The sequence below is a fragment of the Streptomyces sp. NPDC020299 genome, from assembly GCF_044387825.1.
Lineage (GTDB): Bacteria > Actinomycetota > Actinomycetes > Streptomycetales > Streptomycetaceae > Streptomyces.
Genome location: NZ_JBIRWL010000026.1, coordinates 55,730 through 105,279 on the forward strand (window position 1 = coordinate 55,730; position 49,550 = coordinate 105,279).

55 protein-coding genes and 1 pseudogene (1 of these 56 cut by a window edge) are annotated in these 49,550 nt (G+C 69.6%); 37 read left to right on the forward strand and 19 right to left on the reverse strand.

Features of this window, described 5'->3' with window-relative positions; all coding sequences use genetic code 11:
• From ACH45E_RS40955 to ACH45E_RS40975, 5 genes are all read left to right on the forward strand, one after another.
• Nucleotides 1–725: the 3' portion of a DUF2993 domain-containing protein gene (locus ACH45E_RS40955; RefSeq protein WP_361454186.1), read on the forward strand. The gene continues 13 nt to the left of window position 1, outside the view; only the last 725 of its 738 coding nucleotides appear in the window; the start codon falls outside the window, past its left edge; it ends in the stop codon at nucleotides 723–725.
• 197 nt (nucleotides 726–922) lie between these two features.
• Nucleotides 923–1,003, forward strand: coding sequence for an Ms5788A family Cys-rich leader peptide (locus ACH45E_RS40960; RefSeq protein ID WP_350751515.1), 81 nt, complete (start codon nucleotides 923–925; stop codon nucleotides 1,001–1,003).
• 126 nt (nucleotides 1,004–1,129) lie between these two features.
• Nucleotides 1,130–1,975, forward strand: coding sequence for a sulfurtransferase (locus ACH45E_RS40965; protein WP_361454183.1), 846 nt, complete (start codon nucleotides 1,130–1,132; stop codon nucleotides 1,973–1,975).
• Nucleotides 1,976–2,023: 48 nt separating this feature from the next.
• Complete coding sequence (locus ACH45E_RS40970) at nucleotides 2,024–2,311, forward strand: DUF1416 domain-containing protein (protein WP_010351646.1); 288 nt, start codon at nucleotides 2,024–2,026, stop codon at nucleotides 2,309–2,311.
• A 191-nt stretch (nucleotides 2,312–2,502) separates the two neighbouring features.
• Nucleotides 2,503–2,766 (forward strand): DUF3099 domain-containing protein, encoded by a 264-nt coding sequence (locus tag ACH45E_RS40975; protein WP_361454180.1) that lies wholly within the window; start codon nucleotides 2,503–2,505, stop codon nucleotides 2,764–2,766.
• Between the two features lie 30 nt (nucleotides 2,767–2,796).
• Here ACH45E_RS40975 and ACH45E_RS40980 read toward each other — a convergent pair whose 3' ends face one another.
• Together ACH45E_RS40980 and ACH45E_RS40985 are read right to left on the reverse strand one after the other, a co-directional pair.
• Nucleotides 2,797–4,050, reverse strand: a complete 1,254-nt coding sequence (locus tag ACH45E_RS40980) for a hypothetical protein (RefSeq protein WP_361454177.1) — start codon at nucleotides 4,048–4,050, stop codon at nucleotides 2,797–2,799.
• A gap of 61 nt (nucleotides 4,051–4,111) precedes the next feature.
• Nucleotides 4,112–4,474, reverse strand: coding sequence for a DsrE family protein (locus ACH45E_RS40985; RefSeq protein WP_361454174.1), 363 nt, complete (start codon nucleotides 4,472–4,474; stop codon nucleotides 4,112–4,114).
• Nucleotides 4,475–4,809: 335 nt separating this feature from the next.
• On the opposite strand from ACH45E_RS40985, the gene ACH45E_RS40990 reads away from it, so the two are divergent.
• The 3 genes from ACH45E_RS40990 to ACH45E_RS41000 all read left to right on the forward strand — a co-directional run bounded on the left by ACH45E_RS40990 (nucleotide 4,810) and on the right by ACH45E_RS41000 (nucleotide 7,111).
• Nucleotides 4,810–5,385, forward strand: coding sequence for an FABP family protein (locus tag ACH45E_RS40990; protein WP_361454171.1), 576 nt, complete (start codon nucleotides 4,810–4,812; stop codon nucleotides 5,383–5,385).
• 313 nt (nucleotides 5,386–5,698) lie between these two features.
• Nucleotides 5,699–6,136, forward strand: coding sequence for a Fur family transcriptional regulator (locus ACH45E_RS40995; RefSeq protein WP_361454168.1), 438 nt, complete (start codon nucleotides 5,699–5,701; stop codon nucleotides 6,134–6,136).
• A gap of 9 nt (nucleotides 6,137–6,145) precedes the next feature.
• A complete protein-coding gene (locus tag ACH45E_RS41000; RefSeq protein WP_361454165.1) occupies nucleotides 6,146–7,111 on the forward strand; it encodes a folate-binding protein in 966 nt (321 codons plus the stop codon).
• 23 nt (nucleotides 7,112–7,134) lie between these two features.
• Here ACH45E_RS41000 and dtd read toward each other — a convergent pair whose 3' ends face one another.
• Nucleotides 7,135–7,560 carry a D-aminoacyl-tRNA deacylase gene (dtd, locus tag ACH45E_RS41005; RefSeq protein ID WP_361454162.1) on the reverse strand — a complete coding sequence of 142 codons (426 nt, stop codon included), beginning with the start codon at nucleotides 7,558–7,560 and terminating at the stop codon, nucleotides 7,135–7,137.
• 156 nt (nucleotides 7,561–7,716) lie between these two features.
• Between dtd and ACH45E_RS41010 the strand changes: the two genes are divergently transcribed.
• Both ACH45E_RS41010 and ACH45E_RS41015 read left to right on the forward strand, forming a co-directional pair.
• Nucleotides 7,717–8,328, forward strand: a complete 612-nt coding sequence (locus ACH45E_RS41010) for an aerial mycelium formation protein (protein ID WP_361454159.1) — start codon at nucleotides 7,717–7,719, stop codon at nucleotides 8,326–8,328.
• 369 nt (nucleotides 8,329–8,697) lie between these two features.
• Complete coding sequence (locus ACH45E_RS41015) at nucleotides 8,698–9,606, forward strand: GntR family transcriptional regulator (RefSeq protein ID WP_361454156.1); 909 nt, start codon at nucleotides 8,698–8,700, stop codon at nucleotides 9,604–9,606.
• A 28-nt stretch (nucleotides 9,607–9,634) separates the two neighbouring features.
• Here ACH45E_RS41015 and ACH45E_RS41020 read toward each other — a convergent pair whose 3' ends face one another.
• Entirely contained in the window at nucleotides 9,635–9,823 is a 189-nt protein-coding gene (locus ACH45E_RS41020; RefSeq protein WP_361454153.1) for a hypothetical protein, read from the reverse strand.
• A 153-nt stretch (nucleotides 9,824–9,976) separates the two neighbouring features.
• On the opposite strand from ACH45E_RS41020, the gene ACH45E_RS41025 reads away from it, so the two are divergent.
• The gene (locus ACH45E_RS41025) at nucleotides 9,977–10,672 is read left to right on the forward strand and encodes an HAD-IA family hydrolase (RefSeq protein ID WP_361454150.1); all 696 of its coding nucleotides are present in this window, start codon (nucleotides 9,977–9,979) and stop codon (nucleotides 10,670–10,672) included.
• Between the two features lie 35 nt (nucleotides 10,673–10,707).
• Here the strand turns inward: ACH45E_RS41025 and ACH45E_RS41030 are convergent, their stop codons facing one another.
• Nucleotides 10,708–10,890: a hypothetical protein gene (locus tag ACH45E_RS41030; RefSeq protein ID WP_361454147.1), complete on the reverse strand. Its 183-nt coding sequence runs from the start codon at nucleotides 10,888–10,890 to the stop codon at nucleotides 10,708–10,710.
• Nucleotides 10,891–11,103: 213 nt separating this feature from the next.
• On the opposite strand from ACH45E_RS41030, the gene ACH45E_RS41035 reads away from it, so the two are divergent.
• From ACH45E_RS41035 to ACH45E_RS41070, 8 genes are all read left to right on the forward strand, one after another.
• Nucleotides 11,104–11,982 (forward strand): GntR family transcriptional regulator, encoded by an 879-nt coding sequence (locus ACH45E_RS41035; RefSeq protein WP_361454343.1) that lies wholly within the window; start codon nucleotides 11,104–11,106, stop codon nucleotides 11,980–11,982.
• A complete protein-coding gene (locus ACH45E_RS41040; protein WP_361454144.1) occupies nucleotides 11,982–12,716 on the forward strand; it encodes an HAD family hydrolase in 735 nt (244 codons plus the stop codon). Before ACH45E_RS41035 ends, ACH45E_RS41040 begins: the two co-directional genes overlap by 1 nt.
• A gap of 226 nt (nucleotides 12,717–12,942) precedes the next feature.
• Entirely contained in the window at nucleotides 12,943–13,776 is an 834-nt protein-coding gene (locus ACH45E_RS41045; RefSeq protein WP_361454141.1) for a winged helix-turn-helix domain-containing protein, read from the forward strand.
• A 98-nt stretch (nucleotides 13,777–13,874) separates the two neighbouring features.
• The gene (locus ACH45E_RS41050; protein ID WP_361454138.1) at nucleotides 13,875–15,017 is read left to right on the forward strand and encodes an aminoglycoside phosphotransferase family protein; all 1,143 of its coding nucleotides are present in this window, start codon (nucleotides 13,875–13,877) and stop codon (nucleotides 15,015–15,017) included.
• Between the two features lie 40 nt (nucleotides 15,018–15,057).
• Nucleotides 15,058–15,768, forward strand: a complete 711-nt coding sequence (locus ACH45E_RS41055; protein WP_361454135.1) for an HAD-IA family hydrolase — start codon at nucleotides 15,058–15,060, stop codon at nucleotides 15,766–15,768.
• Between the two features lie 85 nt (nucleotides 15,769–15,853).
• Nucleotides 15,854–16,873, forward strand: coding sequence for a phosphotransferase family protein (locus ACH45E_RS41060; RefSeq protein ID WP_399042602.1), 1,020 nt, complete (start codon nucleotides 15,854–15,856; stop codon nucleotides 16,871–16,873).
• Nucleotides 16,874–16,882: 9 nt separating this feature from the next.
• Nucleotides 16,883–17,509: a TetR family transcriptional regulator gene (locus ACH45E_RS41065; RefSeq protein ID WP_361454129.1), complete on the forward strand. Its 627-nt coding sequence runs from the start codon at nucleotides 16,883–16,885 to the stop codon at nucleotides 17,507–17,509.
• A 50-nt stretch (nucleotides 17,510–17,559) separates the two neighbouring features.
• Nucleotides 17,560–19,590: an AAA family ATPase gene (locus ACH45E_RS41070; protein ID WP_361454126.1), complete on the forward strand. Its 2,031-nt coding sequence runs from the start codon at nucleotides 17,560–17,562 to the stop codon at nucleotides 19,588–19,590.
• 30 nt (nucleotides 19,591–19,620) lie between these two features.
• On the opposite strand, the gene ACH45E_RS41075 is transcribed toward ACH45E_RS41070, so the two are convergent.
• Complete coding sequence (locus ACH45E_RS41075; protein ID WP_361454123.1) at nucleotides 19,621–20,508, reverse strand: nitroreductase/quinone reductase family protein; 888 nt, start codon at nucleotides 20,506–20,508, stop codon at nucleotides 19,621–19,623.
• Between the two features lie 155 nt (nucleotides 20,509–20,663).
• Between ACH45E_RS41075 and ACH45E_RS41080 the strand changes: the two genes are divergently transcribed.
• Nucleotides 20,664–21,287, forward strand: coding sequence for an RraA family protein (locus ACH45E_RS41080; protein ID WP_361454120.1), 624 nt, complete (start codon nucleotides 20,664–20,666; stop codon nucleotides 21,285–21,287).
• A gap of 12 nt (nucleotides 21,288–21,299) precedes the next feature.
• Nucleotides 21,300–21,794: an HAD domain-containing protein gene (locus ACH45E_RS41085; protein WP_361454117.1), complete on the forward strand. Its 495-nt coding sequence runs from the start codon at nucleotides 21,300–21,302 to the stop codon at nucleotides 21,792–21,794.
• A 135-nt stretch (nucleotides 21,795–21,929) separates the two neighbouring features.
• Here ACH45E_RS41085 and ACH45E_RS41090 read toward each other — a convergent pair whose 3' ends face one another.
• Nucleotides 21,930–22,622, reverse strand: a complete 693-nt coding sequence (locus ACH45E_RS41090) for a TetR/AcrR family transcriptional regulator C-terminal domain-containing protein (protein ID WP_361454114.1) — start codon at nucleotides 22,620–22,622, stop codon at nucleotides 21,930–21,932.
• 53 nt (nucleotides 22,623–22,675) lie between these two features.
• Between ACH45E_RS41090 and ACH45E_RS41095 the strand changes: the two genes are divergently transcribed.
• Complete coding sequence (locus ACH45E_RS41095) at nucleotides 22,676–23,788, forward strand: FAD-dependent monooxygenase (RefSeq protein ID WP_361454111.1); 1,113 nt, start codon at nucleotides 22,676–22,678, stop codon at nucleotides 23,786–23,788.
• A 470-nt stretch (nucleotides 23,789–24,258) separates the two neighbouring features.
• On the opposite strand, the gene ACH45E_RS41100 is transcribed toward ACH45E_RS41095, so the two are convergent.
• Nucleotides 24,259–24,627: a winged helix-turn-helix transcriptional regulator gene (locus ACH45E_RS41100; RefSeq protein ID WP_399042590.1), complete on the reverse strand. Its 369-nt coding sequence runs from the start codon at nucleotides 24,625–24,627 to the stop codon at nucleotides 24,259–24,261.
• Nucleotides 24,628–25,175: 548 nt separating this feature from the next.
• On the opposite strand from ACH45E_RS41100, the gene ACH45E_RS41105 reads away from it, so the two are divergent.
• Nucleotides 25,176–25,469, forward strand: a complete 294-nt coding sequence (locus tag ACH45E_RS41105; protein WP_361454340.1) for a DUF1330 domain-containing protein — start codon at nucleotides 25,176–25,178, stop codon at nucleotides 25,467–25,469.
• A gap of 151 nt (nucleotides 25,470–25,620) precedes the next feature.
• Here ACH45E_RS41105 and ACH45E_RS41110 read toward each other — a convergent pair whose 3' ends face one another.
• Complete coding sequence (locus ACH45E_RS41110) at nucleotides 25,621–26,121, reverse strand: NUDIX hydrolase (RefSeq protein WP_399042592.1); 501 nt, start codon at nucleotides 26,119–26,121, stop codon at nucleotides 25,621–25,623.
• A 209-nt stretch (nucleotides 26,122–26,330) separates the two neighbouring features.
• Here ACH45E_RS41110 and ACH45E_RS41115 point away from each other — a divergent pair, with 209 nt between their 5' ends.
• From ACH45E_RS41115 to ACH45E_RS41125, 3 genes are all read left to right on the forward strand, one after another.
• On the forward strand, nucleotides 26,331–26,810 hold the full coding sequence (locus tag ACH45E_RS41115; RefSeq protein ID WP_361454102.1) for a helix-turn-helix domain-containing protein: 480 nt from the start codon (nucleotides 26,331–26,333) through the stop codon (nucleotides 26,808–26,810).
• A 77-nt stretch (nucleotides 26,811–26,887) separates the two neighbouring features.
• A complete protein-coding gene (locus ACH45E_RS41120) occupies nucleotides 26,888–27,484 on the forward strand; it encodes a hypothetical protein (protein WP_361454099.1) in 597 nt (198 codons plus the stop codon).
• A gap of 99 nt (nucleotides 27,485–27,583) precedes the next feature.
• Nucleotides 27,584–27,934 (forward strand): DUF2516 family protein, encoded by a 351-nt coding sequence (locus ACH45E_RS41125; RefSeq protein WP_361454096.1) that lies wholly within the window; start codon nucleotides 27,584–27,586, stop codon nucleotides 27,932–27,934.
• A 625-nt stretch (nucleotides 27,935–28,559) separates the two neighbouring features.
• Here ACH45E_RS41125 and ACH45E_RS41130 read toward each other — a convergent pair.
• The 4 genes from ACH45E_RS41130 to ACH45E_RS41145 form a co-directional block, all read right to left on the reverse strand.
• Entirely contained in the window at nucleotides 28,560–29,870 is a 1,311-nt protein-coding gene (locus ACH45E_RS41130) for a fused response regulator/phosphatase (protein ID WP_361454093.1), read from the reverse strand.
• A gap of 295 nt (nucleotides 29,871–30,165) precedes the next feature.
• Complete coding sequence (locus tag ACH45E_RS41135; RefSeq protein ID WP_361454090.1) at nucleotides 30,166–31,263, reverse strand: NlpC/P60 family protein; 1,098 nt, start codon at nucleotides 31,261–31,263, stop codon at nucleotides 30,166–30,168.
• A 229-nt stretch (nucleotides 31,264–31,492) separates the two neighbouring features.
• Complete coding sequence (locus ACH45E_RS41140) at nucleotides 31,493–32,230, reverse strand: class I SAM-dependent methyltransferase (RefSeq protein ID WP_361454337.1); 738 nt, start codon at nucleotides 32,228–32,230, stop codon at nucleotides 31,493–31,495.
• A 155-nt stretch (nucleotides 32,231–32,385) separates the two neighbouring features.
• Nucleotides 32,386–33,126 carry an LAETG motif-containing sortase-dependent surface protein gene (locus ACH45E_RS41145; RefSeq protein WP_361454087.1) on the reverse strand — a complete coding sequence of 247 codons (741 nt, stop codon included), beginning with the start codon at nucleotides 33,124–33,126 and terminating at the stop codon, nucleotides 32,386–32,388.
• Nucleotides 33,127–33,510: 384 nt separating this feature from the next.
• Between ACH45E_RS41145 and mshA the strand changes: the two genes are divergently transcribed.
• Both mshA and ACH45E_RS41155 read left to right on the forward strand, forming a co-directional pair.
• The gene (mshA, locus tag ACH45E_RS41150) at nucleotides 33,511–34,848 is read left to right on the forward strand and encodes a D-inositol-3-phosphate glycosyltransferase (RefSeq protein WP_361454084.1); all 1,338 of its coding nucleotides are present in this window, start codon (nucleotides 33,511–33,513) and stop codon (nucleotides 34,846–34,848) included.
• Nucleotides 34,841–35,350, forward strand: a complete 510-nt coding sequence (locus ACH45E_RS41155; RefSeq protein ID WP_361454081.1) for a YbjN domain-containing protein — start codon at nucleotides 34,841–34,843, stop codon at nucleotides 35,348–35,350. Before mshA ends, ACH45E_RS41155 begins: the two co-directional genes overlap by 8 nt.
• 18 nt (nucleotides 35,351–35,368) lie before the next feature.
• Here the strand turns inward: ACH45E_RS41155 and ACH45E_RS41160 are convergent, their stop codons facing one another.
• Nucleotides 35,369–35,881 (reverse strand): hypothetical protein, encoded by a 513-nt coding sequence (locus ACH45E_RS41160; RefSeq protein WP_361454078.1) that lies wholly within the window; start codon nucleotides 35,879–35,881, stop codon nucleotides 35,369–35,371.
• 252 nt (nucleotides 35,882–36,133) lie between these two features.
• On the opposite strand from ACH45E_RS41160, the gene ACH45E_RS41165 reads away from it, so the two are divergent.
• Nucleotides 36,134–37,819, forward strand: coding sequence for a glycosyl hydrolase family 28-related protein (locus tag ACH45E_RS41165; protein WP_361454075.1), 1,686 nt, complete (start codon nucleotides 36,134–36,136; stop codon nucleotides 37,817–37,819).
• Here the strand turns inward: ACH45E_RS41165 and ACH45E_RS41170 are convergent.
• A complete protein-coding gene (locus tag ACH45E_RS41170; protein WP_361454072.1) occupies nucleotides 37,798–38,595 on the reverse strand; it encodes an AraC family transcriptional regulator in 798 nt (265 codons plus the stop codon). The genes ACH45E_RS41165 and ACH45E_RS41170 overlap by 22 nt on opposite strands.
• A gap of 49 nt (nucleotides 38,596–38,644) precedes the next feature.
• On the opposite strand from ACH45E_RS41170, the gene ACH45E_RS41175 reads away from it, so the two are divergent.
• Nucleotides 38,645–39,115 carry a DUF2000 domain-containing protein gene (locus ACH45E_RS41175; protein WP_361454069.1) on the forward strand — a complete coding sequence of 157 codons (471 nt, stop codon included), beginning with the start codon at nucleotides 38,645–38,647 and terminating at the stop codon, nucleotides 39,113–39,115.
• Nucleotides 39,116–39,146: 31 nt separating this feature from the next.
• On the opposite strand, the gene ACH45E_RS41180 is transcribed toward ACH45E_RS41175, so the two are convergent.
• Nucleotides 39,147–40,400 carry an MFS transporter gene (locus ACH45E_RS41180; protein ID WP_361454066.1) on the reverse strand — a complete coding sequence of 418 codons (1,254 nt, stop codon included), beginning with the start codon at nucleotides 40,398–40,400 and terminating at the stop codon, nucleotides 39,147–39,149.
• Between the two features lie 154 nt (nucleotides 40,401–40,554).
• Here ACH45E_RS41180 and ACH45E_RS41185 point away from each other — a divergent pair, with 154 nt between their 5' ends.
• The 3 genes and pseudogenes from ACH45E_RS41185 (at nucleotide 40,555) to ACH45E_RS41195 (ending at nucleotide 41,927) form a co-directional block, all read left to right on the forward strand.
• Nucleotides 40,555–41,316: a phosphoglyceromutase gene (locus tag ACH45E_RS41185; RefSeq protein ID WP_361454064.1), complete on the forward strand. Its 762-nt coding sequence runs from the start codon at nucleotides 40,555–40,557 to the stop codon at nucleotides 41,314–41,316.
• 52 nt (nucleotides 41,317–41,368) lie between these two features.
• Nucleotides 41,369–41,497: pseudogene (locus ACH45E_RS41190) on the forward strand (IS5/IS1182 family transposase); the annotation flags it as partial.
• A 22-nt stretch (nucleotides 41,498–41,519) separates the two neighbouring features.
• Nucleotides 41,520–41,927 (forward strand): hypothetical protein, encoded by a 408-nt coding sequence (locus ACH45E_RS41195; RefSeq protein ID WP_361454061.1) that lies wholly within the window; start codon nucleotides 41,520–41,522, stop codon nucleotides 41,925–41,927.
• A 365-nt stretch (nucleotides 41,928–42,292) separates the two neighbouring features.
• Here ACH45E_RS41195 and ACH45E_RS41200 read toward each other — a convergent pair whose 3' ends face one another.
• Entirely contained in the window at nucleotides 42,293–42,931 is a 639-nt protein-coding gene (locus ACH45E_RS41200) for a hypothetical protein (protein WP_361454059.1), read from the reverse strand.
• Between the two features lie 125 nt (nucleotides 42,932–43,056).
• Between ACH45E_RS41200 and ACH45E_RS41205 the strand changes: the two genes are divergently transcribed.
• Together ACH45E_RS41205 and ACH45E_RS41210 are read left to right on the forward strand one after the other, a co-directional pair.
• The gene (locus tag ACH45E_RS41205) at nucleotides 43,057–44,172 is read left to right on the forward strand and encodes a helix-turn-helix transcriptional regulator (protein ID WP_361454056.1); all 1,116 of its coding nucleotides are present in this window, start codon (nucleotides 43,057–43,059) and stop codon (nucleotides 44,170–44,172) included.
• A gap of 13 nt (nucleotides 44,173–44,185) precedes the next feature.
• The gene (locus ACH45E_RS41210) at nucleotides 44,186–44,770 is read left to right on the forward strand and encodes an HD domain-containing protein (RefSeq protein WP_361454053.1); all 585 of its coding nucleotides are present in this window, start codon (nucleotides 44,186–44,188) and stop codon (nucleotides 44,768–44,770) included.
• Nucleotides 44,771–45,191: 421 nt separating this feature from the next.
• Here the strand turns inward: ACH45E_RS41210 and ACH45E_RS41215 are convergent, their stop codons facing one another.
• On the reverse strand, nucleotides 45,192–46,607 hold the full coding sequence (locus ACH45E_RS41215) for a hypothetical protein (protein ID WP_361454050.1): 1,416 nt from the start codon (nucleotides 46,605–46,607) through the stop codon (nucleotides 45,192–45,194).
• Nucleotides 46,608–47,275: 668 nt separating this feature from the next.
• On the opposite strand from ACH45E_RS41215, the gene ACH45E_RS41220 reads away from it, so the two are divergent.
• Nucleotides 47,276–48,352 (forward strand): hypothetical protein, encoded by a 1,077-nt coding sequence (locus ACH45E_RS41220; RefSeq protein ID WP_361454047.1) that lies wholly within the window; start codon nucleotides 47,276–47,278, stop codon nucleotides 48,350–48,352.
• A gap of 156 nt (nucleotides 48,353–48,508) precedes the next feature.
• Here the strand turns inward: ACH45E_RS41220 and ACH45E_RS41225 are convergent, their stop codons facing one another.
• Nucleotides 48,509–49,207, reverse strand: coding sequence for a hypothetical protein (locus ACH45E_RS41225; RefSeq protein WP_361454044.1), 699 nt, complete (start codon nucleotides 49,205–49,207; stop codon nucleotides 48,509–48,511).
• 151 nt (nucleotides 49,208–49,358) lie between these two features.
• On the opposite strand from ACH45E_RS41225, the gene ACH45E_RS41230 reads away from it, so the two are divergent.
• A partial coding sequence (locus ACH45E_RS41230) for a hypothetical protein (RefSeq protein ID WP_361454041.1) occupies nucleotides 49,359–49,550 on the forward strand: 192 nt, incomplete at its 3' end.

The window sequence follows — 49,550 nt, forward strand, 5'->3', positions numbered from 1 at the left end:
GAATACTGCTGATCGTCGTCGTGATCCTGGGCGGCCTGTTCGTGATCGTCGACCGGGTCGCCGTGCACTTCGCGGAGGGCGAGGCCGCCGACAAGCTGAAGGCGACGCAGAACCTCGCCGACACCCCCGATGTGTCGATCAAGGGTTTCCCGTTCCTCACCCAGGTCGCGGGCGGCTCCCTGGACGACGTCGAGGTCGGCATCAAGGACTACGAGGCGGCCACCGGCAAGGGCACCGAGAAGATCCGTATCGACGACCTGAAGGCCGACATGAAGGGCGTCGACTTCTCCGGCGACTACAGCTCGGCCACCGCGTCCACCGCCACCGGCACCGCGACGATCTCCTACGCCGAGCTGCTGAAGACGGCGAAGTCCGAGCCGACCCAGGTCGCCCCCGGCGTCACCGCCCGCGTGGTCGGCCTCTCCGACGGCGGCAACGGCAAGATCAAGGTCGCGGTGGAGGCGACGGTCCTCGGCAGCAAGCTGCCCAAGCCGGTCTACGTCCTCAGCTCGGTCGCCGTCCAGGGCGACCAGGTGAAGGTGCGCGCCGACGCCATGCCCGTCATCGGCAAGGTCGACATCGCCGAGAACCGGGTCCGCGAGATCACCGACTTCAAGCAGGCGATAGACCAGCTGCCCGGCGGCATCAAGCTGGACTCGGTGCGGGCGGCGAAGGACGGCGTCGAGATCACGGTGAAGGGTTCGAACGTCAGGCTGGCCGGGTAGGAACTCCTGCGGTGGACAAGGGCGTCCGAAAGGCGAGACGCCCGAGTCCGTACCGCAGGAGCACCGGCCGCCACCGACGCCCGGAGGCCCTGCGGCGGGGCGCCTTTCCCTCACCGCATCCCACATCGCGGACGATCGCGTCTCAACATACGACACCCCGGTGACACGCCCCACTGTCCGTACCTACGATCGTCGACATGAAGCGACAGGCGGATCTCACGAAGCGGCGGGCAGTGGACCTGTGCCGCGTTGCCGCCATGCTCTGTCGCCCCTTCTGAGCGGAAGCCCGACTTCCGCGCTCACCCCCCTCGCCCTGCCCTGTTCAGGGCATCTGTGCGCCGCCCGCAACGGGCCGCGCCGCCACGCACTCGCACGCCCCGCCGCAACTGCCCCGGAGGAGAAGCATGAGCCGCAGCGACGTCCTGGTCGACGCCGACTGGCTCCAGGAGCACCTGGACGACCCGACCATCGCCATCGTCGAGGTGGACGAGGACACGTCCGCCTACGAGAAGAACCACATCAAGAACGCGATCCGCATCGACTGGACCAAGGACCTCCAGGACCCGGTCCGCCGCGACTTCGTCGACCAGGCGGGCTTCGAGGCGCTCCTGTCGGGCAAGGGCATCGCCAACGACCACACGGTGGTCCTCTACGGCGGCAACAACAACTGGTTCGCGTCCTACGCCTACTGGTACTTCAAGCTCTACGGCCACGACAACGTCAAGCTCCTCGACGGCGGCCGCAAGAAGTGGGAGCTGGACGCCCGCGAGCTGGTCGACGGCACCGACATCCCCGAGCGCGCGGCCACCGAGTACAAGGCCAAGCCGCAGGACACCTCGATCCGCGCCTTCCGCGACGACGTCGTGAAGGCGATCGGCTCGCAGAACCTGGTCGACGTGCGCTCGCCCGACGAGTTCTCCGGCAAGCTGCTCGCGCCCGCCCACCTGCCGCAGGAGCAGTCGCAGCGCCCGGGTCACGTCCCGTCCGCCCGCAACATCCCGTGGTCCAAGAACGCCAACGACGACGGCACCTTCAAGTCGGACGACGAGCTCAAGGAGCTCTACACCGAGGAGAGCGTCGACCTGGCCAAGGACACGATCGCCTACTGCCGCATCGGTGAGCGCTCGGCCCTGACCTGGTTCGTCCTCCACGAGCTGCTGGGCGTGCAGAACGTCAAGAACTACGACGGCTCCTGGACCGAGTACGGCTCCCTCGTCGGCGTGCCGATCGAGCTCGGCGCCAACAAGTAACCCATCCGACCGACCTTCCGGTCAGACCCCAACCCTCTGGAGAACGACATGTGTGGAGCGAAGGCCGGCGGCCCGGACGCCTCGACGATCAAGCCCGGTGAGACCACGATCCAGGGTCAGGTGACCCGCGACGGCGAGCCGGTGACCGGCTACGTCCGCCTGCTGGACTCGACCGGCGAGTTCACCGCGGAGGTCCCCACCTCCGCCACCGGACAGTTCCGCTTCTACGCGGCCGAGGGCACCTGGACCGTCCGCGCCCTCGTCCCCGGCGCCACCGCCGACCGCACGGTCGTCGCCCAGCAGGGCGGCCTCGCCGAGGTCGCGATCGCGGTCTGAGCACCCTCAGCACCGGCTGAAGGGCCGCACCCCCGGGTTGGACACCTGGGTGCGGCCCTTCGCCGTGCCCCCTCCTTGACGCGGACCTCGCACTGCCGCGCAGGCTCCGGCCCGCTGCGGCCGGACTCCGTCCGTCGGTTTGTGGGCCGCCCGCACGCGCTGAGCGACGCGCAGCCGCCTACTCTGGAGTCATGTACGCACGGCGACGTCACGTGTACTTCGCCATGATGGGGACGTGCATCGCACTCTTCGTCCTGGCATGGGGAGTCGTGCGCCTGTGGTCGGTGCCCGCCGCGGTCGGGATGTGTGTGGTGGCCATGGTCATCCCGCCCGTCGCGGCGATGATCGCCAACCGGCGCGGGCCCGAGGACCGCTGGTGGGACGATCCCTCGGGCGATCCGGAGTCCGACGAGTGGTGGGACGAACTGGACGGCAAGAAGCGCCCCCGCCGCTAGCTGCCGCGTCCCCGTGGCCCCGGCCCGGCGCTACCGCTCCGCCCGGAGCGCGTTGAACCGGTCCAGGGCGGCCCCCGCGTCGTCCCGCGTTTCCTCGGTGCCGTACTGCCCCGCCACTCGCACCATGGTGCGCAGGGCGGTCGCCCACGCGTCCCCGTGCGCGTCGAGCCACGCGGTGGAAGCCTCGGTGCGCTTCCGGAAGAGGGCGTGGTGCAGCAGGTGGCTCTCCAGCGCCATCCGCCAGGCCGCGTCGGCGTCGGTGCCGGGATCGACGGCGGCGGCGAGATCCGCGAGGCGCCGGGCGTGCAGGGCTGCCGAGGCGCGGTCGCGTATCCGGCCGGAGACGGAGTAGGACTCCTCGGCGGCCAGCGTCCGGCGCAGCACGGCGACCCCGACAAGACCGGTGGCCGCGCCGGCCGTGCGCAGGACCTCGTCGAGGGAGCGGGGGTGCGGAGCGGCGAGGATCCGTTCCTCGTGCTCCACGGCCGTGGGCGACATCCCGGCGGCGCGGACGAGGAACGGCTCGGCCTCGGCGGTACGCCCGGCCGCGCGCAGGTGCACGCCCTTGCGGGCCAGCGCGCCGGCGAGGCCGCCCCACCCCTGCTCGGCGGCGTTCAGCGCGAAGTCGTCGACCGCCAGAGCCGCGGGCCAGTTCCCGCGGGCCGCCTCCAGCGCCGAGGCGGTGTCCGCGGCCATGGCGACCGCATAGCCGAGGTGGCCCGCCGGATCGGCGTTCACGACGGCTTCGGCATCCCGGTAGCGGGCCAGGGCCTGGGCGGCGCAGGCCAGCGCCTGGTCCGCGTCGCCGTGGGTCCGGTGGACCACGGCGGCCTGGCTGAGGACGCGGGCCAGGTCGAGGGAGCGGGGTGGCCCCTCCAGGTGGACACCCTGCCGGGCGTATCCCTCCAGGGCCAGATCGATGTCGGTCAGCGCGGACACCGGGTGACCCGCGTCGGCCTGGGCACCGGCCCGGCGTGCCTGGACGTCGGCGACGAGCAGGTCCCTCCCGGCCGCCGCTGACCTGCAGTAATGGGCCTCGCTGCCGTCCAGCACCGCGACGGCGACCTCTGGCCGCCCGGCGGAGACGAGCGAGGCACCCACCACGTACAGCAGGGCGGCGAGCTTCTCGTGCGCCGCCGTGTCCGCCGGGTCCCGGGCGAGCCGGTCCCGCAGCACATCCTCGGCACGCCGGTGCGCGGCCAGTGCGTCCTCGGACCGCCCCTCCCGCCGCGCCGCCTCACCTGCCCAGAACAGCCGGTCGACCTCCGCGTCCCACGCCGTCATCGCGCGCCCTCCCCCTGCCGCGTCAACTGCCCGTCAGGAGAGGAGTGTCGCGCACGGACGGTCAGTAGACGAGCGCCTGCGTCCCATCGGCCAGCGCCTCCTGTACGAAGACCTGCGCGCCCGCGATCCGTACGCCCTCGATGACGTCCTTCTCGGTGATCTCCCGGCGGGCGGCGCACTGCGTGCACAGGGTGATCCGCCCGGCCGCCAGGATCGACTCGATCAGATCCGGCAGCGGCGCCGCGTGCGGCAGCTCGAACTCGGCGGCCCGCCCGGGCAGCGCGAACCACGACGACTCCCCGGTCAGCCACAGCGAGACCTCGACCCCACTGGCCACGGCCACCGCCGCCACCGTGAACGCCTGCGAGCAGCGCTCGGGGGCATCCGCCCCGGCCGTCACCTTGATCACGAGCTTCTTGGTCATGCCGGAAGCGTAGCCGCGACGACGATCGTCACCAGCAGCCCGGCCACGCAGAGCACGGTGAGTACGCCGCTCACGACGGCCCCGGCCTGGGCGGCCTTCGTCGACGAAGTCAAGCGGCGCTGAAGGGGCGACCTCGCCAAGAGGCCCGGGCCCCGGCCGCGTAAGCTGGGGGCCGGCTCTGTGTACGCCCACCCCTGCTCAAGGAGCACCCCCGTGGAGATCTTCTTCGAAACCCTGCTGGTCCTGGTCTGCGTCGGCGTTCTCGCCTTCGCCGCGGTGACCGTGAAGAAGCTGTACCAGGGCCAGCGCTGATCCCCACCTAGGAACTGCCGATCATGATCGAGATCCCGTCCGACCTGCACAAGGACCTCGTCCCGCTCGCCTTCCTGCTCGGTAACTGGGCCGGCGCGGGCGTGCACGACTTCCCCGGCTCGGAGAAGTGCAACTTCGGGCAGGAGGTCACCTTCACCCATGACGGGCGTGACTTCCTGGAGTACCGCTCCCACACGTGGGTGCTGGACAACGACGGGAACAAGGTCCGCCCGTTGGAGTCGGAGTACGGCTTCTGGCGGATCGACGCCGGCCGCAAGGTCGAGGTCACGATGACCCGCGACGACGGCGTCATCGAGATCTGGTACGGCGAGCTCGCCGACAAGAAGCCCCAGATCGACCTGGTCACGGACGCCGTGGCCCGTACGGCCGCCTCCAGCCCCTACAACGGCGGCAAGCGCCTGTACGGCTACGTCAAGAGCGACCTCATGTGGGTCGGCGAGAAGCAGACCCCCGAGGTCGAGCTGCGCCCCTACATGTCGGCCCACCTGAAGAAGGTCGTCACCCCGGAAGAGGTAGAACGCTGGGCCAAGGCCCTCCCGGACGACATGCCGGACGACGGCATCGCCTTCTTCAAGTAGCGGTCCCCCGGCGCCTCCGCCGCCTTCTTCACGTCCCCCGTGCCGAAATGGCCCGGGGGACGTTGTACGTGTCGGCCGCCCCGGAGCGAGTGCCGACGTAGAGCGAGCGCGAAGCTTCGCGAACGCGCGGAGCCCCGGTCGCGTTCTGCCTGCGACCGGGGCTCCGGATGCTGTGCCCTGGGTGGCTTGCGATGCAGAGGCGGGCCCAGAGCGTACGCCAAGCAGAGTACCCCGGCCCAGAGCCGGCCACGGAAGCACAGATGCCGTAGATACGGACGGCGCGCCCGGTGCGCACAGCCCTAGACTGGACGCCGTGGTGAGCACCGACTGGAAGAGCGACCTCAGGCAGCGCGGCTACCGGCTGACGCCGCAGCGGCAACTCGTGCTCGAAGCCGTGGACACCCTTGAGCACGCGACCCCCGACGACATCCTCAGCGAGGTGAGGAAGACGGCGTCGGGGGTCAACATCTCCACCGTGTACCGGACGCTGGAGCTGCTGGAGGAGCTGGGGCTGGTCAGCCATGCCCATCTGGGGCACGGCGCTCCCACCTATCACCTGGCCGACCGGCACCACCACATCCACCTCGTCTGCCGGGACTGCCAGAACGTGATCGAGGCGGATGTCTCGGTGGCGTCCGAGTTCACGGCCAAGCTGCGCGAGACGTTCGGGTTCGACACGGACATGAAGCACTTCGCGATCTTCGGCCGCTGCAAGGACTGCGCTCTGAAGAGTTCAAATACCGGGTCGTAGGCTTGGCGTATGAAGAGTCCTCTGCTGTCCCTGCCCGGCGCCGTCCCCGCCGAGGGCGTGGACGAAGGCGTCGCCGCGCACTACGGCGACCTGTTCCGTGAGCAGCGTGCCCTCGCCGACGGCACCGGATTCGTCGACCTCTCCCACCGCGGTGTCATCACCGTCACCGGCGAGGACCGCCTGAGCTGGCTGCACCTGCTGCTCACCCAGCACGTCAGCGAGCTCCCGGCGGGCCGGGCCACCGAGGCGCTGATCCTGTCCGCGCACGGCCACATCGAGCACGCGCTGTACCTGGTGGACGACGGCGAGACGGTCTGGGCGCATGTGGAGCCCGGCACCCAGGAGGCGCTGCTGGCGTACCTGGAGTCGATGAAGTTCTTCTACCGCGTCGAGACCGCCGACCGCACCGACGACATCGCGGTGGCGCACCTTCCGGCCGGTTCCATCGCCGAGGTGCCCGAGGGCGTCGTCGTACGGGAGACGCCGTACGGCCGTGATCTGTTCCTGCCGCGCGCCGACCTGGAGGCGTACGCCGAGTCCGCCGGCCCGCCGGCCGGGATCCTCGCCCACGAGGCGCTGCGCGTCGAGCAGCACCGGCCCCGCCTCGGCTTCGAGACCGACCACCGCACCATCCCGCACGAACTGGGCTGGATCGACACGGCGGTCCACCTGCAGAAGGGCTGCTACCGGGGACAGGAAACCGTCGCCCGGGTGCAGAACCTGGGCAAGCCCCCGCGCCGTCTGGTCTTCCTCCACCTCGACGGCAGCGAGGTCCACCTGCCGACGCATGGCACGGAGATCCACCTCGCGGACGACGGGCCGGACGGCCGCAAGGTCGGCTTCATCACCACCTCCGTACGGCACCACGAGCTCGGCCCGGTCGCCCTGGCCCTGCTGAAGCGGAACGTGCCGGTGGACGCGCGGCTGGTGGCCGGGGACACGGCGGCGGCGCAGGAGGTCGTGGTCGAGCCCTGAGTCCTTGGCTCCCCGGGCCCCCGCTACATCTCCAGCAGGACCGTGAACGGGCCGTCGTTCGTCAGCGAGACCCGCATCTGCGCGCCGAACCGGCCCGTCGCCACCGTCGCACCCAGGGCGCGCAGTCGGGCGACCACCTCGTCGACGAGCGGCTCGGCCACATCGCCGGGCGCGGCGGCGTTCCAGGTGGGGCGGCGGCCCTTGCGGGCGTCCCCGTAGAGGGTGAACTGGCTGATGACGAGCAGCGGGGCGTCGATGTCGCTGCACGACTTCTCGTCCTGCAGCATCCGGAGGGACCACAGCTTGCGGGCCAGCTGGGCCGCCTTCTCCTTGGTGTCCTCGTGTGTGACCCCGACGAGGACGCACAGCCCCTCACCGGCGATCTCGCCCACGGTCTGCCCGTCCACGACGACGCTCGCGCCGTCCACCCTCTGTACCACTGCTCGCATGCGGACCATGATGCCGGGTGGCGGGGGCCGGTTCACAGGGGGTCCATTATGGTTCCTTAGCCCCCATCTGGGGCTGTTCGGGGGTACTCGGTCACATAGCGGCCACTTGGGGTGGCACGATGCTTCCCTACGCGGTTGAGGGGACGGTAGAGGCACATGAGCACACCGAGCACGGAGCGGCTGGATCTGCAGGGGATCCAACGGCCGCCCACGCAGCGCAGCGACAGCCCGGTGCCGTCCGTGGAGCCGCCCGGGCACGACCTGGCCCGGCTGAGCCTGCCCGAACTGCGCGCCCTCCGCCGGGACGCCCAGCGCGACGAGGCGGACCTCAGCTACGTACGGCGGCTGTTGCAGGGCCGTATCGACATCCTGCGCGCGGAACTCGCCCGCCGGGGCGGCGAGAAGCCGGTCGCCGTGGACGGCCCCAGGGACGCGACGGTGGTCGCCTCCGTGGTGTCCCGCCTCCCGGAGATCCTCACCGACGCCCCGGCCCGCCAGCGTTCCTCGGCCCGCCACGTCACCCTCGGCACCCCGCACAACGAGGAGTACCGGCGGCTGGCCGCCGACATGCTCGCCGAGGTCGAACTCTCCGACCTCGAGGCCCGCACCGACCTCGAACTGGGCACCGCGATGGGCCGTCTCGTCCGCTACGAACAGCAGGTCTCCGGCCGCCGCCAGCACCTCCAGCGCACGACGGACGACTGCAGCGCGGAGATCACCCGCCGCTACCGGGACGGCGAGGCCCAGGTGGACGACCTCCTGACGTGAGGTGCCCCGGCCCGTGCCGTTCGACCGGGCCCGGAAAACCGAGCGGGCGCCGTCCGCATGGCCGGCGCCCTGCTGCGTACGTTCAGGTGGCTCCTTCCTGCCGAAACCGTGGTGACTGATCCGTAGCGGTGCTTGTTCAGTTGTGGCTGTGCGCATCCGTGTTGAGTTGTCGCTGTTCGGTTGTGGCTGTGCTCGGGCCGGGCTCCCGGCTCCCCTCCGGAAGGGAACCCGGTGGGCCAACCAACCGGGGATCAACCATGTTCTCCAAGTTGGCTGCCAACTCCACAGTACTTATCTCCGCTTGGAAGCGGCTCATAACCACCTTTCACTGAACTCCCGCAAGATGGCGGGAAGTTGTACTGTTCGACCGTGGACCCGGAACACGCCTCCGCCAATGGACGGAAGAGGGCACCACGGCCACAGAAGTCACACACCGAGGTGGCCGACGAACTGCGCGCCCGGATCAGGTCCGGAGTGCTCAGGCCGGGACAGCGCATGCCCACGCAGGCCAGGCTCGCGGACGAGTTCGGCGTGGAGCGCGGGGCGGTGCGCCAGGCGCTGCGCATCCTGCAGTCGGAGCAGCTGCTCACCAACGTGACCAAGGGCAGCCCCGCCACCGTGGCCCGGGGCCCGGGCCACGGCCATGCCCTGGCCGGGTCGCCCGCCCCGCCCGAGCCCACCATGGTGGCCCTGGCCTCGCGGGTGTCCGCCGCCTTCGCGGCCCCGCACGTCGAGATCGACGCCCTGTGCCTGACCGCGGTCTCGCTCACGATCGCGATCGGCGAGCCGCTGCGCCAGATCCACGCGGGGCGCTTGAAACCGGCCAAGGTCGACGTCCGCGTCCTGCTGCCCAGCCGGGACATCGACCTCGCCTTCCCGGCCCCGGTGGACGGCTCGGCGACAGGTCTGCTGCACCGGCGCTGGCTGGCCCAGCGCAACGCCCAGGGCCAGGTGCTCCAGCACAACCTGCTGGCACTGCGCGCCACGCACGGCATCGACGTGCGCGTCTCCTTCCGGGCCCTGCCGTTCACCCCGCCGGTCAAGCTGTATCTGCTCAACGGCAGCGAGGCGCTGTTCGCGTACTACACCCTCGCGCGGCGCGAGCGGGAGATCGAGCACGAGCACCTGGAGCTGTACGACGCCGAGGGCACGCGCTCGATGCTGTTCGCCTTCGAGCAGGGCGCCGGACTACGGGACGCGACCTTCGTGGAGCAGTCACGCCTGTGGTTCAACGCCCTTTGGGGGACCATCAGTTCGGATCTCGTACTCACGGGGTGAGCGGATCGGAGAGTGGATCGGAGCGCGATCAGAGCGCGGGGCCTGCGAGCAGCACGGCCAGCAGCACGGCGCCGGCCGAGCTGACGGCCGGGCTCTTGGCCTTGAGGCCGATGCTGAGCATCAGCAGACCGACGATGCCGGTGGGACCGTACTTCCACTGCACGATCTGTTCGAAGCCGACGACGAAGACCGCGGAGACAAGGGCGAGGGCTGGCACAGTGGTTCCCCCTTCAGGTTGCCGGGAAGCAAAACTTCCGCCAACTGGACTAAGTTGGCAACCAACTCTGCCTAAGTTGTCCCCACTTGGCGAACATCCATAAACAACCTGCGCCCTCTGGGAAACCATCGCCTCGGACCTGACACTCTCCTGGTGACCTCGGATACGACGCGGGACGTGATCGCCCGGGCCCGGGTGGCGCTGTGGGACTTCGACGGCCCGATCTGCCGCCTGTTCGCCCGGCACAGCGCGGAACGGGTGGCCGGCGAGCTGGTGGAGTGGCTGGAGCACCGGGGGCTGCACGGGCTGCTGACGGAGGGCGAGCGCCAGTCGCCGGACCCGCAGGTCCTGCTGCGCGCCGTGGAGCACCGGCACCCCGGCACCGACCTGGTGGCGGAACTGGAGCAACTTCTCACCCAGGAGGAGCTCCAGGCCGTCGCCTCCGCGATGCCCACCGCGTACGCCGACCCCCTGATCCGCACCTGGTCCGCGGTCGGCGCCCGGCTGGCCATCACGACGAACAACTCCGCGCGGGCGGCCCGCGCCTACCTGGCCGGGCGCGGTCTGACCGGCTGCTTCGCCCCCCACATCTACGGCCGGACCCAGGACCTGCGCCTCCTCAAGCCCGACCCGTCCTGCCTCAATCGCGCCCTGACGGCGACCGGGACGTCCCCCGCGGACGCCGTGATGATCGGGGACGCCCCCTCGGACTGGGAGGCCGCGTCCCGGGCCGGCATCCCGTTCGTCGGCTATGCGCGCGACGACCCCGGCGAGAATCGGCTGCGCGCGGCCGGCGCCGAGCACGTCGTACGGACGCTGGAGACGCTGCTGCGACTTGTCCGGCAGTAGACCGGGAGCAGACCGGGACCAGTCAAATCTGAGTCTCAGGCCTGGGTCATCAGCAGCACGAGCAGCACGGCGCCGAGGGAGGAGCAGGTCGAGTTGTTGGCCTTGATCCCCGCTCCGATGAGCAGCAGCGCGAGCATGCCGACTCCCCCGTAGCGGTTCTGGATCATGTGGTCGAAGCCCATGGTGAGGACTGCCGCCATCAGTTGAGTGATGATCATGACTCCCCCTGTCAACCAGTCGTCCAATTGGACTGACTTGGACATCGGGATAGTGCCCTGACCCTATGATCGGTTAACCAACACGGGAAGTTTGACTGGTGATTTGACTGAAAACAGGTTGGCGTCCAACTATGACCAGGTTGCGGGAGCTTGGTCGATACTTATAAACAACCATGAAACAACTCCCCATAGATGGATCAAGGTTGTAGCGTTCTGGTCGTGACCAAGGAGAGCGTGGCAGTGGACCGCGGCAAGAGGTTCTCGCCGCAGGAGATCGCCGACGTCCTGCGGGAGCGGATCCGAGTCGGCGAGCTGAAGGCGGGCGACCGGCTGCCCACACAGGCGGAGCTCGCCGAGGAGTTCGGCGTGGAGCGCGGTGCCGTGCGCCAGGCGCTGCGGGTCCTGCACGAGGCCGGGCTGCTGACCAACATGAGCAAGGGCAGTCCGCCGCGCATCGCGGAGCCGAGCGCGCCCCGGGGCGAGCCCCAGCCGACGATGGTCGGACTGTCGCCGAGGCTGACGGAGACACTCGCCGCCCCGCACGCCCGTATCGACGTCGTCTGCCACACGGCCGAGACCTTCATGGTGGCCCTCGGTGAGCCGCTGCGGCTGATCCACGAAGGCCGGTTCCGCCCCGACACGATCGACGTCCGGATCCTCGTACCGTCCCGGAACATCACGCTCGCCTTCCCGGTGCCCGTCGAGGGGCGCGGCGAGGACGACCCCGTCCACCGGCGCTGGCTCGGAATGCGCAACGCCCAGGGCCAGGTCCTCCAGCACAACCTGCGGTCCCTGCGGTCGACCCACGGTATCGACGTGCGGGTGACCTTCCGCGCGCTTCCCTTCACTCCGCCGATCAAGATGTACCTGCTCAACGGCGAGGAAGCGCTGATCGGGTACTACACGCTGACCCGGCGCGAGGAGGAGTGGGGGAGCGAGACGCTCGACATGTACGACGCCCTCGGCTCCAAGTCCCTGCTCTTCCACTTCAAGAAGAGCGCCGGGGAACGGGACGCGGCGTTCGTGCAGGAATCGCAGAAGTGGTTCGACGCCCTCTGGGAAACCATCACCACGGACCTGACACTCTCCTAGTGACTTCTGATACGGCACGGACCCACTGGGACACGGAACGAAGCGCGACCCTGCGGAAGTTGGTCGCGGGCGCGAGGGTCGTGCTCTGGGACTTCGACGGGCCGATCTGCGGTCTCTTCGCCCGCCATTCGGCACGGCAGGTGGCCGGTGACCTGAGCCGGTGGCTGGGGGAGCGGGGCCTGCGGGCGCTGCTGACGGGGGCCGCGCAGGAGTCGGACGACCCGCACGAACTCCTGCGGGCCGTCGGCCGCAGGCACCCCGGCAGCGACCTGATCGGCGAACTGGAGGAGCGGCTCACCAGAGAGGAGCTGTTCGCCACGGCCACGGCGATGCCCACCGCGTACGCGGACGTGCTGATCCGCACCTGGACCGCGGTCGGCTCACGACTGGCCATCACCAGCAACAACTCCCCCCGGGTCGTGCGCAGATACCTGGAGGGCCGCGATCTGCTGTCCTGCTTCGCCCCGCACATCTACGGCCGGACCCAGGACCTCAGCCGGCTCAAGCCCGACCCGTACTGCCTGAACCGCGCGCTGACCGCGATGGGGGCGGAGCCCGCCGCCGCCGTGATGATCGGCGACGCCCCCACCGACTTCGCCGCCGCGGCGCTCATAGGGGTGCCCTTCATCGGCTATGCGACCAGCGAGGCGAGCGCGAAGCGGTTGCGGGACGCGGGGTCCGAGGTGGTGGTGGCGTCGCTCGAACCGTTGCTGCGGGTTCTGCGGGACAGTTGACCGGGCGGCAGCCGGCGGTTCCACGCCTTCGGCGTGCCACTTTCCCGCCAATCGGGCTAATGCGGCTGAGCCGGGACCGGCATGATTCCAGCGGTCGGCGTCAACCATCGGTCCAATAGGAGTGATTGACCGGCCAGATGTAGTGCGTTCCTTGTGCGCTGGGGGATAGGTTCGACCTGTGGCTACCTCAGGACGTGCAGACGGCGGAGAAAGGGCATCCACTCTGGTGGAGTCCTCGCTCCGTGAGCAGTTGGCGAACGGGACCTACCGGGCCCGCCAGAAACTGCCGACACAGGCGGAACTGGCCAAGGAGTTCGGCGTCAGCCGGGACACCATCCAGCGGGTGCTGCGCAAGCTGACGGACGAGGGCTGGGTCGAGTCCCGGCAGGGCAGTGGTATGCGCGTCCTGAAGGTGCCCGAGGTGGAACCACCTGACCGGCACCCCGCCCGGCAGGGGACCGCATCGCTGGGCTCGATGATCCACCATGCTTTCGAACAGCCCGAGGTCAGGCTGGCCACCTTCGCGCTGACCTCCGAAACGCTGTGGAACCATCTGATGGTCCAGGTCGAGCGGGTGACCACCCGGAAGATCAGGCCCCCCGAGCTGGTGCGGATGCGCATACTGCTGCCCTCGGAGACGGTGAAGCTTGCCTACCCCGCGGCCACGAACCCGGACGACGACCGGGTCTGGCAGCGCTGGCGAACCATGGCCCGCAGGTACGCCATCGAGATCACGGACCTGATGACGAAGCTGAAAGGCATGGGTGTGGACGCCGACGTGGAGATCCGCCGGGTGCCCATGACCCCCCAGCACAAGCTGTATCTGATCAACGACGACGACTTGCTGTTCGGTCTGTACGAGCTGCTCGAACGCAAGATCCCCCTGGACGACGGAACAGCCGTCGAGGCACTGGACGTGCTCGGCCTCGGCTCGCTGCTCTCTCACCACCGCAGGGATCCGGAGGGTACGGAGTCGCACGACGGCCGGGTCTTCGCGACCATGCGAGCCAGTTTCGAGTCGTACTGGGAACGTCTGAGCGAGGCTGAAACCGTCGCCTGAAGCACGCACGAGGCATCGGCGGCCCCGCGGTGCCGTCGCGGCGTCCGCATAGTGGCATGACGTGAGAAGGGCCCTCCCACACGCTATTGTCTGCGCGCATGTCGCACCCTCTGCCCCGCAGAGCGCACCTGTCCCTCGTGCGCTTCTTCGCGGAGGCGCGGCGCCGCAGCCCCGACGGGGAGGTGGTTTCCGGCCATCACAACATCAACCGCATCGCAGCACTGCGGCAGCCGCTGGCCTTCCTCCTCCGGAAGCCGTCCGGTCGGCATCTCGCCAAGTTCCGCACGCCCTTCCCCACGATCGAGGTGGTGCCCCGGATCTGGTCCAGCGAGGCCCAGGTGCTGCGTGCGCTGGAGCCCCACGTCAGTGGCGTCCCCCGCTGCCTGGCCGACTTCGGAGAATGGTCACTGCACGAGTACATCGACGGACAGGCCCTGGCCGACGCCGTGCCTCAGGGCCCGATCGGCAGCGAACGGCTCATGGCGCTCGCCCAGTTCTTCGCGGACCTGGCCGATGTCACGGAGAACGAGCTGCCGCCGCTCCCGCCGGACTGGCCGCGGCAGGACGACAGCCGGGGTTTCCTGGAGTGGATCGCGCGGTTCGCGAGGGACAGGGTGCACCACGCCAATCAGCCCCGCTTCGGAGCCCTCTTCGAGGCGATCGGCATCCCCGAGGACGCGATCGACCGCTTCATGAGTTCGGTGCCGGTCCTGACCCCGCGTCCCTTCGTCCTGCTGCACACGGACGTCCACCGCGCCAATGTGGTGGTGGTGCCCGCACCGGAGGGCGAGCGTCGCGAGGGTCTGTCGGTGATCGACTGGGAACTCTGCCTGTTCGGCGATCCGTTGCACGACGTGGCGACCCATCTGGTTCGGATGGGCTACGACAAGGCGGAGCAGGAGCTGATGGTCCGTATGTGGACGGACGCCATGCGCCGTTCGGGTCATGAGGCGGCGACCGCGGGCATGGAGACCGACCTGCCCGTCTACCTCGGCTTCGAATACGCGCAGTCGGTGTTCCCGGACGTGATGAGGGCCGCGCTGCTGCTGCCGGACCACCCCGGTGAACGGGACCTCGGTCTCGCGGCCGAACGCGTCCGACGGGCTCTCCAGCGGGCGCGTGAGCCACTGGGACTCCTCGACGAGGTCGGGGACGAGCAGGCGGTCGTCGACGCGCTGCGCGAGTGGGACACGGCCGACGCGGAACGGCGACTGCTGCGGGCCGGCGGCAGGAGCGGCTGAGACGGGAGCGGCAGGAGCGGCTGGGACGAGAGGAGACGGCATGACTGACGACCGTGAGGCGGGCAAGGCGGCGCGGCGGCTGATCGAGGAGTCGCGTGGGGTGCTGTTCGACTTCGACGGGCCGGTCTGCCGGCTGTTTCCCAAGGGCGCGTCGGCGCCGCTGGCGGACGAACTGCGCGGCCTGGTCGCCAAGTACGGCGCGGGAGACGTCCTCACCGACGAGGAACGGGAAAGCCCCGATCCGCACGTGGTGCTGCGGGCCGTGCACCGGGCCCGGCGGGAGCGAGCCGTACGGGAGTTGCCGGCCCTGCTGGAGGAGTACCTCACCGAGGGAGAAGTGGCCGCCGCGGAGACGGCGTGGCCCACCGAGCACGCCGACACCCTCGTACGGCGCCTGACGGACCGGGGCCATCGCCTGGCGATCGTCACCAACAACTCCCCTGCGGCGGCGCGTCGTTACCTCTCCCGTGCCGGATTGCTCGACCGGTTCGAGACGATCGAGGGGCGCACGCCCGATCCCGGTCTGATGAAGCCCGACCCTGATGTACTCTTCCGCGCACTCGACGGGCTCGGTCTCGGGCCCGAGGACGCGGTGATGATCGGGGACAGTGGCTCGGACTTCCAGGCGGCACGGCGCGCGGGAGTGATGTTCGTCGGCTACGGCCGGAACGAGCGCAAGATACGGGGCCTTCGGGCGGCAGGTGCCTCGATCGTCGTGGACTCCTACCGCGCGGTGCTGCAGAGGGAATGAACGCCGGGGTGACCGAGAGGGGCCCGCTGTGGGGAATTCACAGGCTCGTCTGAAGGCGGCTGAGCTGACCGACGACGCGAACTCCGTGATCGGACCGCTTCGGGGATATCACCACGAAACCTATGTCTTCCCTCTCCCGGGCGGAGCCAGGTACAAGTGCCGGGATCCGCGGCCAGGACTTCTGTGGTTCGACCGAAGATGCTTCGCGTCCGAGGAGCAACTGCTCTGTGCGCTCTCGGGGCGTATATCGGGGATCCCGGACGTCATCGAAATCGGCGGCACCATCTTGCAGCGGTTCATCGAGGGACGGACCCTTGGAGAGCTGTTCGGGGCGGGCTGCCCGGTGCCTGACCAGATCCTCAGGCAGATCATCGGCCTGTTCCGCCAGATGGTGGAAGTGCCCCACGAAAGCCTTTCGGTGCAACGCCGTTGTATATCCGAGGACCGGCCGGAGGACGGTGACAGCGACGGGTTCCTGGAACGGCTCGTCCGCTTCACCGAGGAACAGGTCTACCGGGCGAACCTTCCGGAATTCGAAGGGCTCTTCCAGGACCTCGGCGTGACCGCCGAATCCTTCAGGCATCTCCGCAAGTGTGTCTCGGGACTGCGGGAACGTCGCTTCTGCCTGCTCCACGCCGATCTGCACCGCGAGAACCTCATCGTCGACGCCGGCCGGCGCCTGTGGACGATCGACTGGGAGCTGGCCGTGATCGGCGACCCGCTCTACGACCTGGCCACCCATCTGCACCTGATGCGGTACCCGCCCGCGCAGGCACGGGCCGCGGCCCAGCAGTGGGCCGACACCGTGGACCGCGTCCGCCCCGGCAGCGCGGCCGGCTGGCGGCACGACCTGCCGCTGCTCCTCGGCTACAAGCGGGCCCAGTCCCTCATCACCGACGTGATCCGGGTGGCCCTGTCCCTGGGCTCCTGGCCACAACCGCACTGGCGGCAGCTCGCCCAGGCGGCACTGAAACTGCGCCGCGTGCTGGCCGACGCGGCCCTGTGGCTGGGGCTCGAGTCGGTCCCGGGCACCCGGCAGATCGCCACGGCACTCGTGCGCCGGCAGCGCGAGTACGGAAGGAGCCCCGGGTACGTCCCTGCGTAGGCTCACCCCATGGATGAGCAGATCGGCCTCCGCGAGCGCAAGAAGCGGCGGATGTACAAGGACGTGTCGGACATCGCCGTGCGGCTGTTCCTCGAGAAGGGCTTCGACGCCGTCTCCGTCGCGGAGGTCGCCGCCGCGGCCGGGATCTCCAAGCCGACGCTGTTCCGGTACTTCCCGGCGAAGGAGGACCTCGTCCTGCACCGGATCGCCGACCACGAGGACGAGGCCGCCCGTGTGGTGACCGGCGCGGCCTCGCCGCTGGGGGCGCTGCGGCGGCACTTCCTGGACGGGCTCGGACAGTGCGATCCGATCACCGGGCTGAACGACCACCCGGAGGTACTCGCCTTCCACCGGCTGCTGTACGGCACCCCGGCCCTGGTGGCGCGGATGCACGAGTACCTGCGGCGGTCCGAGGCCGCGCTCGCCGGGGCGCTCGGCGGCGACCTGGACGCTCGGCTGGCCGCCGGGCAGATCGTCGCCGTGCGGCGGATCCTCGCGGAGGACAACTGGCGGCGGATCGCGGCGGGGGAGCGGGTCGACGAGGTGCGGGCGGACGCGATGGCGGCGGCGGAGCGGGCGTTCGGGCTGCTGGAGGCCGGACTGCCGTGGCTCGGGGAGGCCACGGGCAACAACTGATACTCGGTAAAAGATGTAACTCGGTTGCGTTATTGCGCTACGCTTGGCGCATGACGTCGACCGAGTTCGCCCTCCAGGACTCCCTGCGCCGTGAGCGCTCCTTCCACGACACCTGCCGCGCCGCCCTCGCCGGCATGGCCACCGGTGCCGACCAGCAGGTCGTCACCGGCCAGGACGTCTCCGCCTCCGGAGCCGACGCCGAAGTGCTCGGGTACCGGCTGCGCAGCCATGCCAAGGCCCTGCGCGAACTCCCCGAAGGCCCGCTGTTCTTCGGGCGGCTGGACTTCGACCACACCGACCCCGAGCACGCCGGGCAGAACTACCACGTCGGCCGGCTGCGGATCACCGAGGACCCGGCCGCCCCGCCCCTGGTCGTCGACTGGCGCGCCCCCGTCTCCCGCGCCTTCTACCAGGCGAGCGCCCGCGACCCCCGGGGAGTGGCGGTCCGGCGCCGCTTCGGCTGGACCCCCGGCAGCCGCGGCGACTCCGCCGACCTCACCGGGCTGGAGGACGAGCACCTCGGCAGGGGCGAGACGGGCAGCGGCGAGATCGTCGCCCGCGAGATCGAGCGGCCCCGCGTCGGCCCCATGCGGGACATCGCCGCGACCATCCAGCCCGAGCAGGACGACCTCGTACGCGGCGGCCTCACCGAGTCGGTCTGCGTGCAGGGCGCTCCCGGCACCGGAAAGACCGCCGTCGGCCTGCACCGCGCCGCCTACCTGCTCTACACCCACCCGCAGCGCGTCCAGCGCTCCGGACTGCTGATCCTCGGCCCCAACCGCACCTTCCTCTCCTACATCTCCGAGGTGCTGCCCTCCCTCGGCGAGACCGGCGTACGGCAGTCCACCCTCCTCGAGGAGATCGCCCTCCACCCGGTCACCGGCACCGACACCGAGCGGGCGGCCGTCGTCAAGCACGACGCCCGCATGGCCGAGGTGCTGCGCCGGGCGCTGTACGCGCGCGTGTCCGCCGAGGGCGTCGAGTCGCTCGCCGTGGCGGACGGTTCGTACCGGTGGCGGATGACGGCCGACGAACTGGTGGATATCGTCCAAGGGGTGCGGGCCGAGGAGCCGCCGTACGCCGTCGGGCGCGAGCGGGTACGGACCCGGGTGGTGCGCTGCCTCCAGGCGCAGGCCGAGCGGCGTACCGGGCCCCGCCCGCCCGCCTGGGTGCGGAAGATCGAGCGGGCGCGGGGCTTGAGCGCGTACGTCGACGCGGTCTGGCCGAGGGTCCGGCCGGAGGAGGTCGTCGCCGGGCTCCTCACCGACCCGGCCGAACTGGCCCGGGCCGCCGACGGCCTCCTCGACGCCGACGAGCAGGAGGCGCTGCTGTGGGCCCGCCCGCCGCGCTCCTGCAAGTCCGCCCGCTGGTCGGCCGCGGACCTGGTCCTCCTCGACGAGGCCGCCGGGCTGATCGAGCACCCCGAGGGATACGGGCACATCGTCGTCGACGAGGCGCAGGATCTCTCCCCGATGGAGTGCCGGGCCGTCGCCCGCCGGGCCGGTTTCGGCTCGCTGACCGTACTCGGCGACCTGGCGCAGGGCACCACGCCGTGGGCCGCGCGGGCCTGGGACGTGCAACTGCGGCACATGGGCAAGCCGCACGCGGCCGTGGTGCCGCTGACCACCGGGTTCCGGGTGCCTGCCGCCGTCCTCGAACTCGCCAACCGGCTGCTGGCCCGCCTCGACGTCGCCGTCCCCCCGGCCCGCTCCCTCCGGTCGGAGGGCGAGCTGCGGATCCGGCGGGCCGACGACGTCCTCCGCGCGACCGTGACGGCCGTACGGGACGCGCTCACCCGGGACGGTTCCGTCGGCGTCATCACGGCCGACGCGGACCTGACCCGGGTGCGCGACGCCCTCGCGGCGGCCGGCATCGACACGGCGGGCCCGGACGAACTCGGCGCCCGCGTCACGCTGGTGCCCGCGACCGTCGTCAAGGGCCTGGAATACGACCACGTCGTCGCCGTGGAACCGGCCGCCGTCGCCGAGGCCGAGGAACGCGGGCTGCACCGGCTGTACGTGGTGCTCACCCGCGCGGTCTCACGACTGGACGTGGTGCACGCCCGGCCGCTGCCCTTCTGACGCGGCGGCCACCGGGCGGCTACCGGGCGGCTACCGGTCGGTGCCGGCGGCGTCGAGGAGCGGGACCAACTGCTCCTCCTCGTAGTCGAGATGGTCCTCCAGCTCCTTGGTCAGCCGTACGACCTCGGCGCGCGCCTCGGCCGGGTCCTCGGCGGCGACCGCCCGGCGCAGCTCGCCGACGAGCACGGCGATCCGTTCGTGCTCCAGGCGCAGCCGCTCCCGGACCGGGGCGAACTCGGGGTGCCGCTCGGCGAGGAACGGGAACATCATGGTGTCCTCGCCGGTGTGGTGGTTGTGCAGGCCCTGGCAGAACGTGAGGCAGTTGACCCGCAGCTGCGCGCCGAGGGAGCTGCCGCCGCTCGCCATCTCCTTCCGGATCAGGGCGAGTTCGCGCCGGAAGGCGTCATGGACCAGCCTGATCGCCTCGCCCGGCGAGCGGGCCTCGATGTGTCCGGGGCCGGACGTGGCGATCCGCTCCAGCGCGACGACCGGGATCACCCGCCCCGCCTTGCGCTGGTACTCCGCCCAGCCCGGGTCGGCCTCCACCGCCCGCGCGAAGGCCCGCTCGCGTTCGTCGCCCGCCAGGACGACGGCGCGTGCCTCGTACGTGAACACGCCGCTCTCCACGGTCACTTGCGGATGTGCGAGGAGGTTGCGGTACCAGTCGGGGTGCCGGGTCGAGCCGCCCGCCGAGGCGATCACCAGGACACGGTCGCCGCCGTCGGGGAGATAGCCGACGGGTGTGGTGTGCGGGGTGCCGGTGCGGGCACCGGTGGTGGTGAGCAGCAGCAGCCGGCCGCCCTCGAAGGGGCCGCCGACGCGGCCGTGGTGGGCGCGGAACTCGTCGATGACGCGTCGGTTGAAGTCGTGTGGATCGAAGTCGTGTGGATCGAAGTCCGGACTGAAGTCGTCGGGCACTCTCTCTGCTTTCTTCCTCTGCGGTCGGTGTTCACGGACGCAGAGGAAGAGGCGGGCTCCTGGCCCGCCGCGGCCTCACTCAGAGGCCGGGCACCCAACTCGCTCACGGCACAAGGCCGACCCGGCAGTCATGATCGGGAGGCTATCGTCCCCTCATGACCGACGCCACCGACTTCCAGGCCATCCCGACCACCACCCTCGCCGACCTCCTGGGCCGTGCTCAGGTCATGGGTCTCGGCATCCGGTCCCTGTGGGACCCGGTCCCGCACCTGGCCGGGCCGGCGTACACCGTCAGCTGCCCGCCCGGCGACAACCTCATGCTGCACGCCGCGATCCACCGTGCGCGGCCCGGCTCGGTCATCGTCGTGGAGTCGGGCGACCTGGAGTACGCGCTGGCCGGCGGCAACGTGTGCGCGGTGGCCAGGCGGCGCGGCATCGCGGGGTTCGTCGCCGACGGGGTGGTCCGCGACCTCGCCGAGATCCGGGAGATGGGCTTCCCGGTGTTCGCGCGCGGTGTCGTTCCGATACCGGGCGCGAAGTCCGTCGTACGGCCGCTGAACCGGCCGGTGCGGTGCGGCGGGGCCGAGGTCGCAGCCGAGGACGTGGTCGTCGCCGACGAGGACGGGATCGTGGTCGTGCCGTCCGCCCGCCGGGCCGAGGTGCTGACGGCGGCCCGGGCCCGGCTGGCGAAGGAGGCCGCCGAGAGCCTCGACGCATGGGAGGCGGCACACCGGGCCCGCATCGACGAAATCCTCGCCGCGGAGGGTTATGAGGGCTGATCCTGGCCGGCGATGCTGCTCTTCCTCGACATCGACGGAACGCTGCTGCCGTTCGGCGCGGACGACCCGTACCCCGTGTACGAGTCGCCCTCCGTGCCCGCGGCGGCCGTCGCCGACAACCCCCTGCTGACCCGGATCGACCCGGCCCTCGGCCCCCGGCTCGCGGCGCTGGGCTGCGCCCTGGTGTGGGCCACCACCTGGCTGGACGACGCGAACGCCTTCGTCGCCCCCTGGCTCGGCCTGCCCCCGCTGCCCGTGGTGGACTGGCTCGACGAGGACGAATCCCCCGGCCGCCTCCACTGGAAGACCCGGCCGCTGGTCGCCTGGGCGGCCGGCCGCCCCTTCGTCTGGCTGGACGACGAACTCACCGGGACCGACCGCGCCTGGGTCGCCGCCCACCACCCCGGGCGGGCCCTCCTCCACCGCGTCGAGCCCCGCCACGGACTCACGGACACCGACTTCAGCGTGGTGCGGGAGTGGCTTCGGGCTCCCGGCGCGCGCCCGTAGTACGCGTGAACAGCAGGCCGCTGACCGCGCACACGAGCACCGCGAGCAGGAACGCCCAGCGCCCCCGCCGTCGTACCCGTCGCGAGCGGCGTCCCATCGCGGCCAGGCCGAGGCTCGCGCGGCCGGAGCCGGGCGTCACGCCGGCGGCTGGGTGAGTTTGGCGGCCACGGCGTCGAGGACCCAGTCCAGGCCGGTCGTGAAGGATGTCTCGGCGTCCACGTCCGTGCCGTCGTGGACGGCCTTGGCCAGTGCCGGGAAGCGGCCCGTGGCCAGCATCCTCGTCACGTGCGCGCCGGAGGCACGCTGCCAGTCGCGCTTGGACAGGCCCGTGGTGCGCTCGGCCCGCAGGTTCGCGATCTCGCGCCTGATCGCGCCGGTGAAGTAGGCGCTGACGGTCTCCACGGCGCGCATGACGGTGTCGATGCCGGCGAGGCCGTCGAGGGCGGCGAGCGTGGCCTCGGTCACGGCGAGGCCGTTCGGGCCCAGGGTGGGGCGGCCGCCGAGCAGGTCGGCCAGCCATTCGTGGCGGAGAGCGGTCTGCCTGGTGCGGTGGGCGAGGACGCGCAGCGCCTCCCGCCAGTCACCCGGCTGCTCCTCGGGGAGGATCTCGCCCTGGACCTCGTCCACCATGAGGTCGAACAGCTCCTCCTTGGTGGAGATGTATCCGTACAGCCGCATCGGGCCGGCGTTCAGCCGGGCGGCGACCTTGCGCAACGACACCGCCTCCAGCCCGCCCTCGTCGGCCAGCGCGACGGCGGCGGCGACGATCCGCTCCCGGTCGAGCGGCACGGGGCGAGTCGGCGGCTCCGGCCGGTCCCACACAGTCATGGTCACATCGTAGTGTTGCGATGCATCGTATTGGGGAAATACAGTGTATCGGCATGAGACATCGCATCGCAGTGGTCGGGGCCGGTCCCGGCGGCCTCACCTTCGCCCGCGTCTTACACCGCCACGATCACCCCGTCACCGTCCTCGAACGTGATCCCGCGCCCGACGCCCGCCCCCCGGGCGGCACGCTGGACCTGCACGAAGGGCTGGGCCAGCTCGCGCTGGCCAAGGCAGGGCTGCTGGCGGAATTCGAGGCGCTGTCCCGTCCCGAGGGGCAGGCCATGCGCATCCTGGACACGGACGGGACCGTCCTGCGCGACTGGCGGCCCCGTCCGGATGACCGGGCCAATCCCGAGATCGACCGCCGGCAACTCCGTGACCTGCTGCTCGGCCCTCTCGACGTCCAGTGGGGTCGGGGCGTGACACAGGTGGTGCCCGGGGCCCGGGACGGCGTGCTCGTCCATTTCGCGGACGGGCGCCAGGAAACGTTCGACCTCGTGGTCGGCGCGGACGGCGCCTGGTCCCGGACCCGCCCGGCGGTCTCGCCGGTGACGCCGCACTACACCGGCGTCACCACGGTCGAGACCTCCCTCGACGACGTCGACACCCGCCACCCCGACCTCGCCGGGCTGATCGGCGACGGCTCCGTGGCGGTGTACGGCGTGAACCGGAAGCTCGTCGCCCAGCGCAACAGCGGCGGCCACGTCAAGGTGCACGCCCAGTTCCGCGCGCCACTGGACTGGCACGCGCACCTGGACCTGGCCGACGCCGAGGCCGTGCGATCGAGCCTGCTGACCCTGTTCGACGGCTGGGCCGCTCCCGTCCTCGACCTCCTCCGCCACGGCACCGCTTTCGCCCACCGCCCCCTCCACGTCCTGCCCGTGTCCCACACCTGGACCCACGTCCCCGGGGTGACGCTCCTGGGCGACGCCGCCCATCTGATGCCCCCCTTGGGCGCGGGCGCGAACCTCGCGATGCTGGAGGGCGCCGAACTCGCCGAGTCCATCGCCACCGGCCTCGGAGATCTGGACGAAACCGTCCGCGCCTTCGAGGAACAGATGTGGGCACGGGCCGGCCGGTGGGCGAAGATCACGACGGCCGGTCTGGAACGCCTCGTCAGCCAGGACCCTGCCGAAGCACTCGCGCTCTTCGACCGAGTCCACTGAGACTGAGCACGGTAGGTGTCGTCAACTTCGAAGACTGCCCCTCCCAGGGGAGCCGTACGGCTTCCCTGGGAGCATGAGCGATACCCGGCGCCCTTTGTGGTCCCACCGCTGTACGTGGACGGACCTGCTGGTTCCGGTCGCGCTGGACGCGGGGCGGGGTGCCTTGGACATCTCCGATGGCTGGCCGGACCGGTGGACGGCGACGTGGAAGTACGCCGGGGGCGAGATCACGGGCTGGTGTCGACGAGGCGCCTGCACGGTTTCGAGAGTCTCGAAGAGGACCAGCCGCTCGTGGCCTTGGACTTCGCCGGTGACCTGGTTGATCGACGTGCGCCCCCGGGACTTGATCGAGAATCCGAAGCAGAAGGATGGGCGAAGGTTTCGCGCCTGCCCCCGGCGCTCGGCCGAGCCACGGCAACCTCGTGCCCCGGCGGTCCCGCCCCGCCTCCGATCCGAGGCGGGGCGGGACGTCAGTCCGCGGAACCCCTCTCCGGTGCCCCGTCGCCCACGGTGTCCGGATGTGGGACGCGGCCGGCGGACTGGTCGTCGGTGTGGTCCGCCCCGTGCGGGTCGATCGTGGCCGCCCAGCGTTCCGCCCAGCGGGCGAGGGGGTTCAGGGCGTGGCGTGCCTCCTGCCCCAGCGGGGTGAGCTCGTAGCGGCTGTCCGGTAGTTGGTGAATCACCTGGGCATCCAGCAGTTCGGTCAGGCGCTGCCGCATCACGCTGGAGGACATGTCGTCGCACCGCTTCTGCAAGGGGCGGAATCCGAGCGGACCCGCGCGAAGCTCCCACAGGATGCGCAGACTCCACCGCCGCCCGAACAGATCGAGTGCGGCCATGAGGGGGCGGCCGGTGGTCGAGCCGCGAACAGGACTGCCAGGTCTGGGTGTTGCCATGTCGGGATGTCCAGCTCTCCAGGGTTGATGCTTCGAATTCCGACACGCTAGCATCGGTGACCGCTTCGGAAATCGAAACGGAGGAGGCCGTCGTGGCACCTGCCCTGACGACCTGGGTGAGAGGCGGCGTTCCTGAAAGCCCGGGCCGACGGAGGCGATCACCTCGGCAGCCCGTCCACCATGACAGCGACCGCCCACCGCGACCGCACGGGACACCGGATCCGAGTCGGCGGCCAGGCAGCGATCGTGCGCACGGTCATCCGATGAGGCCTGCGCGCTCACGGCGAGGGTGCCGGTGCCCAGCAGGTCCAACTGCTCCTGTGAGAGCCCGGCCAGTCCTGGCGGCATCTCCCCATCCGATCGCAGCCCCAGCCGGTTGATCGAAGCCGTCCGCCTTCGACGCCGTCTCCGCCGGCTCGCTGACCCACAGCGAGCCGGCCATGGATCTGAGCATGCTTCTGATCATCAATTCCGAACACAGGAGGTACACCGTGGCCAAGGGCTACTGGGTCAGCGTCTACCGCACCATCGCAGACCCTGAGAGGCTTGCTGCCTACGACAAGCTGGCCGGTCCAGCCGTCAAGGACGCGGGCGGGCGGCTGCTCTCCCGCGGCAGCCGGGTCGTCGCACACGACGCCGGAATCGCCGAGCGCACCGTCCTGATCGAGTTCGACAGCTTCGAACAGGCGGTCGCCGCACGCGCGAGTGCGGCCTACCAGGAGGCGCTGGCCGTACTTGCTGACGGCGTCGAGCGCGACTTCCGCATCATCGAAGGCCTCGACTGACGACCGATGCCGCGTCAGGGAGGAACACGATGCCGGCTGTGGGGATCACCCCGGCCCGTCAGCGCGCCGCACCGTCGCGAAAGCGTCAGGCCGGTGGCATCGGCGGGGGTGCGTTCGGCGAGGGTTGTCCCAGCCCGCGAGGCGGGAGAGGTCAGGACTGCGCGGTCCGGAACGCGAGATACCGGCTGAAGGCTTCGTGGCTGTCGGGGGTGAAGCGCCACTCCAGCAGGGCCGAGTCGAGCTCCGGCTCGGTCAGCCAACCATGCCAGGCGACCTCATCGGGATCGGGGACCATGGCGTCCGGCACCACGGCTTCGTGCACGCCGAGCCAGTGGGGGCTCAAGCCGCTGCGGTTGAGGAACGTGAACAGCAGGCGCGGCAGCGCACGTATGCCCAGCTCTTCGGCCAGCTCCCGCGCGGCGGCCTGTTCATAGGACTCGCCGACATCCACGGCGCCACCGACCTCGACCTCATAGAGTCCGGGGAAGCGTGATACCTGCTCCGACCGTCGGTGGACGAGGATCCGTCCCCGCTCGTCACGGCACACCGTCACGGCGACCCGGTGCAGCCAGCCCTCCCGGATGGCCTCCCGACGGCTGACCACCCCCAGCACGCGATCTTGACCGTCGACACGCTCCACCAGTTCATCCACGACGCACACCCTGGCAGAGCCCACCGACAACGCCGTTTCCCGGCGACTCGCGGAGGTCGGCCCCAAAGGCACCTGCACCCGGATGACGACAGTTGTCCTGCACATACGACACCTGTCGTGCTCAAGCTCATCCAGCCGGGGGCGTGACACGACACACTATTGCAAGCAGGTGCTTGCAATAGTTAGCGCGAATGAGGCAAGGTGGAGTCATGGCATCGCTCAACGTCGGCAATCTCGGTGAGTACCTGCGCGAGCAGCGGCGAAACGCCCAGCTCTCGCTCAGGCAGCTCGCCGATGCCGCCGGGGTGTCCAATCCGTATCTGAGCCAGATCGAGCGCGGCCTGCGCAAGCCGAGCGCGGAGGTGCTGCAGCAGGTCGCCAAGGCGCTGCGGATCTCCGCCGAGACGCTGTACGTGCGGGCCGGGATCCTCGACGCCGAGCGCGATCGGGACGAGGTGGAGACGCGTGCCGTCATCATCGCCGACCCGACGCTGAACGAGCGGCAGAAGCAGGTGCTCCTGCAGATCTACGAGTCCTTTCGGAAAGAGAACGGATTCGGGGTCGACGCCGCGGGCGAGGAGAGCACGGACGAGGACATCACGAGCGGCGCCGCCGCCGTGCGCGGCACCCGCACGGCTGACGGCGATGACGCCGATGCCGGCACAGATCCGCGGCAGACGGCCGGTTGAACCGGACCAGGGCACTGGCCGGCCTGCCGCGGACCCCAAAACCCTCAGCCGAACGTGAATCCGGGAGGACCATCACCATGGCCATCACCGACGACCTGCGCAAGACCCTCAGCGACCCGACCCCGCTCTACTTCGCCGCCGGTACCGCCGACCTGGCCCTCCAGCAGGCCAGGAAGGTGCCCGCCCTGGTCGAGCAGCTGCGCGCCGAGGCCCCGGCCCGCATCGACGCCGTGCGCAACACCGACCCCAAGGCCGTGCAGGAGAAGGCCGCCTCCCGGGCCAAGGAGGCGCAGGAGAACCTCCAGACCAGGGTCACCGAGTTCTTCGGCACCATCGACGGTGACCTGAAGAAGCTCGGCGAGTCGGCCCAGGACCTGGCCCTGCGCGGTGTCGGCGTCGCCGCCGAGTACGCCGTGAAGGCCCGCGAGACCTACGAGAAGGTCGCCGAGCACGGCGAGCAGACCGTGCGCGGCTGGCGCGGCGAGGCCGCCGAGGAGATCGAGGAGCTCGCCATCGCGGTCGAGCCGAAGAGCGAGCCGGCCGCCGCGAAGCCCGCCAAGCCGGCCGAGGCCAAGCCCGAGGCTGCCGCGGAGAAGAAGCCCGTGGCGAAGAAGGCGCCCGCACCGGCGCGCAAGGCCGCCACCGCCAAGAAGACCACGCCGCCCGCGAAGTGACCGACGGCGCGTGTACGGGCCGGGCACCCCTGGGGTGTCCGGCCCGTTCTGCGGGTACGGTGGCCGCGTAGGGATGGCAGACAACGGGCGGTGGGCAGCATGCTGATGTTGGGCTTCGCGGGGTTCTTGGGACTGCTGAAGATCGTCCTGATGGCCCTCGCCGCGTTCGGGCTCGTCGACGCCGCACTCCGGCGCGAGGATGCTTTCCGCGCGGCCGACAAGCAGAACAAGGTGTTCTGGCTGATCATCCTGAGTATCGCCCTCGTGGTGAGCTACCTGTTCTCCATCCTGGGCATCCTGCCGATCGCCGGCCTGGTCGCCAGCATCGTCTACATCGTCGACGTCCGCCCCGCCGTGCGCCAGGTCTCCGGCGGCGGCAACGGCTGGGGCCGCCGCCGCGGCGGCAGCAGCAGCGACGGCCCGTACGGCCCGTACAACGGCGGCCGCTGAGCCTCCGGCCGGGTTTGCGGCATCCGGTCCCGGCGGGACGGCTGCCGGGTCGCACGGAAGGCGCCGTTCGGGTCGGCGGTGGCCGGTGGTCGTCGGCAGGCGGCGCCTGCGGAGCGCCTGACATCGGTCCCCGCTGGGACCAGATACCGCAGACCCGCCGGGAAGCGCAGCGGCCGAGTTCGGGCCGGCGATGGCCGGTCGTCGGCAGGCCGTGCGGCGGCGGCTGCGGCTTCCCGTCAGGTTTGCGGCACCCGGTCCCGGCGAGGCCGTTGCCGGGTCGTCCGGCAGGCGCCTGGGCCGGCGGTAGCCGGTCGCCGACGGGTGTGCGCGGCTGCGGCCGTTGAGCCTCCGGCCGGGTTTGCCGTACCTGGTTCCGGCGGGATCATTGCCGGGTCGTCCGGCAGGAGCGGTGCGGGTCGGCGGTGGCCGGTCGTCGGCAGGCCGTGCTGCGGTGGCCGCTGTCGGCGGGTTTGCGGTGTGCGGTCCCGGCGGGACGGCTGCCGGGGCGCCCGGCAGGCGGCGTTCGGGCTGGCGGCGGCCGGGCCCTGTGCTTCCCCTCGGGGCGCGGTGCCCCGGCCGGCGGGACCGTCGCTGAGCCTGGGACAAGCAGGCCCAGCGGCAAGCGCTACGGCACGCGGTCCAGCAGGACCACCGCCACGTCGTCCGTCAGTTCTCCGCCGTTGAGGTCGCGGACCTCGCTGACCGCGGTGCGCAGGAGGTGCTCGCCGGTCAGGCCGCGGTCGAGCTGGCGGCGGACCATCGCCACCATGCCGTCCTGGCCGAGGCGCTCCCCGCCCTCACCGACCCGGCCCTCGATCAGGCCGTCGGTGTAGAGCATCAGGCTCCACTCGGAGCCCAGCTCCACCTGCATCCGCGGCCAGCGGGCGCCGGGGAGCAGGCCGAGGGCGGGGCCGTTGTTGTCGTAGGGGAGGAGCTCCGCGGGCCGGCCGGGGCGGGCGATCAGCGGGGACGGGTGGCCGGCCAGGCACAGTCCCGCGCTGCGGCCGTCCGGGGAGATGTCCACCGTGCAGAGCGTCGCGAAGATCTCCTCGTCCGCGCGCTCGTGCTCCAGCACCTGCTGCAGCGTGTTCAGCAGCTCGTCCCCGCACAGCCCGGCCAGCGTCAGCGCCCGCCAGGCGATGCGCAGCTCCACGCCGAGCGCCGCCTCGTCCGGGCCGTGGCCGCAGACGTCACCGATCATGGCGCGCACGGTGCCGTCGGGCGTGCGCACGCAGTCGTAGAAGTCGCCGCCGAGCAGGGCACGCGAGCGGCCGGGCCGGTAGCGGGCGGCGAAGCGCAGCGAGGAGCCCTCCAGCAGGGGCGTGGGCAGCAGGCCCCGCTCCAGCCGGCGGTTCTCCTGGGCCCGCACGCGGCCCTCGGCCAGACGCCGCTCGGCCGAGTCGGAGCGCTTGCGCTCGACCGCGTAGCGGATGGCGCGGCTGAGCAGCCGGCCGTCCAGTTCGTCCCGGAAGAGGTAGTCCTGGGCGCCCACGCGTACGGCCTCGGCGCCGCGCTCGGCGTCACCGGAGGCGGTGAGCGCGAGCACGGCGTGCCGGGGCGCGATCTCGAGGACGTGCCTGAGCACGGCGAGCTCGTCGTCGGCGCCGGTGCCGCCGGGGGCGGGCAGCGCGAGGTCCAGCAGGATGCAGTGGACGTCGTCGGTGAGCAGCCGCCCGGCCTCGGTGAGGTTGCGGGCGGTGCGCACACGGATCGGCTTGCCGGCCGAGTCCAGCAGTTCGGGCACGATCGGCGAGCCGCCGGGGTCGTCCTCGATCAGCAGCAGCGTGAGAGTGGTGCCGGCTGCGGTGGTGTGCGCGGCGGCCGTGTCGCGGTTGGCCTCTTCCTTGAGGGGACCGCCGGCGCTGGGCTCGGCGGTCTGCGCCTGACCACTCTCCGCGGCCGGGATTGCTCTCTGCCGCGGTATGGGTGCGGGCATCGTCCTGGGTTCCTTCCCTCCCCCCGAGGGCGTGGCGGGGCGAGGGACCTCGACCCACCCGACTGGGGACCATAGCGGTACTCGCCACCGCAACGGAATGGTGTGAGCTGGGCCGCTTGGCAGTCGGCCGGAGTCATATGCCGCGTTCCGTACCGCAGTTGGACAGGGTGGGACTGGAACAGGAATGACGAAGGTCACGTCCCACCAGGGTTTGGGCGGCTGTTGGGGGTGCATTGAGTCACATGGCGTACATCACGCCGGTCTTAGACCATTCCCCGCCTTACGGACATCTGCCTCACGCGTCCGGCCGTACCACCCCGAGTATCGGCATCGTCCCCGCTCCCGCGAGCGTCACCGTCCGGCCCGGGCGCGGGGCGTGGATGATGGCGCCGTCGCCCACGTACATCGCCACGTGGCTGGCGTCGTCGAAGTAGATGATCAGGTCGCCGGGGCGCATGTCCTTCACGTCGACGTGCTTGAGCTGCTTCCACTGCTCCTGCGAGGTGCGCGGGATGGGGTGGCCGGCGTTCGCCCAGGCCTGTGAGGTCAGGCCGGAGCAGTCGTACGACTTCGGGCCCTCCGCGCCCCACACGTACGGCTTTCCGATCTGGTTCGTCGCGAACTCGACCGCCTTCTTGTCCGGCTCGGACGCCTTGCCCTTGATCTCGTCGAGGATGCCGGTGTCCAGCCATGAGGTCTGCGCCTTGAGGGCGGCCCGCTGCTCCAGCTCGGCGAGCTTCTCCTTGTCCTGCTTCTGCAGTTGGCCCTCGAGCTTCTCGGCGGCCGCGATCTGCTTCTTGATCTTCTTCTTGGCGGCGGCCTTGGCCTTGCGGTTCGCCTCCAGCTTGTCCCACTGGGCGGAGGCGTCCTTCTCGTACTGCTTCAAGTCGGCCTGGGTGCGGGTCATCTCCGCGATCAGGCCCTTGGTGGCCCGCTGGCCCTGGAGCACCCGCCCGGCCCCGTCGAGGAACTGCCCCGGGTCGTCGCTGAGCATCAGCTTGGCCGCGTCGGGCAGCCCTCCGGTGCGGTACTGGGCGCGGGCGGCGGCTCCCGCGCGGTCCTTCAGCCTGTCCAGGTCCTTCTGGCCCTTGACGATCCTCTTCGCCAGCTCGACGATCTCGGCGGACTGCTTGTCGGCCTTCTCCTCGGCGGCGTTGTACTCGTCGGTGGCGACGGCCGCGTCGTGGTAGAGGTCGTCGAGCTTCTCGCGGACCTTCTCGAGGTCCTTGTTCGGCGGGAGGGTCGGGGACGCGCTGGGGGAGGCCGCCGGTGTGGGCGTGGCCGTCGGTGTGGGCGTGGGGCTCGCGAACGCCGTGCCCGGCGCCGCCAGCACGGTGACCGCGCAGACCACGGTCACTGCGGCCGTGAGCAGACAGCGCTTGCCCGTCCCCATACCCCTGCCCCCAAACTGATTTACCGTCAGTAACTTACGGACGCCTGGGGATCGTGCCACGGCCCGGCGCAAAACGACAGAGGTCATGCCCGGTGGGGTGCCTGCCCCTTTCCCCGCCCCGGCATGACGATCTCCCGGTCTTTGTGACGTACGACTCACAGAGATCGTTCCCTGGGCCGGTGACCGGGCCGGTGACCTGCGGGTCGCCGACGCGACTCGGCGACGCGACTCAGCGGCGCGGCGCCAACGCCCTCCACGCCACGGTCACTTCCCCCTGCCGCCACCGCACCGGCGAGTCCGTCACCGGCCAGTCGGCCGCCAGGTCCCGCACCGAGCGGATCCAGCGCTGACGGGCACCGTAGGAGGCGTAGGGCGCGGCGGCGGCCCAGGCACGGTCGAAGTCGCGCAGGAAGGCGTGCACCGGCTCGCCCGGCACATTGCGGTGGATGAGCACCTTCGGCAGCCGCTCGGCCAGGTCCGACGGGCGCTCCAGGGAGCCCAGCCGGGCCGCGAAGGTGACCGTGCGCGGACCCTCCGGGCCGAGCGCGACCCATACGTGCCGCCGCCCGATCTCGTCGCAGGTGCCCTCCACCAGCAGCCCGCCCCGCGCATGCCCGTCCGCGGGGGCGAGCCGCGCGCACAGCCGCTGCCAGACGGCGGCCACCTCGTCCTCGTCGTACTGCCTGAGGACGTTGGCGGCCCGGATGAGCTGAGGCCGCACGGAGAGGGGAATCTCGAACCCGCCGTGCCGGAAGGCGAGCCCGTCCCGTTCGTACGGCTTGGCGGCCGCGACACGGGCGGGCTCGATCTCGACGCCGACGACACGCGCGCGGGGCGCCGCCGTGCGGAGGCGGCCGAGGAGTTCGACCGCCGTCCAGGGTGCCGCCCCGTAGCCGAGGTCGACGGCCACCGGGTCGGCGGCCCGGCGCAGTGCCGCGCCGTGCGTGGCCGCGATCCAGCGGTCCATACGGCGCAGCCGGTTGGGGTTGGTCGTCCCGCGCGTCACCGTTCCCACGACGGGGGTCCCCCCGCTCGAGCGCAGCCGAGCGTGGGGGAGGGGCGTCGAGCGGGGTGTCATACCTATGAGGGTATGCGGCCGCCTGTGGGGGTACGGGGCAGGACTCAGCGCGAGCGGTGTGCCGCCTTGCGGCGCAGGGCGAGGACGATGCCGCCACCGGCCACGACCAGCGCGGCCGCGGTGCCCGCGACCATCGTGGTGCCGTTGCCCGCCCCGGTCTCGGCGAGGTGGGTGCCGCCGCCCGCGGGTGACGGGGCGCTGCTCGCCGCCGGCGTGGGGGCGGCGCCGCTGCCGCTCTGCGAGGGGATCGTGAGCGGGGTCGGCGTCGCGGCGGAGCCGGCGGAGGAGCCGGCTGAGGGCTTCGACGACGCCGAGGGCTGGGCGGGCGCCGAGGCGGAAGCGGAAGCAGAGGCGGAGGCGGAAGCAGAGGCGGAGGCCTCGCACGTCACGTCCGGCACGACCACCATCGGCTTGATGTCCTCGTCGACCTTGTCGCCCGCCTTGACGTGGACCCGGTACGTCTGTCCGGGGTACCAGTCCAGGGGGACGAGGTCGACGCTCACGCCGTCCGCGGTCGGGTGGTCGATGGTCTTGGTGTCGACCCACCGCTCCCCGCCGGGCATGCTCAGCTGGATGTAGAGGCTGATGGTGGCCGGGGTGCCGGACGCGTCCTTGTCGGTGACGCGGATGACGCCCTTGTCCTTGCCGTCGCAGACGGGTTCCGCGGAGAAGTCGCCGATGGTGCAGGCGAGCGCGGTGTGGGCGGCGGCGACGGAGAGCGCGGCCGCGGCGGCCGAGGTACCTATGACGCGGGCCGCCCTGGTGGCGTGACGGGAGAGGGACACGCTTGTCCTTACGGGGTACGGGTGACGGGTTGTTGAGCCGAGGCCCGTCACGTGTACAAGCCCCGTGACGCCGCTGTCAAAGGTTGTATCGGCGCAGGTCAAAAGCCGATGAAGGGGTGGTTGTCGACTGCTTTCCGGCCGGTCAAGCGACGGTCATGAGCATGCCGCCAAGTGGGCTCCGTGCGAGCCGCGCCGGCCGCGCGAGCAGTCCCTGCGGGCGCCGGTCGTCACGCAGCCGACACTCGAACGGTTGAGCGACGGACGGTCATGATTGAGTAAAGACGCTTGATCGGGAAATGGGCGGGCACCCCTCGGCTGTTGCACCTCTTCGGAGGGCGAGGTCGGTCCTCCGACCGGCATGCCCGCAGCAAGGAGGAACGCCACGTGAGCCAGTACGTCAGCAGGCTCGGGCGTCGCTCTCCGGCGGCCCCCTCGCGGCTCAGGCTGCACCGCAGGCCCCGCCGCGTCGCCATGCTCTCCGTGCACACCTCACCGCTCCACCAGCCCGGCACCGGCGACGCCGGCGGCATGAACGTCTACATAGTGGAGCTGGCCCAGCGCCTCGCCGCGATCAACATCGAGGTCGAGATCTTCACCCGGGCGACCGCCGGCGGCCTCCCGCCCAGCGTCGAGCTGGCCCCGGGCGTCCTCGTCCGGCACGTCGACGCCGGTCCCTACGAGGGCCTCGCCAAGGAGGAACTCCCCGCCCAGCTGTGCGCCTTCACCCACGGCGTGATGCAGGCCTGGGCCGGCCACCGCCCCGGTCACTACGACCTCGTGCACTCCCACTACTGGCTCTCCGGCCACGTCGGCTGGCTCGCCGCCCAGCGCTGGGGCGTCCCCCTGGTGCACGCCATGCACACCATGGCCAAGGTCAAGAACGCCAGCCTGGCCGACGGCGACACCCCCGAACCGGCCGCCCGGGTCATCGGCGAGACCCAGATCGTGGCCGCCGCCGACCGGCTGATCGCCAACACGGCCGAGGAGGCCGGCGAACTCGTCCGGCACTACGCGGCCGACCCCGCCAACGTCGCCGTCGTGCACCCCGGCGTGAACCTCGACCGCTTCCGCCCCGCCGACGGCCGGGCCGCCGCCCGCGCCCGCCTGGGTCTCCCGCAGGACGCCGTGATCCCCGTCTTCGCGGGCCGCATACAGCCCCTCAAGGCCCCCGACGTCCTCCTGCGGGCCGTCGCCGCCCTCCTCGACGAGCGCCCCGAGCTGCGCTCCCGGCTCGTCGTGCCCATAGTCGGCGGCCCCAGCGGCAGCGGCCTCGCCAAGCCCGAGGGCCTCCAGAAGCTCGCCGCGCGGCTCGGCGTCGCCGATGTCGTACGGTTCCGCCCGCCCGTCGGCCAGGAGCAGCTCGCCGACTGGTTCCGGGCCGCCTCCGTGCTGGTCATGCCGTCCTACAGCGAGTCCTTCGGCCTGGTCGCCATCGAGGCGCAGGCAACCGGCACGCCGGTGCTGGCCGCTGCGGTGGGCGGTCTTCCGGTGGCCGTACGGGACGGGGAGACCGGATTCCTCGTACAGGGCCACAAACCGGCCGACTACGCGCGCGTGCTCGGGCGTTTCGCCGACGACCCGGAACTCGCGGCCCGTATGGGGTCGGCCGCAGCCCGGCACGCGCGATGTTTCGGCTGGGACGCCTCGGCCGCCGCCACCGCCGACGCGTACACGGCCGCGACCCAGTCGCACCGCCGTCGCGTACGCTCCCACCATGGGTGAGGTCGCGGAACAGAAGCGGGCGGCGCAGGTCATCGAGGACGTCCTCAGGGACGCCGAGCTGGACTGGGAGAGCCCCGAGCCCGGCAACTACGTCGTGAAGCTACCCGGCACCCGCAAGCTGTCGACGACCGTCTCCCTCCTCGTCGGCCGCCACTCCCTCTCCCTGAACGCCTTCGTCATCCGCCACCCCGACGAGAACGAGGCCGCCGTCCACCGCTGGCTGCTGGAGCGCAACCTCAAGCTGTTCGGCGTGAGTTACGCCGTCGACCGGCTCGGCGACATCTACGTCACCGCCCGCCTCCCCCTCGTCACCGTCACCGCCGACGAGATCGACCGGCTGCTCGGCCAGGTCCTCGAGGCCGCCGACGGCAGCTTCAACACCCTCCTCGAACTCGGCTTCGCCTCCGCGATCCGCAAGGAGTACGCGTGGCGGGTGTCCCGGGGCGAGTCGACGCGAAACCTCGACGCGTTCGCGCACCTGACGCGGCGCTCGGCCGACTGACCCCGGCCCGGCGGGTCGCTAGGAGGGGTCCGGCTCGGGCTGTGTGCCGCCGCTCTTGTCGAGTTCGTCGGCGAACGCCCGCAGCGCGTCGGCCAGTTCTTTCTTGGTCGGCAACTGGTCGACCTTCTTGTCGAGTTCCGTGATGCGTTGGTTCAGCTTGTCCAGGTCGCTCGGGGGAGTGGTCCCGCCCGGGTCTTCGGAGGGGCTCGGGGCGGGGTCGTCGGGAGAGGTGGATGTCGGGCTCGGATCGGCGCCGCCGGTGCCGCCGGTGCCGCCCACGGTGTCTCCGCCGTCCGTACTGCCGTCGGAACTGCCGTCGTCGGTACCGCCGTCGGACGTGCCGTTGGACGTGCCGTTGGACGTGCCGACGGAGTCCGAGTCCGGCGGGACGGTGTTCGTGACGGCCTGCCGGGGGCCGGGGGCGTCGTCCGAGGTCGCCGCCAGGGCCACGCCGACGCTGAGGGCGACCAGGGCCGCGGCGCCTGCGACGGCGGTCGCGAGACGTCGGACCGGCAGCGAGCGGGTCTTCATGGATGGATCGCGAGGAGTCTGGGGTTCCTGAGCTTTCTGTGTGTCATCCATGGCGGAGACGCTAGCCCGCGGTGATCACCGGACGGAGGACTTCCGCTGCTTTCTGAAACGGCCGTTCAGATAGATGAACAAAAGCCGCGGCCGGCCGATCCCAGTGAGACCTCTTCCCATGCGCGAGGGTGCAATGGCATGCTCACTGCCGACGCAATCCTGAACATCGTTCATATCCATGAATGTAAAGGGTGGCTGGACATGAACCACAGGCACGTCAGCAGACGAACACTCCTCGCCGGCGCCACCGCCGTGGCCCTCACCGTCACGACCGGCACGGCGGCTGCCGCGACGGCGACAGCTGCGACGGCGACCGCGGCGACCGGAGAAGTCCCCACTCTCTGGCGGGAGTTCACCCGCACCCCCTACACCCACCCGCAGATCCCGTACGTCGGCCGGGCCGGCTGCCGACGCGGCGCCACCCGCTTCCCCCGCCACCGAGTCGTCGCCGACGTCACCGCCTTCGGCGCCGTACCGGACGGCACCACCGACTGCGCCCCCGCGATCAACCGTGCCATCGCCGCCGCCGGACGGGCCGGCGGTGGCACGGTCACCATCCCGCCCGGCACCTTCCGCATCGACGGCCTGATCCACATCGGCCACGACGACGTCGTCCTGCGCGGCGCCGGCAGCTCCCGCACCACGCTGTACGCCACCAAGAGCCTCACCGAACTGATCGGCGTCTACGGCTCCCGTTACGGAGGCACCAAGTCCGCCTGGTCATGGGCGGGCGGCCTCATCTGGCTCGCCCCCACGGCACGCTGGGACTCCCTGGTCGCCGCCATCAAGGCACAGGCATGGCCCTTCGAGGGCTGGACCGGCAACAAACGGGACGAGTGGGCGACCCTCACGCCCGCCGAACCCGCCCGGCAGGGCGACTGGACCGTCACGGTCGCCGACCCCGCACGGCTGCGCCCCGGCCAACTGGTCCTGCTCCGCGTCGCCGACGACACCGCCCACACCCTGCTCCAGCACATGTCGGGCGGCGGCCCCGGCCCGGCCGCGTACTACTGGGGCGACAAGACGAAACTGCTCTCCTACGTCCCCTACGAATGGCCCGTCCGCATCGCCCACGTCCGCGGCCGCCGGGTCACCCTGGAACGCCCGCTCCCGCTGGATCTGCGGCCCGAGTGGAACCCGCAGTTCACCACGCACGTCCGGGAGTTGACGGGCGCGGGCGTCGAGGGCCTCACCCTGGAGGTGACGGAGACCCCGCAGTCCACACACCTCCTCGACAAGGGCTACAACGGTGTCGTCATGCAGTGCGCGTACGACTGCTGGGCGGACGACGTCACCGTCCGCAACGTCGACAACGGCTTCGGCCTGGTCGCCGCCTCCTCCTGCACCCTGCGCCGCACCCGGGTCGGCGGCCGGGGCGAACACCACCCCTACTTCTGCCGCGAGGGCTCGCACGACAACCTCATCGAGGACTTCACGATCGAGGAGCGCACGGTCCCCGCGCCCGCGGACACCCAGCTGCACGGCATCAACGTGGAGGGCCTGTCCTCGTACAACGTCTGGTCGCGCGGCGACATGCGGATGGGCACCTTCGACAGCCACCGCGGCCTGCCCTTCGCCAACGTACGCACCGACATCACCGTCGACAACAACGGCCGCCACGGCGGCGACGCCAACGCCGGGCCGCTGTTCGGCGCCCGCTTCACCCACTGGAACATCAGGGACACCAACCACCGCGCCGGCCTGATCAAGATCGACGGCCTGGCCCCCTACAGCGCCACCGTCGGCGTCGACCAGTGCACCGAGTTCGACCAGATCGACGTGCCCGACTTCACCGGTGACCTGCACTCCCGCCTGGAGCTGTATCCCACGACGGACACGGTCCGCCCGCGCAATCTGTACGAGGCTCAGCGCGACCTGTGCCGGTAGCGTCCCGGCGTCACGCCCACCAGCTTCCTGAAGTGCCGGGTGAGATGCGCCTGGTCGTAGAACCCGGCCACCGCTGCCACCTCGCCCGGCGGCAGCCCGTCCAGCAGCAGCCGGCGGGACCGCTCGACCCGGCGGGACATCAGGTACTGGTGCGGCGCGATGCCGTACGCCCCGCTGAACGCCCGGACCAGATGCGCGGGATGGGCGTGCAGCACCCCCGCAGCCTCCTCCAGCGACACCCCCTCGACCACCCGGGCGTCTAGCAACTCCCGCAGCTCACGGGCGAGTCCCGGATCCCGCAGGGCCCGCGGCACCTCGCCCCCGCGCCGCAGATGGTCGTACAGCCGCTCCCCGACGAGCGTCAGCCGGCTCTCCGCCTCCAGCTCGTCGCCGGGCCGGACGAGCGCGGAGTGCAACTGCCCGACGCGCAGCCGCAGCACCGGATCCCTGAGATCGGGCCCGTCCACGGCCGCCCCGATCAGCTCCTCGCCCAGCCGGCTGCTGTCCAGGTACACCACCCGCTTGCGGAAACCGCCCGGAGTGGCCGGGGACCCGTTGTGCGGCACGTGCGGCGGCAGCAGGGTGACCGTGTCGTGCGGAGTGCCGTGCTCGTGCCGCTCCAGGTCGTACCGCACGGCCCCGTCGTCCACGATCAGCAACGTCCAGGCGTCGTGGACGTGCATCGGGTAGGCGTACTCGGTGAAGCGGGCGTGGAAGACCTCGGTGACGCCCGGGACGCGGGGACGCCACGCGCTGACTTCCTGCCGGGCGGCCATGCAAAGAACGTACAAGACGCAGCCGTACGCCGGTCGGCAGTCTCATTGCATGAGCACGGAACCCAAGAGCACCGAACCCATCACCACCGAACCGACCACCACCGACCCCGTCCGCTTCGACACCAGGATCGCCGTACTGCTGCGCGAGGACCTGGAAACCTGGCAGCGCCTCAACGTCACCTCCTTCCTGGTCAGCGGCCTCGGTACGACGGTCCCCGAGGTGATCGGGGAGCCGTACGAGGACGCCGACGGGGTGCCGTACCTGCCGATGTTCCGCCAGCCGGTGCTGGTCTTCGAGGCCACGAAGGAGACGCTGACGGCGGCGCACACCCGGGCGCTGTCCCGCGCCCTGCCGCGAGCCGTGTTCACCTCGGACCTCTTCGCCACGGGCCACGACCGCGACAACCGGGCGGCGGTACGGGCCGTGGGCACGGGCGATCTGGACCTGGTGGGGCTGGCCGTGTACGGGCCGAGGAACGCGGTGGACAAGGTGGTGAAGGGGGCGCGGCTGCACCCATGAGGCGCGGGAGGACGCCTGAGGCCGGGTGCCGTCAGGCGGCGGAGACCTCGCGCCCGGTGTCCGCCGGGACCTGGGCCGCGGGCCGCCGCTCCTCCGGCAGCCGCCGCATGAGCAGCCCGTACCCCAGCGCCGCGAACGTACCGACGACCGCGCACATCCCCCACAGCCACACGGCCCCGAGATGATCGATGACGGTGCCGGACATCAGCGGCGCGACCAGCGCGGCGACCGACCAGGACAGCGTGTACATGCCCTGATAGCGGCCACGCCCGTGCACGGGCGACAGACGCACGACGAGCCCGGTCTGCACCGGGGCGTTGACGATCTCGGCGAGCGTCCAGACGCAGACCGTGAGGGCGAAGACGCCGACCGACCCGGCGAAGGCGGTGAGCCCGAAGCCGTACCCGGCGAGGAGGGAGGACAGGACGAGGAGCCTGCGCGGGTCCCGGTGCTCGATGAACCGCGTGACGGGGATCTGGAGCGCCACGATCAGCACGCCGTTGACGGCGATCGCCATGCCGTAGTCCGCGGGCGAGAACCCGGCCGAGCCCATCGCCACCGGCAGGCCGACCGAACCCTGCTGGAAGACCAGCGCGACGAGGAAGGACAACCCGACGACCGCCATGTACCGCCCGTCGCGCAGCACGGTCCCGAGACCGACGTCGTCCTTGCCCTCCTTGGAGGTGGGCGCGGGCCGCGACTCGGGCAGCCGGGCGAAGACGACGACCGCGCACGCCAGGGTCATCCCCGCCTCGATGAGGAAGCCCGCCCGGTAGCTGACCTCGGCGACGAAGCCGGCGGCCATGGAGGAGACGGCGAAGCCGAGGTTGAGCGCCCAGTAGTTGAGCGAGAAGGCCCGTACGCGGTCCTCCGGCCGGACGATGTCCGCCATCATCGCCTGCACGGCGGGCCGCGACGCGTTCGATGCCATGCCGACCAGGAAGGCGACGGCGGCGATGGCGACGGGACCGCTCACGAACCCCAGCAGCGCCACGGACCCGGCCGTGGACACCTGGGCGACGAGCATCGTCGGCCGCCGCCCGAACCGGTCCGCCATCACCCCCGCCCCGATCGAGGAGACCACACCGCCGAGCCCGTGCAGGGAGGCGACCAGTCCGGCGTACGACGCCGAGTACCCCCGGTCGATGGTCAGGTACAACGCCATGAACGTCGCCACGAACGCCCCGAGCCGGTTGACCAGGGTGCTGGTCCACAGCCACCAGAACTCGCGGGGGAGGCCGGAGACGCTCTCGCGGGCGGCGCGTCTGAGACTGGCGACGGTCATGGGCTCGGCTCCCCCGGATGTAAGTGGCTCATGCGGCGAGCACAACTTACGTGAAGCACGGAAGGAAGATCCACCCAATTAACGGATCCCGCGGGCCGTCCACCCTCCGGGCGACTCGAGCGTGGGTCCGAATGCGTGGATTACGCTCTGGGGCATGGCCGACGCACCGTACAAGCTGATCCTCCTCCGCCACGGCGAGAGCGAGTGGAACGCGAAGAACCTGTTCACCGGCTGGGTGGACGTGAACCTCAACGAGAAGGGCGAGAAGGAGGCAGTCCGCGGTGGCGAGCTCCTGAAGGACGCCGACCTTCTCCCCGACGTGGTCCACACGTCCCTCCAGAAGCGCGCGATCCGCACCGCGCAGCTGGCCCTCGAGTCCGCCGACCGCCACTGGATCCCCGTCCACCGCTCCTGGCGCCTGAACGAGCGCCACTACGGCGCCCTCCAGGGCAAGGACAAGGCCCAGACGCTGGCCGAGTTCGGCGAGGAGCAGTTCATGCTCTGGCGCCGCTCCTACGACACCCCGCCGCCGCCGCTCGAGGACGGCACGGAGTTCTCCCAGTCGGACGACGCGCGCTACGCGACGATCCCGCCGGAGCTCCGCCCCCGCACGGAGTGCCTCAAGGACGTCGTCATCCGCATGCTCCCCTACTGGTACGACGGCATCGTCCCCGACCTCCTGGCCGGCCGCACGGTCCTGGTCGCCGCCCACGGCAACAGCCTCCGCGCCCTGGTCAAGCACCTCGACGGCATCTCCGACGCCGACATCGCGGGCCTGAACATCCCCACCGGCATCCCCCTCTCCTACGAACTGGACGCCGACTTCCGCCCCGTCACCCCCGGCGGCCGCTACCTCGACCCGGAGGCCGCCGCGGCAGCCATCGAGGCGGTCAAGAACCAGGGCAAGAAGAAGTAACCCTGCCTGATCAAGCCCCCTGCCTGCGGGTTCCCTGCTGGTAGGGGGCTCGGAACGCACGATGGCGTGGTTGTCCGGATGCCGCTGACTGCATCGCCGCTACGAGCGCAAAGCCGAGCACTTCCTCGCCTTCGCGGGGATCGCCGCCACTTTGATCTGCTACCGCAGGCTCAAGACCTGACATGGCCTCCTCGGAGGCTGGGATGATCCTGGGCGTGATCGGATGGATGCGCCGTGCCCCGCTCTGGGCCGCGATAGTGACCTGCGGCATCGTGGCTGGCCTGCTCCTCGTCGGAGCCGTCACGCACATTACGGACCTCCTCCGACATGGCCTGCACCCCTATGACTGGGCGCCGAACTGGGTCAACTTTTACTGGTCTTCGCTCGCCGCCCTCGACCCGCTCGCCGCGATCCTCCTGATCGGCGGAAAGCGGTGGGGAGTCGACCTGGCCTGCGTCATCGTCATGACCGACCTTGCTGTCAACTCGTACGCGACCTACGGCATCCAGCACAGCACCCTCGCTGCCGAGCCCGGCCTGCAACGGCTGATCGCCTTCGCCGTACTCGTCCTCGGATCGGCACCGTTCATCCGACGACACCTCACCAATTGAGATCCTCTAAAGCGGGTGTCGCAGATGCGAATCCTGCCAGGGCCCTCTGACATCTACATCTGACATCGCTGGTGTGCGGTCGAGCGCCTGCTCATAGCACGGTCGGCGGACTGCTCAGCCTCGCGCCCGCGTGCGGCAAGGCTCCTGGTCGGTGGCCGTGTCGGCATCGCTCTGCCCCTCCTCAAGAACGGGCGCGGCGGCCTGCCCCGATCCACACCTCCGCCAAGCGAAGTACAGCTGCCAGGCCTCCGGGCAGTCGGGGCGATCGCCCTGGGGGCGGTCAGGGTCGGGGCGGCAGTTCGGGCATCGCGTGCAGTGTTCGGCGAGGGCGCTGAAAGCCTGGTGCGACTGCGTCACGGTGGCGGTCAAAGGCCGTCCTCCGCGTCAGCGGCGTCTGCCTTGTTCAGCTCGTGCCATCCGGCTGCGATCAGGCGCGCAACGGTGAGCGGGGCACACAGCGTGGCCGGCGAGGCCAAGGGAACCGACCAATATGAGGCCGCCGCTGCGTCAGGCTCCTCGACGTCCAGTCTCGGCACACCGAGGTACACGCAGCGGCCTAGGCATTCGACTCCCCGCGCCCTCCACTCCTCAGCTGCCTGATGCCACGTTCGGGGCATGCTGGCCGGCACGAGCGCGTAGTAGCGGTATCCGTGCGGGTCGCAGATGACGGGGCCACCGCGGAGGGCCTCGCTGAGGAACTGATCGACCTCTCCCGAGACCGTCTTTTCGCCGGACACGGCGAGCACGAGCGGCCCGGGAAGCCGTACGGCTGAGAACAGCGTCCCCAAGGGCAGCACAGCGAGCTTGTATCGATCCCACTCCTCGATGGCTCGGCCCCGGGAACCCTCCGGGAGAGTCGACAACAGCCAGCTCTCGACGGCCAGACGATGGCCGGCCCGGGGGTGGACGAGTTCCTCCGGCCCTCCGTCCCCAGGACGCAGCACGCTGGCCCTGAACGGTGATCCGTTGTCCGCGCGGGCACTCGTTGGAATCTCGGCGTCCACTACCACACCTTCCCTATACGCTCTGTATCCAGGCGACTACGAAGACGTTAGGCAGTGGCGATCACCGGCTGAAGTGACTGTCAGTACGGGTAAGTCGCCGCGTACTGCACGGGGAGTGGGGTTGCATGCCGTCAATTCCAGGACCATCCCTGACCGGTAGTCAGGGATGGCCTTCGAGGCCTCGGGGCGGGATCGTCTCGGGCTACGTCTTCCGGGTCATCCGAGAACAGTTGGGGCACACACAGGAAACCCTCGCCGAGCGGCTCCGGGTGTCGTCGGACACGATCGCAGGGTGGGAGTCCGGACGGCGTCCGCTCACAGCGGTTCCCGTCGGACAGATGCTCGCGCAACGGCACCGCCTGATGCAGATCGGCACCACACCCACCCTTCTCCAAGTGCTACAACGGGCATTGGAGGCAGACATCCTGCTGGCGAATGCCCTAGACGAGGAGACAGCACTCGAGGGCAGCCCGCTCGGCACCATGGTGATGCAGCGAGAGCTCGCAGAACTCCTGACATGGCCACTCAACGGCGTCCCGCCTCGGCCGGTCCGCCGCCTACCGGCACCGCCTCGTCCACGTCGTGGTCCCTCCCCCGCCGGGCCCGAACTTTCCGCCACCGAACGGCGATCATTCTTCGGGCAGATGCGCCGTACCGCCGAGCAGGCGCGAGGCCGGGGGCAGTTCCTCCTGCACCGCCAGGCCCTCTACCTCTCCGGCTACGACCACCAAGCCGATACAGCGGACTGGCTGGCACACCAGCAGCGCACCGAACGGCCGGACGACTGGCTTACCGGCTGGCTCAACAGCCGCTCCGTGGCCGCCGTCGCCGCCCGACAGGGAGACCGGGACCGCATGGCCTACTTCATCGAGTCCAAGCTCCTGGACCACGATGCCGGCGAGGCCGCCAACCTTGCGTACTGGGCCTACTGGATCGGCGAGACGCCCGTCCCCCAACTCACGGACGACTTCATCGCCGACGACTCCCTCGGGCCATGGCCAGGCGACAAACTCCTCACTCACCTTGTCGACGGGCTCGCACCCCAACACGGCTATGTAGATCTCAACATCCACAGCGTGTGGTCGCTGCTCCAGGTACGCCCCAACCTGCTGCGATCCAGCGCGGCCTCACATGCCCTGCGCGAGCGGATTCCGATCATGTTGGATAGCGGTGAAGTCTCGTCGCGCGGGCGGCGGGAACTGGAGAGCATCCGGTACGCGATCCGCCTCGCCGAGGCGTGAGAGGAGCCCGACGGTGTCCGACGACCTGACCCCGGTAGCGAACTTCCTGTACGAGGCGGGCACGCTGAAGCACACCGCACGCACCGGATGGTGGATGGCAGGCGTACGCACCCCCGAGACCGTTGCGGAACACTCCTGGCGCACCGCGCTCATCGCCTCGATCATCGCAAAACTCGAAGGCGCCGACCCGGCCCAGGCCGCCTACCTCGCGGTCTGGCACGACTCACAGGAGACCCGCACTGGCGACGTCAACCACCTCGGCAAGAAGTACGTCACCGGCGAGCCCGACCCCCGCGACATCACAGCCGACCAGACCGCGAACTTCCCCGAGCACCTCGCACAGGCCGTACGGGACCTGGTGGCCGAGTACGAAGCAAAAGAGACCCCAGAAGCCATCTGCGCCCGAGACGCCGACAAGCTGGAATGCATGATCCAAGGCATCGAGTACAAGACCCAGGGCCATGAGAACGCCCAACGATGGATCGACAACAGCCGCGCCCGAATCGCCACCAAGACCGGCCAAGCCCTCGCCGACACAGTCCTGCAGACCGGCTCCCTGAACTGGCTACGCACCGCCCTGGGCGAGAAGCCCAGCTAGGCCCAGAAACCACAACGTCAAGCATCTACCGAGACAAGACACAGCCCCACCCGACCGACTGAGTTACAACTTTCTCTACTGGGTTCAAGGCGGCTCGCTCCGCTCCCCGCGCGCGGCCCGGCCCCCGGCCGGGCCAGCGCTCCTGTCTCCGCCCCGCTCCAGCCCGGCCGGCGCCCGTGCCGCGCTCACGGCAATCAGTCGCCTGACGCCAGAGAAGGGGTGCGTTGTGGCTGGGGCGGTCTGCTCCGCGGCTTTACGGAGCCACTTTGGCGCGAGCCTCGAAGATCATGGCCCCAACGTCGTGCTTTACCGGGCAGGTCCACAGACTGCCCGACGCGCCGCAAGCTTACGGGGCCATGATCACTCGCGCCAAAGCAGCGCCACCCCAAAGCCGCTCCGCCGACCTCACTCGGAGCCGCTACTACTGGATAACTCCGATCGCCTTCCCGTAGTTGTTGATCTTTCCCAGTACGTAGTTCGCGATGGTCGCTCGGCCCGTCTTCGCTCGCCACATCAACTCCAGGCGAATCGGCGCTCCGTTTTTGATGCAGTAGATGTCACTGTTGAAAACGAGGTCTGTTCCAAGATTCCTCTCAGTTTCGTAGCTGTCGATGAGCCCCGTTTCAAGCAAACCCCGCCCTAGCGCGTCGTTCAGTAGCCCATCATTAGTCCTGGAAATCTCCACAAGCTTCGCGAATGCGTCCTTAGTATTAGAACCCGGCTTAGGGCCACGCTTTCGCGTCCCCAAGGGATTGTCTTGCAGCAAGATGCCCAGATCGCTCTCAAGGAGCCTACGTGCGGCGCTACCATCTCGCGCCGTGATCATGTCTTTAGACTGCATGACTTTGTGCAGCTCAGGGCTGCCGTATGTCCTGGTCACAGCGAGCATGCAGACCATATCCATATTTACGATGCGCGCATCAAGTACAGTGCCGAGAATACCCGTCTGCTCTGGATGCTTCTTGAGATCGCTAACGACATTAGCGCCAGTGGAACTCAAAAGCCGATCAACGTCAGCGGCGGAGAATCCTCCTCGAGTCAGCGCCGCAACGTCGCCCTCCACGTCATTCCCAGATACAGTAAGAGTCCACATTCGATAACGCTCCTTTGTAAGAAGCTTCTCGACCCGAGCACCAGCACGTACCGCAGCCATTCGAATCCTGGCGAGATAGCTACCGATGGTATCGGACTGCTCCGCAAGCTTGTTAGCCAAGTCTGCAGAAATGCCCAAAGCATCGAGCGACGCACCCTCATTCAGAACAGAAACGGTCTGCTGAGCAATTCTTGCAAACTCTGTTTTAGACGGCCCACTAAAAGAAGTAACGGGGCTCGAGACACCGAAAAGAGCCTCTCGCCCCAGGCTCTCCCCAATGCCGACTAGCAACTCTGTGAGATCATCGCGGTTAGTCGGCCAGACAACAAGGGAACGCTTTCCCGCCTCGGACCGAATGAATTGATTGATCTCATGCATGGCGGACTCAATCTCAGCCCCGGAGACATCCCCTAGGGCCTCACGACCCTCAAGCACGATAACGGTATTATCTGTACTTACAGATTCACGGAGAGCCTGGGCGACGTCTGCATCCCGAGCAATTCGGCGAGTTGAGACACGCTGACGAAAGAAGCCGACGGTGTCGAGGAAGGTGGACTTCCCTGCCCCAGACGTGCCTCGGAGGATCATGAGCGACCCCCGATCGGCAGCACGCATGTCCATGAAGCGCTCGTCCAGCTCCTCGAGCATCGGTTCGACCGGGACGATGATCGAGGTGAGCGTTTCATCACCAAGGTCGCGAAGTCGCTCAAATCGGTCCGGGAGTCGCAGATCGTTGACGTCCATGAACCCATTGTGAGGGATGCCGGGCTGCGAGTCAGCTGTTCACGGATGTGCCTCACAGCAACAGGGAACCTCAGTGAACGCCTCGTCAAGTGACTGACAGCAGACACGAGATCGTTCACCTCCGTGGCCCGGGCGTATCACAGCGCACCGAGGCCCACTGGAAGCGGACGACCCATCAAAACGGCCCCCGGCTCCAGCGCACACCATGCTTGCATCGAGGCAGGTGGTCTTGTGCCGGCCTGCCGGTGCATCTACCGTCGATCTGCCAAGGAGTGCTACGCGCCAGGGGGGGAAGCGTGCATCTTGACTTCAGCGCCTTAGTGCGCGAGCTGGGAACGCCTTCCAAGCTCATTGTGAGCTCCACACCGGAGTTAGCAGAACAGGTAGAAAAAGAAGCCCGAGAGCGTGTCGGTCCAAAGCGCGGTGCTTCTAGCCTCTATCGGAAGCCAGTGTACGCAATCCCGTCCAACTTATTTATCGGGATCGAATCAAGTCCGGCGGAAGTGCTGCGCGAATTAGGGCTAGCCACTACATTCATTACCGCTTCACCTTTCGCCGACATAGCGCGTCACTGGGCACATGTACGCTACTGCGCCACTCTTGCGAGCAATCAAAAGCAGGTCTTGGCTCTAACCCAGGCAGGCTCCGACATAGTGCACCATCACAAGGTGGCACAGTCGGAACAACTTGGGGTTGGCTTGGCTCTTGTGGTAGCGAAAAGAATCCTTGAGCGGAAACACCCCGGATGGCTATTTTCGGGCGTTGACGTGGACGTCGCCCTCGCGGCTGGCTTTATTGAAGGAGTAGGGCTAGTCAGGCAGAAAAACAAAGCAACAATGCGCCCAGATTATTTCCTAGTCGGCCGTCGCGCTGGAGGTGGAAATTCCGGGTGTAAGGTGTACGTCTTGGAGTGCAAAGGCACACACGGTAATTCCTACCATTCTAGGAAGCAATTGGCCACAGCTTCTCTTCAAGTAGGTTCCATTGAGGTAGGGGCTCGAACCCTGCCGAGCCTAATAGTAGCATCTCGCCTCTCCACATCAGGCGTCTCCATTGACGTACTCGACCCGCCTGGAAATGACGACCTATGGGAGGGAGAACCTGAAGAACTCGATTCGTTGCTGTCCGAGGACCCCGGCCCTCAGCAGTGGACGTCAGGAAAGCCCACCTTCGAACAGTTCCACGCACGACAGCGAGAACTCTTCGGAGTTGGCCAATTCGAGCCTAGCGATGCCGAATTAGCTACGGCGCACACCGAGTACGAAGCAAGCCTGGAGGAACTTCCCACCATTTTCCAGGTGCCTGAGAGTGGGAAAGAGTGGCTATTCCGAATCCTAGCAAGAAGTGCGGCTCACTCTGTTCTGCGGTTCGCGGGTGACAACACTTCTGCATCGCAATTCACCTCCCCGCGAGCCGAAGATTACCAGCACTTGCCCTTAGATGGCCCGACCCCGGACTGGCAGAGTTTCACTGTAAGCTCCGAATTTAGTATCGATTCACACCCGTTCGTCGGCCTCAAATATTCCATGCCACTCCCCAATGGATCCTCGCTTGAGATTTTCAGAGGGGTTGAAAGGGGGATGTACGAAAATCTTCGTGAGGGAAGAATGAGTGCCTACCTGCGAAGGGCTCACCGGCTTCGCGATGCATGGGCGACTGTTGCCACAGGAGCGGCTGCAAGCGGACCCCACCAAGCCGTCTCGGTCGGAAGGGACGGAACCGGCCTGCGGATCCGCGTGGTGTAACGGAGTAGTCGTCCTTGAGCCGTCGGGCCGCTACTGACATCAACGGCTGACATCAACGAGACCGGACGCCAGTGGATCCAGACGACCCAGGGCAACAAGCCAGATGCCGTACCAGCCGACCCCTAAGGCGGACGGATCGAACTCCTAAAGCGGTACTCAGCTCCCACCCTGCAGTGCGCTACTGATCTCCAGAAGGCGCCCCTTGGGCAGAGCGAAGGTGTTGTTGGGGTTTCGGTAGGAGTGCCCACCGTCGTTGATCCAGACGCCGTCTGCCAACCTCCACCGAGCGGGCACCCATTGGCCCTGGTTCTCAAGAAGCATCCTTGCCACCTCGGCGGGCTCTTCGATCAGAGTGAGAGCGGCGAGCGTAGGGGTGAGGGCCGCGGCTGCATCGTCCGGAAGCAGCGCGTCGCCGAGTGTGGGGAAGAGCAGCAAGAGACGGGCGTCAGCATCACCAATGCCCTCTGTTGCCGACTGCCGAGCAGCGGACATTAGTTCCGGCCAGGCCATGCCGGGTCCCATGAAGTGACCGTCGACCACAGCGAGGGTTTCCGCTTCAGACCAAGCTGGCTGATGGATCAGGTAGTCCACGCCCCATTCGTCGACGAAGTTGCGGTAGACGATGTAGATGGTGTGACCGGAGCGCAGCGGCACGCCGAACACCGGCCACTCATGCTCGGCGGACAGTGTGCGATACAGCTCCATGGCCGCATCCCAGTCGGCGCCGAAGGCGGCTCGTTGTGCGTCCTCCCCGCGCAGACAGGACCCGAGGTGCACAGGCCAGAACAACGGGTCGTCCAAGTAGGCGTCGCCCCAGACCAACGGGCCGCCTTCATATCCGGGGATCTTGAGCACGTGCAGATGATGGCACGCGGGACAGTCACGGCGTCAGGAGCGAGGTTCAGCCCTCTTCCGTCTCAGTCCGTCTCATTCAGCGTCGTTCGCGGACGTTCAAACGAGACCGGAGCCAGTAGCTGCTAGCTCAACCGGCCGCCCATGAGCGCAGGTGAACGGCTCCGCCCGAGACGCCCGCAGCCACCACCACAGTTGGAAAGCGTGCATCTACGCGCTGCTCGGTGCGCGGACGGCGCTGGCAGGTCTCTCCTTAGAGGTCATCTCATTTGGCCGAGTCGTTATGCTGTGGGCCGTGGTGGGGATTGTTGAGCGGCTGGTGCCAGACGAGTTGTGGGAGCTGTTC

Bases quoted from the DNA above. Each gene is read 5' to 3' on its own strand.
- ACH45E_RS40960 (WP_350751515.1), top strand. From the start codon at position 923: ATGAAGCGACAGGCGGATCTCACGAAGCGGCGGGCAGTGGACCTGTGC.
- ACH45E_RS40965 (WP_361454183.1), top strand. From the start codon at position 1,130: ATGAGCCGCAGCGACGTCCTGGTCGACGCCGACTGGCTCCAGGAGCAC.
- ACH45E_RS40970 (WP_010351646.1), top strand. From the start codon at position 2,024: ATGTGTGGAGCGAAGGCCGGCGGCCCGGACGCCTCGACGATCAAGCCC.
- ACH45E_RS40975 (WP_361454180.1), top strand. From the start codon at position 2,503: ATGTACGCACGGCGACGTCACGTGTACTTCGCCATGATGGGGACGTGC.
- ACH45E_RS40980 (WP_361454177.1), bottom strand. From the start codon at position 4,050: ATGACGGCGTGGGACGCGGAGGTCGACCGGCTGTTCTGGGCAGGTGAG.
- ACH45E_RS40985 (WP_361454174.1), bottom strand. From the start codon at position 4,474: ATGACCAAGAAGCTCGTGATCAAGGTGACGGCCGGGGCGGATGCCCCC.
- ACH45E_RS40990 (WP_361454171.1), top strand. From the start codon at position 4,810: ATGATCGAGATCCCGTCCGACCTGCACAAGGACCTCGTCCCGCTCGCC.
- ACH45E_RS41000 (WP_361454165.1), top strand. From the start codon at position 6,146: ATGAAGAGTCCTCTGCTGTCCCTGCCCGGCGCCGTCCCCGCCGAGGGC.
- dtd (WP_361454162.1), bottom strand. From the start codon at position 7,560: ATGCGAGCAGTGGTACAGAGGGTGGACGGCGCGAGCGTCGTCGTGGAC.
- ACH45E_RS41010 (WP_361454159.1), top strand. From the start codon at position 7,717: ATGAGCACACCGAGCACGGAGCGGCTGGATCTGCAGGGGATCCAACGG.
- ACH45E_RS41030 (WP_361454147.1), bottom strand. From the start codon at position 10,890: ATGATCATCACTCAACTGATGGCGGCAGTCCTCACCATGGGCTTCGAC.
- ACH45E_RS41050 (WP_361454138.1), top strand. From the start codon at position 13,875: ATGTCGCACCCTCTGCCCCGCAGAGCGCACCTGTCCCTCGTGCGCTTC.
- ACH45E_RS41055 (WP_361454135.1), top strand. From the start codon at position 15,058: ATGACTGACGACCGTGAGGCGGGCAAGGCGGCGCGGCGGCTGATCGAG.
- ACH45E_RS41065 (WP_361454129.1), top strand. From the start codon at position 16,883: ATGGATGAGCAGATCGGCCTCCGCGAGCGCAAGAAGCGGCGGATGTAC.
- ACH45E_RS41070 (WP_361454126.1), top strand. From the start codon at position 17,560: ATGACGTCGACCGAGTTCGCCCTCCAGGACTCCCTGCGCCGTGAGCGC.
- ACH45E_RS41080 (WP_361454120.1), top strand. From the start codon at position 20,664: ATGACCGACGCCACCGACTTCCAGGCCATCCCGACCACCACCCTCGCC.
- ACH45E_RS41085 (WP_361454117.1), top strand. From the start codon at position 21,300: ATGCTGCTCTTCCTCGACATCGACGGAACGCTGCTGCCGTTCGGCGCG.
- ACH45E_RS41090 (WP_361454114.1), bottom strand. From the start codon at position 22,622: ATGACTGTGTGGGACCGGCCGGAGCCGCCGACTCGCCCCGTGCCGCTC.
- ACH45E_RS41095 (WP_361454111.1), top strand. From the start codon at position 22,676: ATGAGACATCGCATCGCAGTGGTCGGGGCCGGTCCCGGCGGCCTCACC.
- ACH45E_RS41100 (WP_399042590.1), bottom strand. From the start codon at position 24,627: ATGGCCGCACTCGATCTGTTCGGGCGGCGGTGGAGTCTGCGCATCCTG.
- ACH45E_RS41115 (WP_361454102.1), top strand. From the start codon at position 26,331: ATGGCATCGCTCAACGTCGGCAATCTCGGTGAGTACCTGCGCGAGCAG.
- ACH45E_RS41120 (WP_361454099.1), top strand. From the start codon at position 26,888: ATGGCCATCACCGACGACCTGCGCAAGACCCTCAGCGACCCGACCCCG.
- ACH45E_RS41125 (WP_361454096.1), top strand. From the start codon at position 27,584: ATGCTGATGTTGGGCTTCGCGGGGTTCTTGGGACTGCTGAAGATCGTC.
- ACH45E_RS41130 (WP_361454093.1), bottom strand. From the start codon at position 29,870: ATGCCCGCACCCATACCGCGGCAGAGAGCAATCCCGGCCGCGGAGAGT.
- ACH45E_RS41135 (WP_361454090.1), bottom strand. From the start codon at position 31,263: ATGGGGACGGGCAAGCGCTGTCTGCTCACGGCCGCAGTGACCGTGGTC.
- ACH45E_RS41140 (WP_361454337.1), bottom strand. From the start codon at position 32,230: ATGGACCGCTGGATCGCGGCCACGCACGGCGCGGCACTGCGCCGGGCC.
- ACH45E_RS41155 (WP_361454081.1), top strand. From the start codon at position 34,841: ATGGGTGAGGTCGCGGAACAGAAGCGGGCGGCGCAGGTCATCGAGGAC.
- ACH45E_RS41160 (WP_361454078.1), bottom strand. From the start codon at position 35,881: ATGAAGACCCGCTCGCTGCCGGTCCGACGTCTCGCGACCGCCGTCGCA.
- ACH45E_RS41165 (WP_361454075.1), top strand. From the start codon at position 36,134: ATGAACCACAGGCACGTCAGCAGACGAACACTCCTCGCCGGCGCCACC.
- ACH45E_RS41170 (WP_361454072.1), bottom strand. From the start codon at position 38,595: ATGGCCGCCCGGCAGGAAGTCAGCGCGTGGCGTCCCCGCGTCCCGGGC.
- ACH45E_RS41175 (WP_361454069.1), top strand. From the start codon at position 38,645: ATGAGCACGGAACCCAAGAGCACCGAACCCATCACCACCGAACCGACC.
- ACH45E_RS41180 (WP_361454066.1), bottom strand. From the start codon at position 40,400: ATGACCGTCGCCAGTCTCAGACGCGCCGCCCGCGAGAGCGTCTCCGGC.
- ACH45E_RS41185 (WP_361454064.1), top strand. From the start codon at position 40,555: ATGGCCGACGCACCGTACAAGCTGATCCTCCTCCGCCACGGCGAGAGC.
- ACH45E_RS41195 (WP_361454061.1), top strand. From the start codon at position 41,520: ATGATCCTGGGCGTGATCGGATGGATGCGCCGTGCCCCGCTCTGGGCC.
- ACH45E_RS41205 (WP_361454056.1), top strand. From the start codon at position 43,057: ATGCCGTCAATTCCAGGACCATCCCTGACCGGTAGTCAGGGATGGCCT.
- ACH45E_RS41215 (WP_361454050.1), bottom strand. From the start codon at position 46,607: ATGGACGTCAACGATCTGCGACTCCCGGACCGATTTGAGCGACTTCGC.